61 protein-coding genes and 1 tRNA gene (2 of these 62 running past the window's edge) are annotated in these 53,784 nt (G+C 57.5%); 17 read left to right on the top strand and 45 right to left on the bottom strand.

Annotated features, from left to right (window positions below):
• From MKI83_RS16375 to MKI83_RS16315, 13 genes are all read right to left on the bottom strand, one after another.
• A protein-coding gene (locus tag MKI83_RS16375) for a cytochrome D1 domain-containing protein (RefSeq protein WP_241588361.1) crosses the window boundary here: on the bottom strand, positions 1-1,282 show its 5' portion. It extends 212 nt beyond the left edge of the window; 1,282 of the gene's 1,494 nt are visible here — the first part of the coding sequence; the start codon lies at positions 1,280-1,282; the stop codon falls past the left edge of the window.
• Positions 1,270-2,088, bottom strand: a complete 819-nt coding sequence (gene cobA / locus MKI83_RS16370; protein ID WP_241588360.1) for a uroporphyrinogen-III C-methyltransferase — start codon at positions 2,086-2,088, stop codon at positions 1,270-1,272. Before cobA ends, MKI83_RS16375 begins: the two co-directional genes overlap by 13 nt.
• Positions 2,089-2,198: 110 nt before the next feature.
• On the bottom strand, positions 2,199-3,380 hold the full coding sequence (gene nirJ, locus MKI83_RS16365; protein WP_241588359.1) for a heme d1 biosynthesis radical SAM protein NirJ: 1,182 nt from the start codon (positions 3,378-3,380) through the stop codon (positions 2,199-2,201).
• Positions 3,367-3,906: a siroheme decarboxylase subunit beta gene (gene ahbB / locus MKI83_RS16360; RefSeq protein WP_241588357.1), complete on the bottom strand. Its 540-nt coding sequence runs from the start codon at positions 3,904-3,906 to the stop codon at positions 3,367-3,369. Before ahbB (MKI83_RS16360) ends, nirJ begins: the two co-directional genes overlap by 14 nt.
• Positions 3,881-4,324, bottom strand: a complete 444-nt coding sequence (locus MKI83_RS16355; RefSeq protein ID WP_241588356.1) for an Lrp/AsnC family transcriptional regulator — start codon at positions 4,322-4,324, stop codon at positions 3,881-3,883. Before MKI83_RS16355 ends, ahbB (MKI83_RS16360) begins: the two co-directional genes overlap by 26 nt.
• Positions 4,317-4,847: a siroheme decarboxylase subunit beta gene (gene ahbB, locus MKI83_RS16350; RefSeq protein ID WP_241588354.1), complete on the bottom strand. Its 531-nt coding sequence runs from the start codon at positions 4,845-4,847 to the stop codon at positions 4,317-4,319. Before ahbB (MKI83_RS16350) ends, MKI83_RS16355 begins: the two co-directional genes overlap by 8 nt.
• A complete protein-coding gene (locus MKI83_RS16345; RefSeq protein ID WP_241588353.1) occupies positions 4,844-5,365 on the bottom strand; it encodes an Lrp/AsnC family transcriptional regulator in 522 nt (173 codons plus the stop codon). The genes ahbB (MKI83_RS16350) and MKI83_RS16345 overlap by 4 nt, the downstream gene beginning before the upstream one ends.
• Before the next feature lies 1 nt (position 5,366).
• Positions 5,367-6,602, bottom strand: a complete 1,236-nt coding sequence (locus tag MKI83_RS16340) for a cytochrome D1 domain-containing protein (protein WP_241588351.1) — start codon at positions 6,600-6,602, stop codon at positions 5,367-5,369.
• Positions 6,599-6,943 carry a c-type cytochrome gene (locus tag MKI83_RS16335; protein WP_241588349.1) on the bottom strand — a complete coding sequence of 115 codons (345 nt, stop codon included), beginning with the start codon at positions 6,941-6,943 and terminating at the stop codon, positions 6,599-6,601. Before MKI83_RS16335 ends, MKI83_RS16340 begins: the two co-directional genes overlap by 4 nt.
• A 12-nt stretch (positions 6,944-6,955) precedes the next feature.
• A complete protein-coding gene (locus MKI83_RS16330) occupies positions 6,956-7,267 on the bottom strand; it encodes a c-type cytochrome (RefSeq protein WP_241588347.1) in 312 nt (103 codons plus the stop codon).
• 209 nt (positions 7,268-7,476) lie between these two features.
• Positions 7,477-8,349 carry an ethylbenzene dehydrogenase-related protein gene (locus tag MKI83_RS16325; RefSeq protein ID WP_241588346.1) on the bottom strand — a complete coding sequence of 291 codons (873 nt, stop codon included), beginning with the start codon at positions 8,347-8,349 and terminating at the stop codon, positions 7,477-7,479.
• A gap of 36 nt (positions 8,350-8,385) precedes the next feature.
• On the bottom strand, positions 8,386-8,967 hold the full coding sequence (locus MKI83_RS16320; protein ID WP_241588345.1) for a NapC/NirT family cytochrome c: 582 nt from the start codon (positions 8,965-8,967) through the stop codon (positions 8,386-8,388).
• 114 nt (positions 8,968-9,081) lie between these two features.
• Positions 9,082-10,767: a cytochrome D1 domain-containing protein gene (locus MKI83_RS16315; RefSeq protein ID WP_370867420.1), complete on the bottom strand. Its 1,686-nt coding sequence runs from the start codon at positions 10,765-10,767 to the stop codon at positions 9,082-9,084.
• 318 nt (positions 10,768-11,085) lie between these two features.
• Here MKI83_RS16315 and MKI83_RS16310 point away from each other — a divergent pair, with 318 nt between their 5' ends.
• The 7 genes from MKI83_RS16310 (at position 11,086) to MKI83_RS16280 (ending at position 17,264) form a co-directional block, all read left to right on the top strand.
• Positions 11,086-11,874, top strand: coding sequence for a CbbQ/NirQ/NorQ/GpvN family protein (locus MKI83_RS16310; protein WP_241588344.1), 789 nt, complete (start codon positions 11,086-11,088; stop codon positions 11,872-11,874).
• Positions 11,858-12,439: a cytochrome c oxidase subunit 3 gene (locus tag MKI83_RS16305; RefSeq protein ID WP_241588343.1), complete on the top strand. Its 582-nt coding sequence runs from the start codon at positions 11,858-11,860 to the stop codon at positions 12,437-12,439. Before MKI83_RS16310 ends, MKI83_RS16305 begins: the two co-directional genes overlap by 17 nt.
• 38 nt (positions 12,440-12,477) lie before the next feature.
• Positions 12,478-12,696, top strand: a complete 219-nt coding sequence (locus tag MKI83_RS16300) for a cytochrome C oxidase subunit IV family protein (protein WP_241588342.1) — start codon at positions 12,478-12,480, stop codon at positions 12,694-12,696.
• The gene (locus MKI83_RS16295) at positions 12,693-13,076 is read left to right on the top strand and encodes a hypothetical protein (protein WP_241588341.1); all 384 of its coding nucleotides are present in this window, start codon (positions 12,693-12,695) and stop codon (positions 13,074-13,076) included. The genes MKI83_RS16300 and MKI83_RS16295 overlap by 4 nt, the downstream gene beginning before the upstream one ends.
• A gap of 332 nt (positions 13,077-13,408) precedes the next feature.
• On the top strand, positions 13,409-13,849 hold the full coding sequence (locus MKI83_RS16290) for a c-type cytochrome (protein WP_241588340.1): 441 nt from the start codon (positions 13,409-13,411) through the stop codon (positions 13,847-13,849).
• Between the two features lie 3 nt (positions 13,850-13,852).
• Positions 13,853-15,277, top strand: coding sequence for a cbb3-type cytochrome c oxidase subunit I (locus MKI83_RS16285; protein ID WP_241588338.1), 1,425 nt, complete (start codon positions 13,853-13,855; stop codon positions 15,275-15,277).
• Between the two features lie 142 nt (positions 15,278-15,419).
• Positions 15,420-17,264 carry a nitric oxide reductase activation protein NorD gene (locus tag MKI83_RS16280; protein WP_241588337.1) on the top strand — a complete coding sequence of 615 codons (1,845 nt, stop codon included), beginning with the start codon at positions 15,420-15,422 and terminating at the stop codon, positions 17,262-17,264.
• A 96-nt stretch (positions 17,265-17,360) separates the two neighbouring features.
• Here MKI83_RS16280 and MKI83_RS16275 read toward each other — a convergent pair whose 3' ends face one another.
• Positions 17,361-17,543, bottom strand: a complete 183-nt coding sequence (locus MKI83_RS16275) for a protein DnrP (protein WP_241588335.1) — start codon at positions 17,541-17,543, stop codon at positions 17,361-17,363.
• An 11-nt stretch (positions 17,544-17,554) separates the two neighbouring features.
• A complete protein-coding gene (locus tag MKI83_RS16270; protein ID WP_241588334.1) occupies positions 17,555-18,238 on the bottom strand; it encodes a Crp/Fnr family transcriptional regulator in 684 nt (227 codons plus the stop codon).
• 252 nt (positions 18,239-18,490) lie between these two features.
• Here MKI83_RS16270 and ubiU point away from each other — a divergent pair, with 252 nt between their 5' ends.
• The 3 genes from ubiU to ubiT are packed head-to-tail and all read left to right on the top strand — an operon-like array spanning position 18,491 to position 20,905.
• Positions 18,491-19,486 (top strand): ubiquinone anaerobic biosynthesis protein UbiU, encoded by a 996-nt coding sequence (gene ubiU, locus MKI83_RS16265; RefSeq protein WP_241588332.1) that lies wholly within the window; start codon positions 18,491-18,493, stop codon positions 19,484-19,486.
• A 10-nt stretch (positions 19,487-19,496) separates the two neighbouring features.
• On the top strand, positions 19,497-20,387 hold the full coding sequence (locus MKI83_RS16260; RefSeq protein ID WP_241588331.1) for a U32 family peptidase: 891 nt from the start codon (positions 19,497-19,499) through the stop codon (positions 20,385-20,387).
• A complete protein-coding gene (gene ubiT / locus MKI83_RS16255; RefSeq protein ID WP_241588330.1) occupies positions 20,381-20,905 on the top strand; it encodes a ubiquinone anaerobic biosynthesis accessory factor UbiT in 525 nt (174 codons plus the stop codon). The genes MKI83_RS16260 and ubiT overlap by 7 nt, the downstream gene beginning before the upstream one ends.
• A 92-nt stretch (positions 20,906-20,997) precedes the next feature.
• On the opposite strand, the gene MKI83_RS16250 is transcribed toward ubiT, so the two are convergent.
• From MKI83_RS16250 to MKI83_RS16175, 16 genes are all read right to left on the bottom strand, one after another.
• Positions 20,998-21,363: a putative zinc-binding protein gene (locus tag MKI83_RS16250; protein WP_241588329.1), complete on the bottom strand. Its 366-nt coding sequence runs from the start codon at positions 21,361-21,363 to the stop codon at positions 20,998-21,000.
• Positions 21,364-21,374: 11 nt separating this feature from the next.
• Positions 21,375-22,052, bottom strand: coding sequence for a Crp/Fnr family transcriptional regulator (locus MKI83_RS16245; RefSeq protein ID WP_241588328.1), 678 nt, complete (start codon positions 22,050-22,052; stop codon positions 21,375-21,377).
• A gap of 147 nt (positions 22,053-22,199) precedes the next feature.
• Positions 22,200-23,006 (bottom strand): type IV pili methyl-accepting chemotaxis transducer N-terminal domain-containing protein, encoded by an 807-nt coding sequence (locus MKI83_RS16240; protein ID WP_241588327.1) that lies wholly within the window; start codon positions 23,004-23,006, stop codon positions 22,200-22,202.
• A gap of 82 nt (positions 23,007-23,088) precedes the next feature.
• Entirely contained in the window at positions 23,089-24,285 is a 1,197-nt protein-coding gene (locus MKI83_RS16235; protein WP_306423277.1) for an alginate export family protein, read from the bottom strand.
• 107 nt (positions 24,286-24,392) lie between these two features.
• Positions 24,393-24,536: a hypothetical protein gene (locus MKI83_RS16230; protein ID WP_241588325.1), complete on the bottom strand. Its 144-nt coding sequence runs from the start codon at positions 24,534-24,536 to the stop codon at positions 24,393-24,395.
• Positions 24,537-24,547: 11 nt separating this feature from the next.
• Positions 24,548-25,759, bottom strand: coding sequence for a ferrous iron transporter B (locus MKI83_RS16225; protein WP_241588324.1), 1,212 nt, complete (start codon positions 25,757-25,759; stop codon positions 24,548-24,550).
• A 207-nt stretch (positions 25,760-25,966) separates the two neighbouring features.
• A complete protein-coding gene (locus MKI83_RS16220) occupies positions 25,967-27,562 on the bottom strand; it encodes an isocitrate lyase (RefSeq protein WP_241588323.1) in 1,596 nt (531 codons plus the stop codon).
• A 352-nt stretch (positions 27,563-27,914) separates the two neighbouring features.
• Positions 27,915-28,721, bottom strand: a complete 807-nt coding sequence (locus MKI83_RS16215) for a secretin N-terminal domain-containing protein (RefSeq protein ID WP_241588322.1) — start codon at positions 28,719-28,721, stop codon at positions 27,915-27,917.
• Positions 28,718-29,359 carry a DUF7931 domain-containing protein gene (locus MKI83_RS16210; protein ID WP_241588321.1) on the bottom strand — a complete coding sequence of 214 codons (642 nt, stop codon included), beginning with the start codon at positions 29,357-29,359 and terminating at the stop codon, positions 28,718-28,720. The genes MKI83_RS16215 and MKI83_RS16210 overlap by 4 nt, the downstream gene beginning before the upstream one ends.
• Positions 29,356-29,790 carry a GNAT family N-acetyltransferase gene (locus tag MKI83_RS16205; protein ID WP_241588320.1) on the bottom strand — a complete coding sequence of 145 codons (435 nt, stop codon included), beginning with the start codon at positions 29,788-29,790 and terminating at the stop codon, positions 29,356-29,358. The genes MKI83_RS16210 and MKI83_RS16205 overlap by 4 nt, the downstream gene beginning before the upstream one ends.
• Positions 29,780-30,952 (bottom strand): ribosomal protein uL16 3-hydroxylase, encoded by a 1,173-nt coding sequence (locus MKI83_RS16200; RefSeq protein ID WP_241588319.1) that lies wholly within the window; start codon positions 30,950-30,952, stop codon positions 29,780-29,782. Before MKI83_RS16200 ends, MKI83_RS16205 begins: the two co-directional genes overlap by 11 nt.
• A 63-nt stretch (positions 30,953-31,015) precedes the next feature.
• Positions 31,016-32,386, bottom strand: coding sequence for an adenylosuccinate lyase (gene purB / locus MKI83_RS16195; protein WP_241588318.1), 1,371 nt, complete (start codon positions 32,384-32,386; stop codon positions 31,016-31,018).
• Positions 32,387-32,452: 66 nt separating this feature from the next.
• Entirely contained in the window at positions 32,453-33,334 is an 882-nt protein-coding gene (locus MKI83_RS16190) for a DMT family transporter (protein WP_241588317.1), read from the bottom strand.
• Positions 33,334-33,966 (bottom strand): high frequency lysogenization protein HflD, encoded by a 633-nt coding sequence (hflD, locus tag MKI83_RS16185; RefSeq protein ID WP_241588315.1) that lies wholly within the window; start codon positions 33,964-33,966, stop codon positions 33,334-33,336. The genes MKI83_RS16190 and hflD overlap by 1 nt, the downstream gene beginning before the upstream one ends.
• On the bottom strand, positions 33,963-35,081 hold the full coding sequence (gene mnmA / locus MKI83_RS16180) for a tRNA 2-thiouridine(34) synthase MnmA (protein WP_241588314.1): 1,119 nt from the start codon (positions 35,079-35,081) through the stop codon (positions 33,963-33,965). Before mnmA ends, hflD begins: the two co-directional genes overlap by 4 nt.
• Positions 35,082-35,140: 59 nt before the next feature.
• Positions 35,141-35,611: an NUDIX hydrolase gene (locus MKI83_RS16175; protein ID WP_241588313.1), complete on the bottom strand. Its 471-nt coding sequence runs from the start codon at positions 35,609-35,611 to the stop codon at positions 35,141-35,143.
• Between the two features lie 301 nt (positions 35,612-35,912).
• Here MKI83_RS16175 and icd point away from each other — a divergent pair, with 301 nt between their 5' ends.
• Positions 35,913-37,169: an NADP-dependent isocitrate dehydrogenase gene (gene icd / locus MKI83_RS16170; RefSeq protein ID WP_241588311.1), complete on the top strand. Its 1,257-nt coding sequence runs from the start codon at positions 35,913-35,915 to the stop codon at positions 37,167-37,169.
• Between the two features lie 64 nt (positions 37,170-37,233).
• Here the strand turns inward: icd and MKI83_RS16165 are convergent, their stop codons facing one another.
• The 5 genes from MKI83_RS16165 to MKI83_RS16145 form a co-directional block, all read right to left on the bottom strand.
• Complete coding sequence (locus MKI83_RS16165; protein WP_272493079.1) at positions 37,234-37,680, bottom strand: SulA-like leucine-rich domain-containing protein; 447 nt, start codon at positions 37,678-37,680, stop codon at positions 37,234-37,236.
• Between the two features lie 16 nt (positions 37,681-37,696).
• A complete protein-coding gene (lexA, locus tag MKI83_RS16160; RefSeq protein ID WP_241588310.1) occupies positions 37,697-38,305 on the bottom strand; it encodes a transcriptional repressor LexA in 609 nt (202 codons plus the stop codon).
• 162 nt (positions 38,306-38,467) lie between these two features.
• Complete coding sequence (locus MKI83_RS16155) at positions 38,468-39,901, bottom strand: PepSY domain-containing protein (RefSeq protein WP_241588308.1); 1,434 nt, start codon at positions 39,899-39,901, stop codon at positions 38,468-38,470.
• On the bottom strand, positions 39,898-41,799 hold the full coding sequence (locus MKI83_RS16150) for a TonB-dependent receptor family protein (RefSeq protein ID WP_241588307.1): 1,902 nt from the start codon (positions 41,797-41,799) through the stop codon (positions 39,898-39,900). The genes MKI83_RS16155 and MKI83_RS16150 overlap by 4 nt, the downstream gene beginning before the upstream one ends.
• Positions 41,763-41,972 carry a hypothetical protein gene (locus tag MKI83_RS16145; RefSeq protein WP_241588305.1) on the bottom strand — a complete coding sequence of 70 codons (210 nt, stop codon included), beginning with the start codon at positions 41,970-41,972 and terminating at the stop codon, positions 41,763-41,765. The genes MKI83_RS16150 and MKI83_RS16145 overlap by 37 nt, the downstream gene beginning before the upstream one ends.
• A gap of 106 nt (positions 41,973-42,078) precedes the next feature.
• Between MKI83_RS16145 and MKI83_RS16140 the strand changes: the two genes are divergently transcribed.
• Both MKI83_RS16140 and MKI83_RS16135 read left to right on the top strand, forming a co-directional pair.
• Complete coding sequence (locus MKI83_RS16140) at positions 42,079-42,702, top strand: tRNA-uridine aminocarboxypropyltransferase (protein ID WP_241588304.1); 624 nt, start codon at positions 42,079-42,081, stop codon at positions 42,700-42,702.
• Between the two features lie 133 nt (positions 42,703-42,835).
• Entirely contained in the window at positions 42,836-43,657 is an 822-nt protein-coding gene (locus MKI83_RS16135; RefSeq protein ID WP_241588302.1) for an SDR family oxidoreductase, read from the top strand.
• Here the strand turns inward: MKI83_RS16135 and MKI83_RS16130 are convergent.
• Positions 43,654-44,694 carry an AraC family transcriptional regulator gene (locus MKI83_RS16130; protein WP_241588301.1) on the bottom strand — a complete coding sequence of 347 codons (1,041 nt, stop codon included), beginning with the start codon at positions 44,692-44,694 and terminating at the stop codon, positions 43,654-43,656. The two genes, MKI83_RS16135 and MKI83_RS16130, sit on opposite strands and share 4 nt — an antisense overlap.
• Positions 44,685-45,848, bottom strand: coding sequence for a carbon-nitrogen hydrolase family protein (locus MKI83_RS16125; RefSeq protein WP_241588300.1), 1,164 nt, complete (start codon positions 45,846-45,848; stop codon positions 44,685-44,687). Before MKI83_RS16125 ends, MKI83_RS16130 begins: the two co-directional genes overlap by 10 nt.
• Before the next feature lie 142 nt (positions 45,849-45,990).
• On the opposite strand from MKI83_RS16125, the gene MKI83_RS16120 reads away from it, so the two are divergent.
• A complete protein-coding gene (locus MKI83_RS16120; RefSeq protein ID WP_241588299.1) occupies positions 45,991-48,027 on the top strand; it encodes an NADPH-dependent 2,4-dienoyl-CoA reductase in 2,037 nt (678 codons plus the stop codon).
• A gap of 62 nt (positions 48,028-48,089) precedes the next feature.
• On the opposite strand, the gene MKI83_RS16115 is transcribed toward MKI83_RS16120, so the two are convergent.
• Positions 48,090-49,028 (bottom strand): alpha/beta fold hydrolase, encoded by a 939-nt coding sequence (locus tag MKI83_RS16115; RefSeq protein WP_241588298.1) that lies wholly within the window; start codon positions 49,026-49,028, stop codon positions 48,090-48,092.
• A gap of 79 nt (positions 49,029-49,107) precedes the next feature.
• On the opposite strand from MKI83_RS16115, the gene MKI83_RS16110 reads away from it, so the two are divergent.
• A complete protein-coding gene (locus MKI83_RS16110) occupies positions 49,108-49,938 on the top strand; it encodes a substrate-binding periplasmic protein (protein ID WP_241588297.1) in 831 nt (276 codons plus the stop codon).
• Here the strand turns inward: MKI83_RS16110 and MKI83_RS16105 are convergent.
• The 6 genes from MKI83_RS16105 to MKI83_RS16080 are packed head-to-tail and all read right to left on the bottom strand — an operon-like array spanning position 49,935 to position 53,015.
• Positions 49,935-50,912: a glycosyl transferase family protein gene (locus tag MKI83_RS16105; RefSeq protein ID WP_241588296.1), complete on the bottom strand. Its 978-nt coding sequence runs from the start codon at positions 50,910-50,912 to the stop codon at positions 49,935-49,937. The two genes, MKI83_RS16110 and MKI83_RS16105, sit on opposite strands and share 4 nt — an antisense overlap.
• Entirely contained in the window at positions 50,909-51,247 is a 339-nt protein-coding gene (locus MKI83_RS16100) for a TusE/DsrC/DsvC family sulfur relay protein (RefSeq protein ID WP_241588295.1), read from the bottom strand. The genes MKI83_RS16105 and MKI83_RS16100 overlap by 4 nt, the downstream gene beginning before the upstream one ends.
• Positions 51,244-51,552, bottom strand: coding sequence for a sulfurtransferase complex subunit TusB (gene tusB / locus MKI83_RS16095; RefSeq protein ID WP_241588294.1), 309 nt, complete (start codon positions 51,550-51,552; stop codon positions 51,244-51,246). Before tusB ends, MKI83_RS16100 begins: the two co-directional genes overlap by 4 nt.
• Positions 51,549-51,905 (bottom strand): sulfurtransferase complex subunit TusC, encoded by a 357-nt coding sequence (gene tusC, locus MKI83_RS16090; RefSeq protein WP_241588293.1) that lies wholly within the window; start codon positions 51,903-51,905, stop codon positions 51,549-51,551. The genes tusB and tusC overlap by 4 nt, the downstream gene beginning before the upstream one ends.
• The gene (gene tusD, locus MKI83_RS16085) at positions 51,905-52,297 is read right to left on the bottom strand and encodes a sulfurtransferase complex subunit TusD (protein ID WP_241588291.1); all 393 of its coding nucleotides are present in this window, start codon (positions 52,295-52,297) and stop codon (positions 51,905-51,907) included. The genes tusC and tusD overlap by 1 nt, the downstream gene beginning before the upstream one ends.
• 52 nt (positions 52,298-52,349) lie before the next feature.
• The gene (locus MKI83_RS16080) at positions 52,350-53,015 is read right to left on the bottom strand and encodes a Bax inhibitor-1/YccA family protein (protein WP_241588290.1); all 666 of its coding nucleotides are present in this window, start codon (positions 53,013-53,015) and stop codon (positions 52,350-52,352) included.
• A 179-nt stretch (positions 53,016-53,194) separates the two neighbouring features.
• Between MKI83_RS16080 and MKI83_RS16075 the strand changes: the two genes are divergently transcribed.
• Both MKI83_RS16075 and MKI83_RS16070 read left to right on the top strand, forming a co-directional pair.
• Positions 53,195-53,284 (top strand) — tRNA-Ser (locus MKI83_RS16075).
• Positions 53,285-53,449: 165 nt separating this feature from the next.
• On the top strand, positions 53,450-53,784 hold the start of the coding sequence (locus tag MKI83_RS16070; protein ID WP_370867422.1) for an MlaA family lipoprotein. It continues 355 nt past the right edge of the window; 335 of the gene's 690 nt are visible here — the first part of the coding sequence; it begins with the start codon at positions 53,450-53,452; its stop codon lies off the right edge, out of view.

Here is a 53,784-nt window from a genome sequence, read left to right as displayed (position 1 = left end):
TTTTCGCCACGCTGAGGTTTTGTTTGTCGATGACCTGTACCACTTCTTGGTTGGGGCCAAAAAATACGTCGGTCCACGCATAGGGGCTGTTGACGTGGCTGCGCAGGAAGAAGCCGGGGCCTTCGGTGGGGATTTCTTTGATGATTTCCCAGTTATCCAGCCCAATGACGCTAAGGCGGCCTTGCTGAATGTTGGGGGTGGCCATGACTGGCCGGCCTTGCCACGTCCAGCTGATGCCCGAGCCTAAGTGTGGCATGCCTTGCAGCGGGATTTTTTTGATCACTTTGCCGGCATCTAGGTCGACCACTTGGCCGCCGTGGCTGTCGCGTGAGGTGGCCAGTAGGTGGCGGTATTGCGGATCAAATGAAAAATCATCGAGGTAATCGCCCGCGCGCAGGCGGCGAACCGGGAAGTCGGGTTTGTCGTAGGGGATTTCCCAGATTTCTTGCACGTCTTTCAATGCGGCAATAAAGCTATTGCGCGGCGGTGCGGTGTACACGGCGCTGACGCGTGAAGCAGTGCCTTGTTGGTCGGTGACTTCGATCACGCGATTAAGGCTGAGGTCTTCGGCGTTTAATACCACCAGCGAGTTGGGCAAGTAGTTGGCGACCATCAGGTAGCGGCCATCCTGACTGCTGGCAATATTGCGGGTGTTGATGCCGGCACGAACTTGCGCCACTGGCTTTAGGTTCCACAAATCGTACTGGGTGACCCAGCCATCGCGGGAGGCCCAAAACACAAAGCGTCCATCGGGGGAAAACTTAGGCCCACCGTGCAGCGCAAAGTGGGTGGGGAAGCGGGTGATCACCTCAAACTTGTCGCCATCCAAAATGTTGATGTGGTGGTTGCCACTTTCGACCACGACAAACAGGTTAAGGGGATCAGCCGTAAACACCGGTTTTGCCGGCAGCTGTGCCCGTGGGTTGAATACCTGATGGCTGGTGTTGATCTGGGCGGCATCCCAATGCGGAGGCGCGCTGGGTTTTTCATACAGGTACGCGGCTAGCGTGTTGATCTCTGCGCCACTTAAGGTCTGGGCAAAGCCCGGCATTTGGGTGGCGGGGCGCCCCTGGCTGATCACCTGTACGGCGGCTTTTTGCGGTAAGCGCGCCAAGCTTTCTGGCAGCAGCGCTGGGCCTTGGGCGCCTAAACGCTCGGGGGCGTGACAGCTTTGGCAGTGTTGCTGGTACAGGCTGGCGCCATCGCTGGCTGCCATCACGCTGCTGGGCAGGGCAATCAGTAAAGCCGCGAGACCGATAGACAGAGGTGTTAGGCGGTGCATGTGCTGGCCTCCTGTTGAAGGCGGCCAGGGAACTTGACCTGTGCTTGGCTAAATAAGCCCACCACGTCACCAATCACAATCAGGGTGGGTGGTTTGAGTTTGGCTTTCACGGCGTCGTACGGCAGTTGCGCGAGGGTGGTGCGCAGAACGCTTTGTTTTTGGCTGCAGCCGTGGCTGATCAAGGCCGCCGGCATGTCCTGAGGCAGGCCGTTGGCGATTAACTCGCGGCTGATAATCGGCAAGCTACCGAGGCCCATGTAGAACACTAAGGTTTGTTGCGGCTGGGCAAGCTGCGCCCACGCCAGCTCTAGTTCACCATCGGCCTGCAGGTGGCCGGTGATGAATTGGCAGCTGCGTGCGAGGTTGCGGTGGGTCAGCGGGATGCCCGCCAGCGTGGTGCAACCACTGGCGGCGGTGACGCCGGGCACCAGTTGGCAGACGATGCCGTTGGCCAACAGGTGCTCCAGTTCTTCGCCGCCGCGACCAAACACGAAGGGGTCGCCGCCTTTGAGGCGAAGCACGCGTTGGTGTTCGCGGGCTAAATCGACCAGCAGTTGATTGATTTCGTCTTGCGGCAAGCTGTGTAGGCCGGCGGCTTTGCCGACATAGCGACGAACACAGCGCCCGGGGACCAGATTCATGATCTCGTCGCTGACTAAGCGGTCGTACACCACCACATCGGCCTGTTGCAGCAATTGCCATGCGCGCAAGGTCAGCAAGCCCGGGTCGCCGGGGCCAGCGCCTACGAGGGCGACCTCGCCGGGGCGAAGTAGGGTGCGATCGAAACTCGGGGGCGCAGCGTTCATGGTCGACTCCTTGCGTGACATGCGCTGATGATTGCGCAGCCGCGCGGTGCTTAACCTTGTGCCAGATCAAGTCCCGCGTGGATGGCTGAAACGGGGCACGTATTCAGGCTCTAGGCCGAATGCGTGGTGATGCGTTTTTGCTCTAGGCCAATTTCTTGATCGGTGAGGTAGCAGCCAGGGTCTTCGGCCCACAGTTCACCGCTGGTGGCCCATGCGCGGGTGCGGGTATTGCCGCCGCACACGGCCAGCCATTGGCACGCGCCGCAGCGACCACCTAAAGGCCGCGGGCGGCGGCGTAGTTCGGTGAGTAACACGTCGGGGTTATCGAACCAGATATCTTTAAAGCTGCGCTTGCGCACGTTGCCCACGCTGTAGTGCCACCAGTAAGTGTCGGGGTGAACTTCGCCGAGGTTGTCGATATTGGCGATGCTGGAGCCGGTGGCGTTGCCACCCCAGCGGGTGAGCATGGTAAGTAGTTTGTCGTAGTCGTCGGGGCGATGGGTTTGTGCCCAGTCGAGCAAGCGCACGGCGTCGGCATCGTTATTGCCGGTGACGTACTCGGTGTTGCGTCCTTGGCAGATGTCGTCCCAAGCGCGCGCAATCAACAGGTCAACGGCTTCGCGGGTCATGCGCAGTTGCGCATCTTGTTTGCGATGGTGTTTGCCGCGGCCGCTGTAATTGAGGTGCGAGAGATAAAACTTCTGCACATCCAGTTCATGCATTAAATCCAGCAACGCCGGTAATTCCGCCGCGTTGTGTTGGTTGAGCGTGGTGCGCAGGCCGACTTTGATGCCCGCGCTGCGGCACAAGGCAATCGCGCGCAGACTTTTGTCATAAGCGCTGGGGTCGCGGCGCATGTAGGTGTGGGTGTCGCGCAGGCCATCCAAGCTGATACCAACGTAGTCAAACTGTGCGGCGGCGATGTGCGGCAGATTGTGTTCTTCGATCAGGGTGCCGTTGGTCGATAGCGCCACATAAAAGCCCAGCTCGCGCGCGTGATCGGCCAGTTCAAACACATCGGGGCGCAATAAAGGCTCGCCGCCGGACAAGATCAGTACCCGTACTCCGGCTTCGTTAAGCTGGTCGATCACGTTGTGCGCTTCGGCGGTGTTGAGTTCGCCGGCGAAGTCGGTATCGGTGGAGGTCGAGTAACAGTGACGACAGGTCAAGTTACAGCGGCGGATCAAGTTCCAGATCACCACTGGGCTGTCGCGGTTAATCATGGGGGTCTTGCGTGCCGGTGCGTTGGCGCCACCATGAATCTGCTTGAGGTAATGACTAAGACGCAGCATGGGAGCCTCCTTGAGGCGTGCGGTTGCTTGCGCGAGACGGGCGTAAGCCGGTTTTCTTGAGGATGCGACTGCTGACCAGCATGTCGCTTTGTCGACAGGCGCTGCCTAACAGGGCTTGCAGCTCGGCACGTTGCGCGTCGAGGGCCTCGCGGCTGGTGGCATGCAGCATGGCAAACACGTTGTAGGGCCAGTCCGGCAGGTGGCGCGGACGCTGGTAGCAATGGCTGACATTGGGCAGGGCAGCCAGCTGCGCGCCGATCCGTTCGACCTCGCTGTCGGCGATGTCCCACACCGTCATGCCGTTGTGCTGGTAGCCCAACCGGTAATGGTTGGGCACGGCCGCGACACGGCGCAGTGCGCCTTGCGCTTGCATGGCTTGGAGTAAGGCCAGTGTTTCGGCTTCGCTAATGCCCAGCTGTTCGCCTAGCCAAGCCCATGGCTGGGCGACTAGCGGTAAGCCTGCGGCGGTGAGTTCCACCAGCCGTGCGGCCAGTTCGGCGTTATACGGGCAAGTAGAGCTGGACATGAAACTCTCGCTGTTTGGGAAAGTTGAACACGCGAAGGCCAGTGATCGCCTCGATGTGTGCCAGCGTTGGTTCGATGGTGCTGGCGTCGCTAACGGCCAGCACAAACCACATATTCAGCCGATGCTCGCGGCGGTAGTTGTGTGCCACTTCGGGTAGCTCAAGCAGCTGCTGGTGAACCGCTTCAAAGCGTTCTTCAGGCACGGCCATGGCGGCCAAGGTAAAAGCCCCGCCTATGCGCTCAACGTCAAACAACGGGCCAAAACGGGTGAGGATGCCGTCTTCGAGCCAAAGGCTGACTTGCTCGCGCAGGGCTAAGGGGTCGGCGTTTAATTCGCGGCCAAGCTCACCCCAAGGGTCGCTGACTAATGGCAAGCCGCGTTGCAGACGGTTGAGCAGTTGGCGTTGTAACTCAGTCATGGCGGCCCACGTCGACTGCGTGCGCTTTGAAGGTGCTGAAATGGCCGCCGCGCTGCTTAAAGGCTTGCGTTGAAAACAACCACTCGTGGGGGTAATGCGCCAGTTGATGGCGGTGTAACACGGCGGCTATTTCGCCTTCGACTTCTGCGCGGGCGCGGCCGTGAATCATGCAGAACAGGTTGTAGCGCCATTGCGGCAAGCGCCGTGGGCGCTGGTAGCACAAGGTGACGCGAGGCTCTTCTGCCAGTTGTTCGCCAATGCTGGCGACCAAGGCATCGGGGATATCCAGCACCAGCATGGCGTTGGCGTGATACCCCAGCGCGTGATGGCGCACGACTAAGCCAAAGCGGCGAAACAAGCCATCTTCTTGCCAATCGCGCACGCAGGCCAACACGCTGTCGGTATCGCTGTCGATTTGCTTGGCCAGTTCGGCGTACGGCTCGCTGCATAGCGGCAAACCGCGCTCCAGCAAGCTGCGCAGGTGTTGCTGTTGTTGGCGGCTTAGCGCGGCTGGCGTGTTCATCGGCCAGCCGCCTGGGGGTGCAGTTGCGGTGCATGCACACTACCGGCGTTTAACTGGCTCAGTGCAGCGTGATCCAGCGCAAAGGCTAAGTCGATGTGAAACGACTGCAGCATGGGCAAATCCAGCGGCCTTTGCTCGGCCAGCTCGGCGATTTCGCTGAGGGCTTGATCCACGGCGGCGCGATCGCTGCCTGTGACCACAAACCATAAGTTGTAGGCGTGTTCGCGGGCATAGTTGTGATTGACCGCAGGATGCGCGGAGACTTTGGCGGCAATCGCACTGAGCTGTGCCGGTTCGATACTTAATGCCGCTAAGGTGCTGGACCCGGCGCGACGGTGCTCGAACACCGGGCCAATGCGGGACAGCACTTGGTTGTCTTGCAGATGGGCGAGGCAGTCCAGTATCTCCGCTTCGCTCACGCCCAGCTCATGAGCCATGCGGGCGTAGGGCCGCGCACAAATCGGCACGCCTTTTTGGAACTGTTTGAGTAGCTCGCAGGTGAGCGCGGCACGGTCCATATCAAAGCCCCATTTGTTGCGCGCGGTGGGTGAAGAAAATACCGCTAGGGCTATGTGCGGGCAGGGTGGCGAGCTTTTTCAGTCGGTAGGTGTCCCATACTTGCACTTCGTTGCCGTCGCGCACCGAGACCCACACGCGATGTCCGCGCGCCGAAAATTCCATATGCAGTACCGCAGGCCCAGGTTCCAGCGTGGCGATGATCTGCTGCGATTCGCTGTCGATGATTTGCAGCTTGTTGTTATCGGGGTAGGCAAAGTTGACCCAGATTTGTCGGTGATCGGGGCGCGCCATCACAAACACTGGCTGGCCGGCGACATCAATCGCGCCCTTGGGCTGCCAGCTTTGGCTGTCGAGCACTAACACTTGGTGTTGGCCAATGGCGGGGACAAAGGTTTTCTCGCCGGCCACCGTCCAGCCTTCAAGGTGCGGCATCTTGTACACCGGCAGTTTTTCTTGCCCGCGGCCGTAGTCGCCCAAAATGCGCTGTACGCCGCGCTCGGGGTGCCATAAGTCGAGCTTGGCCATGCCGTCTTCGCCAAATAGTCCGGCAATGTAGTAGCGGCCATCCGGGGTGAGCAGGGCGTCGTAGGGTTGCTTGCCGATGCCGGTAAAGCGTTGCAGTTGCGGTTGGTATTGATTGCTGGCGTCGGCTTGGCTGAAGTCGGCCAGCCATGTCTCATCGCTGTCGAACAGGCTGAAGACAAAGCGCTGTCCTGGTGCGTCGACCAAGCCCACCGTCCTTGCGTTACGGTCTTGACCGGGCAGGGGGGTGGCGGGGATGTCGGCGACTAAATCGAGGCTGTCACTGTTGAAGACTTTAACGCCGCCTGGCTCGTAGTTGCTCACGGCAATCAGGCTGCCGTCTTGACTGATGGCGCCGCCAATACTGTTGCCGCCTTGCACCACACGTTTGACCAAGCGCTGCTCGAGCAGGTCAATCTTGCTTAAACCACCGTCGCGGGCAAACACGTAGGCGTAACGCTGATCGGGTGAAAACACCAGTGAGGCATGGGACAAATCGCCCAAGCCTTCAATGCGTGCCAAGCTGCGCATGCCGGATTGGCTGATCAGCTGCACGCTGCTGTGGTCACGCTCGATAATCACGCCCAAGTCACCGGTGGCTAGCAGCGGTTGCGCGGGGACGGCTTGTTCGGCCAAGTGACTGCACGCAGACAGCAAGCTCAAGGCTGCAGCACTTAACAGTAAACGCGGGCGAAAACGTCGGGGGGCGGTCATGGCAGTGCCGTTCCTTGCATCAGTTGATCGATTAACCATGCGGCTTCGGCTTCGTTGAGCAGGCCTTGCCACGGTGGCATGGCGGTACCGGGGCGACCGTGAAGGACGGTGGCGATCAAGCCTTCACGGGGTTTGCCGGCGAGTGCCGTGGTGGTCAGTGGCGTGCCTAGGCCGCCGGTGAGGCGAGTGCCGTGGCACGAGCCACAATCCTGTTTAAGCAGGTGTCTTAAGTCGGCCTGCCGAGGTGCATCCGGCACCTCGGCGCGGCCGTAACTGCTGAAGGTCACCGCCCCGAGCAAGGCGACCATCAACAGTGCCTGGGTATGCCTTTTTACGTGCATGCCCATGCTCCGTTACTGCTGCTGCAGTACCCAGTTAGCGAGGACTTTGGCTTGCTCCTCGGTCACATTGTTTGGTGGCATGGGGATAGGGCCCCATTTGCCGTTTTGGCCATTTTTGATGCTGGCGGCCAGCACATCGGCGGCATCGGCTTGGCCGGCGTATTTGGCGGCGACTTCTTTAAAAGCCGGGCCAACGAGCTTGGCGTCGACACTGTGGCAAGCCACGCAGTTTTTGGTTTTAAACAGCGCTTCGCCTTCTTCGGCGATAGCGGGTTGGCTGAGCAGGGCGGCTGCGGCCATTAGCGGGAGTAAGATCTTTTTCATCGTGTTGTCCTCAAGGCTGGCTCGGGGGGGGGGGGGGCAGGCGGTGCCTGCTGAAATGTGCACTTACAGAATGCCGATGCGCTGGTGGCTGTTCCTTGATTGGGGTCAACCGATTCCCATATAGGTTGCGTGGGTTTGTGAAACAGAAAACCCGGTGAGGGGCACCGGGTTTGCTGCTGTTGCGGCCCATGTGGGCGAAGGGGCGTGCGTTATTTCGCCGCGTTGATGTCGGCTTCGGCGTCGATGCCCAGCTTCAAGCCGAGCGAAACATGGTGGTAGCGGCCGTTGGCGCTGTCGTCATGGATGGCAAAGCCAAAGTTGTAGACCTTGCCGGACGCTAAGCTGACGTCGCCTTCACCGCCGCTGAGTTTGCGCGTGAACACGACGCTCCAGTTGCCGTTGTCGTTCTTGCCTTCGGCGCCGATAAGGGCGGTGCCGCCTTCCATCACGCGCTCTTCAGCGACATAGCCATCAAAGGCTTTGTTTTCGCCGCTGCGCCATTGGTTGAGGTCGTAGAACACACCATTAGCCAGAGAGCCATCTTTCACGTATTTGGTTTTGGCATCGTCGCCACCGGGCATGCTGCGCACACCGTTGTGGCAACTGCCCCAGCAGCCGCCTTGTTCGGCCAGCTCAACCTTGTTGCCGTCTTCAATCATGTAGGCGATTTTGACGGGATTGACTTCGTCCATCTTGGCGCTGCCAGAGGCGGCAGGCTGCTGCCAAGTAAAGCGCAGGTAGAGGTTTTCACCGTCATGAGTGGCTTGTACTTTGGCGTTGATGGCAGGCGCTTTGCCGGCAATCGGATTGGGTTCGTTTTTCTCGCCGCTGACGATGGTTTGGCCGATGTCGGCGGCTTCTTCGCTGTGGCAGTCGGCGCACACTTCGCCTTTGCGCAGGGCGCGCGCGCCGCCGTGTTCGGTGCCTTTGGTGACCCATTCAACGGGTGAAACGCCCGGGTAGAACAGGGTGACGTCGGTGGCGCTGACTTGGCTCCAGTCAGCAGGGGCTGCGGCCAGTGAGGCGCCGGAGCTTAAACTCAGGGCGGCGCCAATGGCGATGGCAATCAGGCTTTTGTTCATGGTGTTAATCCTCTTGCTGGGTTAAACGCCGTGGCGTTATTCCTCGTCTTCTTCGGTCATGCCTTCGGGTTTGTGGTGAGCAATCCCCTTGTGGCAGTCAATACAGGTCATGTTGTCTTCGCGGGCCATCTCGTGCTGCTTGCGCGCGCGCTGCTTTTGCTTGGCGGTGTCCATGTAGGCCAAGCCGTGGCAGTTGCGGCACTCGCGTGAGTCAGAGGCCTTCATGCGTGCCCATTCACTGCGGGCGAGGTCGAGGCGCTTGGCCTCAAACTTTTCCCGGGTGTCGATCGAGCCGGTCATCTTGCCCCACAGCTCTTTGGTGGCTTGTACCTTGCGCACCATCTTGTAGGTCCAGTCTTTGGGGACGTGGCAATCTGGGCAGGTTGCGCGCACACCGGTGCGGTTGTTGTAGTGGATGGTTTCTTTGTATTCGGGGTACACGTTGTCGCGCATTTCGTGGCACGAGAGGCAGAACTGCTCGGTGTTGGTCATTTCCACCACGGTGTTAAAACCGCCCCAGAAAATGATCCCGAAGGCAGTGCCCATGGCCAGCAAGCTGCCCAATGAGTAGCGTGCGGTAGGTTTTTTCAGCAGAGCCCAAAGGCTTTTTAAGTTCATGGCACGTTCCTTAGCCAGCGCGGGTTGTGACTGGCCCGAGGTTAGCGGCAAGCACCGGCGGGGCGGGCTTCGCCCCGCCGGCGTTGGTGTGGCGCGTCCTTGCGCCGGGCGTCATCAATAGACGTCGTGCATGGTGTTGAACACGTTGAACTTGCCGGTTGGGGTGACGATCGCAGGATCGGTAATCACCTTCTTCAGCTTCAGGGTTTTGTCGTCGTAGATCACGATGGCGGACTGGTCAGTCTTGCCACCCCACAGCGAGATCCACACTTCATTACCGGCTTCGTTGAACTCAGGGTGCGTGGCACGGCGGATCGCCTTGCTTTCTGGCAGGCCAGAGTCTTTGGCAACGTCCAAACGCTTAGGCTCTTTGCTCAGATCGTTCAGGTCGAACACGTACACCGACTCAGCCACTTCGCGCTCTGGGTTCATCGGCGCGTCAGCCCACAGGTTCTTCGACTTGGGATGGGTCTTGACGAACAAGTTACCCGCGCCCGGCATCTTCAGTTCCTGCACCACTTTCCAGTTGTGCTCTTTGTACTTGGCGTACTTGGCTTCATCGGAAGCGGTGGAGATCAGCGAAACCACCGCATCACCCAAGTGGCCAGTGGTCCACACCGGGCCGAATTGCGGGTGGATGAAGTTAGCACCACGACCTGGGTGTGGGATCTTCGCGGTGTCGACCAGTGCGGCGAGCTTGCCGGTTTTGGTATCGACCGCAGCGACTTTGTTGGAGGCGTTAGCGGCCACCATGAAGTAACGCTTGGAGTAATCCCAGCCGCCGTCGTGGAGGAACTTGGCGGATTCAATGGTGGTGGTTTTCAGGTTCTTCAGGTCGGTGTAGTCGACCAGAATGATCTGTCCGGTTTCTTTAACGTTAACCACCCACTCAGGCTTGATGTGCGACGCCACAATCGAGGCTACGCGCGGCTCTGGGTGGTACTCGCCGTCCACGGTTTGACCGCGAGTGGAGACCACTTTGATCGGCTCAAGGGTCTCACCGTCCATGATCGAGTACTGTGGCGGCCAGTAGGTGCCACCGATCAGGTACTTGTCCTCGTAGCCTTTGAACTTGGAGGTATCCACCGAGCGGGCGTCGGAACCTAAACGCACGGTCGCCACGGTCTTGGGCTCTTCGTACCACATGTCGATGATGGTGGTCAGACCATCACGGCCGACGGTGTACACGTAGCGGCCAGAGGCCGACAGACGTGAAATGTGTACCGCGTAGCCGGTGTCGAGGATCTTCCAAATCTTGTGGTTGTCACCGTCTACCAGCGCCAGCTTGCCGGCGTCACGCAGGGTGATGGCGAACACGTTCTTCAGGTTCACCTTGTTCATTTGCTTGGTCGGGCGCTGATCTTTCGGTACCAGCAGCTTCCAGCTGTCTTTCATGTCGTTGAGCGAGAACTCTGGTGGAATCGCCGGAGTTTGCTGGATGTAGCGCGCCATCAGGTTGACTTCATCCTTGGTCAGGATGTCGTCATAATTCACCATGCCGCCTTCGGTACCGTAGGCGATGATGCTTTCCAAACGCTTGGTGCCCAGCTTCAGGGTGCCACCTTCGGTGACCTTGCCGTCGGCATCGGTTTTCTTCCAATGCGGCTCAAGGTTTTTACCGGTAGCACCTTTGCGCAGCACACCGTGGCAACCGGCGCAGCGTTCGAAGTAAATCTTCTTACCTTGCTCAAACTCGGCATCGGTCATGGCGGGGGCAGTGTTCGCCATGGCCATACCACTGCCAGCTGACAATGCAGCGGCAACGGCCCATGCCAGAGTCTTTAGTTGAAGGGCTTTCATGTTGTGGCTCCTTAGCGGGTCAGGCGGCCCGGCTGTTGTGTGCAAATCACCAACGGCGTCGCTCAGGACGGGAGCGGTCTAGTCAGCAGTCCTTGCCGAAAAGGCGGTGCAGCGGCACTCCCTGACACCTTTTCCTAAGTCTTGAATGCGGAAACATTCGGTATCACTTGGAATGGTTGTCACCCTAAACCGCCAGCCCTGCTTGCTCGTTTGATTTGAATCAAGCCCCTAGCAGATAGCTCTTTTCGGGGGCGCAGGGCTGCCGTAGTGTCAGGCCCAAGACAGCCGCGCTCTGCGCCCACGGTTAAGGAACTTGTAATGAATACCGCCCCGAATACCCCGTTTTATGCCAGCCAAGCTGGTGAGGTGAATCTGTTTGAACAGGCATGGCAGCACGGTTTGCCGGTGCTGATTAAAGGCCCCACCGGCTGTGGCAAGACGCGCTTTGTGCAGCACATGGCGGCGCGTTTAAACCTGCCGTTGTTTACCGTGGCTTGCCATGACGATCTCACCGCCGCCGATCTGGTGGGGCGTCATTTGGTCGGCAGTGAAGGCACTTGGTGGCAAGACGGCCCGCTCACCCGCGCGGTGCGTGAAGGCGGTATTTGTTATTTGGATGAGGTGGTTGAAGCGCGCAAAGACACCACCGTGGTGTTGCACCCGCTCGCCGATGATCGCCGGGAGTTACCGCTGGAACGCACGGGCGAGCTTTTAAAAGCGCCGCCTGGTTTTATGTTGGTGGTGTCCTATAACCCCGGTTATCAAAACCTGCTCAAGGGCATGAAACCCAGTACGCGTCAGCGTTTTGTGGCGCTGCGCTTTGACTACCCAAGCCCTGCCGTTGAACAGCAGATTATTCAGGCCGAGACCGGCGCCGATGAGCGCTTGGCGGCCAAGTTAGTGCATTTGGGGAGCGCGCTGCGCCGCTTAGAGCAGCATGATCTGGAAGAGGTGGCCTCAACCCGGTTGCTGATTTATTGCGCGCGTTTGATCAAGGCCGGTTTGGCCCCGCGTGAAGCGGCGTTGGCTTGCTTGGCTGAGGCTCTGTCGGACGATGTACAAACGGTGGCGGCGTTGATGGATGTGGTGGATGTCCACTTCGATTGATAGCCCCCTCATCCGCGACAAACACCTGCCTGGCGACTTAGCGCTGTGGTGGTTTGTGCTGGCGGAGTTGTCGGTGTTTGCCTTGCTGATTGGCAGCTTCGCGGTGGCGCGTTTTCTTGATCCGGCGGCGTTTGCCCAAGCGGGCAGTCAGTTGCTGTTGGTCGATGGCGTGGCGCTGACGCTGTGCCTGCTTGGCGCAGGCTTTGCCGCAGCCTGCGCGCTGGAGCAGTGGCGCGTAGGGCGGCGCTATTTCACCGTTGGCTGGCTGTTGTTAGCGCAGGGCTTGGGCAGCGGTTATATCGTTTTGAAACTCAACGAATATCAGCATTTGCTGACGCTGGGTTTAGACATTGATAGCGGCGGCTTCTTTACCCAGTTTTGGCTGATCAGCGGCTTTCATTTCATGCATGTGCTGTTGGGTTTGTTGGTGTTGTTGGCGGTGACGCTGCATGTACTGCGCGGCAAACCGTTAGCCGTCAGCACTCTGGAAAGCGCCACTATTTATTGGCATATGCTGGATTTGATCTGGGTGATGCTGTTCGTCGTGTTTTATTTATTGGTTTAAAGCCCATGCCTTCACGTGGATTAGCGCTCAGTGCGTGCATGCTTCTATTGTTAAGCCTGACGGTGGTGCCGGGTGCACAACTGAGCCACGGCGCTTGGGCAGCGCTCGTTTTTGTGGTGCTGCTGGGCAAAAGCTGGTTAATCAGCGAACGCTTTATGGAGCTTAAGCAGGCCCCGTGGCTGTGGCGCGGTGCTTTGCTGTTGTGGCCCTGCCTGTTAGGGGCCTTGTTGCTGGGGCTATGGAGTGCGCGGCTATGAATGAGGCGAATGCAAAACAAGCGACCACCGTGGCCCCGGAGGTTGCGCGCTTGGCGCGTAACGGCTGGATTGCCTACCTGCTGAACATGTTGCTGGTGCCGGGCTTAGGCTTTGTCGCCTTGGTGTGGTTGTACTGGAGCGCGCCGGAGCACAACGCCGAGTTTGCCCTGCGTCACCTGCGCAGCGCCTTGTACGCCAGTTTGGCGGCGGTGCTTGGCTTGCTCTTGTTGCCGGCGCTGTTGTGGCTGGCGCTGGATGAGCGCCAAGGCGCGATGGTCGGGCTGATTTTGTGGGGCGTGAGCTGGCACGGCGCTTTGGTGCTGTGGGGCGTGCTGAACCTGTCATTGAGTGTGAGCGACAAAGCGCCTAAATGGGGCTGAGGCTGGCCTGTTACTCACGCTCGTTTCACGCTTAGCCCGGTCTAGCTACTCTCGCCGAGGACGTTGCCGCTTGCAGGCAAGGCGGCTTTAAGTGGTTGTTATCTCGCCTGTCTGGCCTGCCACCGCTGGCGCGCGGCCTATCGTATGACCCTCTGAATGCATTCCACTTCGTACATCGCGTGCCGTTTCAAGCGGCGCGGCACACGTCTGCACGCTAAAAACCCAAGCGCTTATCTCGGGTATCTCCTGCTTTCTTGATTCGTATCAAAGGGTTCAGGGATGTCAACTCCCTAGAATCATCCCGCAAAACATTAATTAAGGAGGAGTTCTCCATGGCCGAAACCTTCACCAAAGGTATGGCCAGGAACATCTACTACGGGGGCAGCATGTTCTTTGTGCTCTTGTTACTGGGCCTGGCATGGCATACCGAGAAAGTCATTCCCGAAAGGAGTAATGACTTACAACTGACCGAATCCGTCGTTCGCGGCAAATTGGTATGGGAGCAAAACAACTGCATTGGTTGCCACACGCTGTTGGGTGAGGGCGCGTACTTCGCTCCTGAACTGGGCAATGTGTTTGTACGCCGTGGTGGTGAGGAGAGCTTTAAAGCCTTCTTCAAAGGCTGGATGGCCGCTCAACCGCTGAATGTACCGGGCCGTCGGGCCATGCCTCAGTTCAATCTGAGCGAAACCGAAGTGGACGATCTGGCTGAGTTCCTCAAGTGGACCTCGCAGATCAATACCAATGACTGGCCACCAAATAAGGAGGGCTGATCCATGAATGCGCATCTGAAATACGCATCGCAATCCGTGGCCACCCCGTACTTTGTGTTTGCCTTGATTTTGTTTGCTGGGCAGATTCTGTTTGGCCTGATCATGGGCTTGCAGTACGTGGTTGGTGACTTTCTGTTCCCGGCGATCCCGTTCAACGTGGCTCGTATGGTGCACACCAACCTGCTGATCGTGTGGCTGCTGTTTGGCTTCATGGGCGCGGCTTACTACTTGATTCCCGAAGAGTCGGAAACCGAGCTGTATAGCCCGAAATTGGCGTGGATCTTGTTCTGGGTGTTTGCCGTCGCTGGCGCGCTGACCATCTTGGGTTACTTGCTGGTGCCGTATGCCGGCTTGGCCAAGATGACCGGTAACGATCTGTGGCCAACCATGGGCCGGGAGTTCCTTGAGCAACCCTTCGTGACCAAAGTGGGCATCGTGGTGGTGGCGCTGGGCTTCTTGTTCAACTTAGGCATGACCGTGCTTAAAGGCCGCAAGACTGTGGTCAACATGGTGATGATGACCGGTTTGATTGGTCTGGCGGTGATGTTCCTGTTCTCCTTCGTCAACCCTGACAACCTAGTGCGCGACAAGTTCTGGTGGTGGTGGGTTGTGCACCTGTGGGTGGAAGGCGTGTGGGAATTGATCATGGGCGCGATTCTGGCCTTCGTACTGATCAAGGTAACCGGCGTTGACCGTGAGGTGATTGAGAAATGGTTGTACGTGATCATCGCCATGGCGCTGATTACCGGCATCATTGGTATGGGTCACCACTACTTCTGGATCGGTACCCCGGGCTATTGGTTGTGGTTGGGCTCGGTGTTCTCAGCCCTTGAACCGCTGCCGTTCTTCGCCATGGTGTTGTTTGCCTTCAACATGATCAACCGTCGTCGTCGGCAACATCCCAACAAGGCCGCTGCATTGTGGGCCATGGGTACCGCGGTGATGGCGTTCTTGGGCGCTGGCGTGTGGGGCTTCCTGCACACCCTGGCACCGGTGAACTACTACACCCACGGTACGCAAATCACCGCAGCGCACGGCCACATGGCCTTCTATGGCGCTTACGCGATGATCGTGATGACCATCATCAGCTACGCCATGCCACGTCTGCGCGGCATTGGTGAAGCACCCAGCAACAAGAGCCAAGTGCTGGAAATGTGGGGCTTCTGGCTGATGACCATCGCTATGGTGTTCATCACCCTGTTCCTCACCGCCGCCGGCGTGTTGCAGGTGTGGTTGCAGCGTATCCCTGAAGACGCCCAGGCCATGTCGTTTATGGCCACGCAAGACCAAGTGGCGATCTTCTACTGGTTGCGCCTTGCCGCCGGTGTGATGTTCTTGGCTGGCTTGGTGGTCTACTTCGTCAGCTTTGCTTACCAGCGTGACGGTGCTGCCGAAGCACTGCCAGCGGGTGACAGCGCTAACGCGTAACCCCAATGAATACCTGTTGGCGCTTCGGCGCTAACAGGTTATTCAGGCAAGTGCAGTGCGCTGGGCTTGCCTGAATAACCTGACGTGGTAATGCCTGCTCAGGATGAGTGCGCGGCACCGCTCCCGAGCAAGGTTGAGTGCCATGGAAATATCAGTCGAGATGGAAGAGTGGGTTGGTGCCCGCTGGCATAACTTTATTACCCGCCGCAGTCATACCGGCTTTGCCGAACAAGCGGTGGCGTTAGCCGATGTGCAGCGCCGTGTTGGCGTGCTGTTTCGCGCCTTAGGCGGCGCTGCGGGCTTGCGTATCGAGGCGGCCTCGCCACGGCATATGCAAGTGCGGCGCAGTCTGCTGCAAAAGGTGGCCGGCACCTGCCAGCATTTACCTGTCGCGTGGCGCGAAGAAAGCAGCTTGCGCTTGCCGCCTGTGCTGGATGTGTTTCCCACCCGCGCGCTCAATCAAGACTTGTATCTGTGGCTGGCCATGCTCGCCGCGCACACGCCGCAGCGCCTAAAACACTGGGGCCGCGACAACCAACAAGCGGTTAAAGCATTGCTGCTTGAGTATCCGGCGCTCAATAAACGCTATCAGGCACTGGTGACTGCGTTGCTGCCGCTGCGACCAGACCCTGCCAGTTTGCCCAAAGCCGAAGCCGCGCTTGAGCGTGCCGTGCAACAAGCACTGCGTGAGCCAGGCTCGATGGCGCAGTTCCCCCCGTGTAACAAAGCACCGATGCCAGTGTGGCTGTGGTTGTACCCAGGTGAAGCTCTGGGCGAGCCACAAACATTGGAAGACGGTGAAAGCGAGCAAGAGCTCGCCGGCACAGCTAGCGTGCGAGCCGATATCAGCCGGCGTAAGGCGGAGCGCGTCGACGATGTCGATGGCAAAGACGGTTTGTTGTTATTTCGCCTAGAAAGCCTGTTTAGCTGGTCTGAGTACCTCAAGCTCGATCGCACCGGCGATGACGCTGACGATGTGGACGCCGCACGCGTGGCCGAAGACTTAGATCAGCTGTCGTTGTCGCGCCAACGCACGCGCAAAGCCGGCGGCTTGCGATTGGACTTGGATTTACCCTCGGCCGGGGAAGACGACCAGCCCTTGGGTGAGGGCGTGTGGTTGCCCGAGTGGGACTATCGCCGTCAGCAGCTGCGTGATGATTACGTTTGCGTGCAACCGATGTTGCCGCGCGATGCGCAAGCCAAGCCGCTGCCGAGCCGCTTATACCGTCAGGCGCAGCGTTTGCGGCGTCAGTTTGAGCAACTGCGGGCACGGCGCCAATGGTTGCGCCAGCAACCGCAGGGCGAAGAATTAGACCTGTCGGCGTGGCTCGATTTTCATGTTGAAAGCCAGCATGGCGTTTGTGCTGAGCGCGGTTTGTACCGCCAGCTTCAGTGCCGCGAGCGCGATTTGGCGTGCTTGTTGTTGGCGGATTTGTCGATGTCGACCGATGCCCACTTAGACGATGAGCGCCGCGTGATCGACGGCATTGTCGACAGCCTGCTGTTGTTTGGTGAGGCGCTGTCGAGCTTGGGTGATCACTTCGCGTTTTATGGCTTTTCTTCGCTGCGGCGCCAGCAGGTGCGGTTTTTCCAGCTCAAGGCGTTTAACGAACGCTACGACGACAACGTGCGGGGCCGTGTGCAGGCGGTGACGCCCGGTTACTACACCCGCATGGGCGCCGCGATTCGCCAAGGCACCGCGCAACTGGCGGCGCAGGGGCAACGGCAAAAACTGTTGCTGATCGTCTCAGACGGCAAGCCCAATGACTTGGATGTGTACGAAGGCCGTTACGGCGTGGAGGATACCCGCGAAGCGATTCTGGCCGCGCGCAAGCAAGGCATCGAGCCGTTTTGCATCACCATTGACCGCGAAGCCGACAGCTATCTGCCGTATATGTTTGGTGCCAATGGCTACACCCTGATTAAAGACGCCCTGCATTTGCCCGAGCGTCTGCCACAGCTGTATCGCCAACTCACCGAGCGTTAAGGCGCTATTGATGAGCGCTTGATGGGTTCTGCGCGATTAACAAAGCCGCACTCAGTCAGACGTGCGGCTTTTGTGCGGCTTTGCTGGGTTTAATGCTTAGCGCGGTAGGGTAAAAAACATCACAAAGCAAAACGCCACCAATACCAGCCAGAAGATAATGAACCAGCGCTGCTTGCTGGCCACTTCACTGGCTTGGGTTTGCGGTAAGGGCATACCGCAGTGCTGGCAGTCTTCCAGCGCGTCGTCGTGATCGCGGTTGCAGTACAGGCAGCGTTTCATCGGGGGCTCGCTTATTCGTAATCTTCCAACGCCTGGCGGTGCAGTACGCGGATGTGACGGCCGTCGAGTTCAATGATGCCGTCATCCTGCATGCGGTGAATCACGCGCGAGAAGGTCTCGGGCTGAATGGCTAAATGCCCAGCCACCAGTTGCTTGCTGACGGCTAAATCAAACGCCGGTTGCGCGTCTTGGGTAGCGCGAATCTGCGCCAAAAAGTAGCGCACCACGCGGTGGGTGGCGTTTTTCAGCGACAAGGTTTCCAGCTCGTTCAAGCGCTGGTGCAAACGCATGCTCAAGCGTGCCAGCAAGGCCTTGGCCAGATCTGGATTTTGGCTGATCAACTGTAAGTAGTGCTGGTTGGACAGTTGCAGCAACTGGGTTGGCTCAACCGCTTGTGCGTTGGCCACGTAGTGCGGGGTGTCCATAAAGGTCATCGCTTCGGCAAAGGTTTGTCCGCGATTGCAGGCTTCAAAGACTTTTTCTTGGCCGTCGGGGGTGATGCGGAAGATCTTGATGCAGCCGTCGATCACGAAGAAAAAACTCTCGGCCAGCTCACCCTGACGGAACACCGGTTGGCCTTTATCCAAGTTGACGATGCGCGCATGTTCGAGCAGCTGGCTCATTTGCGCGGCGGATAAAGGTTCAAACAAGTGGTGCTGCTGTAACAGCTGGGCATGCACGCGTAAGGGGTTCATGGTTCACCTCATCAGGGGCCGTTGTGGCGCGTGGCCATCGGCTCGTTTATTCGTTTGGCCGCAGGGCGGTGGCGTTTGGTTTGCGCAGGCTTCGGCCAAGTGAGTGCAGTGAACCAGTAAAAGGGTTGCTAAATGTTGTCGTGAATCAACGTGATAGCGATCAAAGAAGGTGCTGCGGCAAAGCTTGACGGCGGTCAAGGTCGGTCAAGGGCAGACGGCTACAGTCTGCGCTGGTCTGATGAGGAATTTGCCATGCAATTGGTGTGTCCGGCCGGCAGTTTGCCGGCATTAAAAGCGGCGGTGCGCCAAGGCGCCGATGCCGTGTACGTCGGCTTTCGTGACGATACCAACGCGCGGCACTTTGCCGGTTTGAACTTGGACGAAAAACAACTGCAGCAAGGGCTGGAGTTGATTCGTCAGCAAGGGCGCAAACTGTATGTGGCGGTGAATACCTACGCTCAACCCGAAGGTTGGCAGCGTTGGCAGCGCGCGGTGGATCATGCCGCCGCGTTAGGGGTTGATGCCTTGATTGCCGCTGACCCCGGTGTGCTGGCTTACGCCGCCAAACAGCATCCGACGCTGAATCTGCATCTGTCGGTGCAAGGCTCCGCCACCAACGCTCAGTCGTTAGCCTTCTACCAAAGCCGTTACAACATCAAGCGTGCAGTGTTGCCGCGGGTGTTGTCGTTGGCGCAGGTCAAGCAAGTGGCTGCAACCAGTAGCGTGCCGATTGAAGTATTCGCCTTCGGTAGCTTGTGCATCATGGCCGAGGGCCGCTGCCATTTGTCTTCTTATTTGACCGGGGAGTCGCCCAACCTGTGCGGCGTCTGTTCGCCCGCCAAAGCCGTGCGCTGGGAGGAGACGCCAGAGGGGCTGACCTCGCGCTTAAACGGCGTGATGATCGATCGCTATGCCGAAGGCGAGTCCGCCGGCTATCCGACCTTGTGCAAAGGGCGCTTTATGGTCAACGGACAACGCTTTCATGCCCTAGAAGAGCCGACCAGTCTCAATACCTTGGATTTGATTCCGCAACTGGCGGCGGTGGGCGTGACGGCGGTCAAGATCGAAGGCCGCCAGCGCAGCCCCGCTTACGTCGAGCAAGTGGTCAAAGTTTGGCGCGAAGCCTTAGACAGCTACCAACAGAACCCCGCCAACTACAGCGTGGCCAGCCACTGGCGCAATGTCTTGTCCGGCTTGTCCGAGGGCAGTCAAACCACCTTAGGGGCGTATCACCGTGCCTGGCAGTAAGGAGCGCAGGATGAAACTCAGTTTAGGGCCGGTGTTGTTTTTCTGGGGCCGCGAGCAGTATTTCAATTTTTACAGCGACATGATCGAGCAGCCGCTGGACGTCATTTATCTCGGTGAAACGGTGTGCAGCAAACGCCGAGCACTGAGTTTGGATGACTGGCTAGGGCTGGCGCGCGAGTTAAAGCAGCAAGGCAGTGCCGAGCTGGTGCTCTCTGGGCTGACTTTGGTCGAGGCGGCCAGTGAGTTATCGAGCCTCAAGCGCTTGTGCGACAACGGTGAATTGTTGGTGGAGGCCAACGACATCGGCGCGGTGCAACTGCTGAGCGAGCGCAAGTTGCCGTTCGTGGCAGGCCCTGCGCTGAATATTTACAACGGCCATGCCCTGCGTGAGTTTATCGACGCTGGCATGCAGCGCTGGGTGCCGCCGGTGGAGTGCTCGGCCGATTTGGTCGCGGCCAGCTTGCGTCAGCTTGAAGCGATGGGCGTAGCGCGGCCAGAGCTGGAGATTTTCGCCTATGGCCATCTGCCGCTGGCCTTTTCTGCGCGCTGTTTTACTGCACGGGCAGAAAATCGCCCCAAGGACGATTGCCAATTTTGCTGTCAGGGCTACCCCGAAGGCATCGCGCTCGATAGCCAAGAAGGACAGCGCTTATTCACCATCAACGGCATTCAAACCATGTCGGGGGAGGTGTGTAACTTGCTGGCCGATTACCCGCGCCTGCAACAGTTAGGGGCTGACTTGCTGCGTCTAAGCCCACGTGCGGAAAACATGCAGGAAGTGGTGCAAAGCTTTGCGCGTGTGCTGCAAGGCGCTGACGCACCGTTGGCAGTGAGCGGGTGTAATGGTTACTGGCACGGTGTGCCGGGCATGCTACGAGCCGAGGAGGCAGGGTTATGTTGAGTGCACTGAAACAACAGGCCGCGAAGGCCTTATTGCTGGCTGGTGAACACGCTTTGCCGCTGGCGGCACGGGTGCCGCAACCGTTGCAGCGCCTGCCGCTGCAGCCGTTACTCAATCGTTTGCTGCGTGGCCCGTTACAAGAGGGGGCCTTTGATGCCTTAGAAGGACGCTGGATGCGCTTGCAGCTGCGTGACTTGAACTTGGCTTGGTGTATGACCGTGCGCGCTGGTCGCTTGCAGTTGGCCGCGAATGCGCCGTATGAGGCGACCATTAGCGGGAATTGGCGCGAGTTCTTGTTGTTGGCCAGTCGCCAAGAAGACCCGGACACCTTGTTCTTTCGCCGGCGGTTGTCGATCGAAGGCGATACCGAGCTTGGGCTGGCGGTCAAGAACCTGATCGATAGCCTTGATCCGGACGAGTTGCCACCCCGCGTGTGGCAAGCCTTGGTCTGGCTAGGGGAGCAAGCAGCGCAGCAAGCTGTGCCGGCGCGCAAGAGCGATCTGGCGATCGTCTCTTAAAGGCACACAAGCCTCTTGGTGGGGTTCAAACACCAAGAGGCTTTATATTGATGGCACGCGTTAGCCTGATCAGGGCCAAGCCATGTTGCCGCTTAGAGAGCGGATTGCAGTTGTTGGCTGACGTGCTGGTAGATCAGCTGCGCATCATCGCTGCTGCAGTCTTGGCCGTAGCGCTTCTTAAGCCCTAGCTCGCTTAATACTAAGGCCACATCGGCCGTCACTTGGCGCTGGGCTAAACAGCCCTGAACGCACTTTAGCGGGCAACCATCCAGCGCCAAGATAGGTCGGCCACTTTGCGCTTTTTTCACCAGCATCGGCACATTGCCGCCAACACCGGCGATGCAGGACATCTCCGCCAGCCCCTCACGATCAAGCTTGAGTGCAATGTTGTTCGCCAGCTGCGCCACGTTAGAGCAACCCGAGCAGGCGTACACCAAAGGTAAATTGTCGTTACCCATAGGCAAGCCTCTTATTCGCAGTAGTGGGCTAGGCCGTGGGCATCCACCACGTCAATGCGGCGGCGGTCCATGACAATCAAGCCGGCATCAATCAGGCGGTGCAAGATGCGTGAAAAGGTTTCCGGCTGAATGCCTAAGCGCGAGGCGATCAGGCGCTTGGGGGCATTGAGCTGAATGGGGCCCGGATTTTGCGCTTGTTCGTGGCACAAATAGCGCGCTACGCGGCGACCGGCATTGGCCAGCGTCAGGGTGTCGATCTCTTGCAAACGCTGGTGTAGACGCAAGCTCAGGTGCGCCAAGATATCGAAGCAAATGGCTGGCTGGTCTTCTAACAAACGTCGGTAGTTGCTTGAGTCAATGCTGACCAAGGTGCAGGCCTGCATGGTGCTGGCGCTAACCGGATATTGGCGAATGCCACTGAACATTAGCGCTTCGGCAAAGGTGTGGCCGGTAGGGATCACCTCGACCAATTTCTCTTGGCCTTCTGGCAATAAGCGCAGCAGTTTGACTTGGCCTTTGAGCACCAAGTAGAAACGTTCAGCCGGCTCGCCTTGTTGAAACAACGGTTGATTGCTGTCTACATGGCGCAGAAGTGCGGTTTTGCACAGCTCGTTAAAGGCCGCATCCGGCAGTTTGGCGAACAGGTAGTGTTGGCGGATTTGGTTGATCGCGTAAGGGTCGGTCAGCATGGGCTAGTCCTCATTACGCTGCATAAAGCAGACTCTGGTGAGTTCATACTACGGCCCAGCTCCCTGTGCGCCCATGCCTCTGCCGCACTACCTCTAAAGGGTTACGGCAGGGTTTAGAGGGTGTCACACCGAGTCAATGACGCTGACTCAGCTTTGCTGTAGCCGAGTATAGGCTTGGGTTAATTGCTCCATATTGCCGAGCAAGCTTTCACTGGTGGTGCTGATCAGGGTCGGTACAAAACGCGCATCGTTGGATAAGGCAAAGCCCTTGCGTGAGAACTGCCATTGGGCGTCGGCCTTGTGCAATAACTGGCTGATCTCAGGATTGTTTTGCGGGGCTTGCTGGAGTTGCTGCAGTGACTGGTCAAATTCGCTGACAGCTTGGTTAAAGCGCTCGGCAAGACTTGGGTCAGGCAGCTTCCACGACAGCGCCATGTAGAACAGGGCAATCCGCTGGCTGAGCATGCGTTGCCGGCCAGATTGGTTAATCAAGGCGGCACTGGCTAAGCCGGTGTCCTGCTCAATTTGTTTAACGGTGTTCTCACTGGCGGCCAGCAGGGCCTCGCTCAGCTCAATCAGCGCTGGTGCCTGAGCTTTGCTTGGAGCTTGCAAGGCGGCACTTCGAAACTGTTGCCACAACTCATCACTGCGCTTTAGTGCGGCGCGGCTGGCATCGGTTTTGGCGTACTGGCTAAGCCAGCTGTGGTTTTCTTCAAAGCGCGCCAAGCTGTCATCCAGCTGGCGGTTGGCAACGTCGGGGCGAATGTCTTGGCCCAACATTAAATAGTTCTTACTGATGCGCTGGCTGAGCATGCGTTGCTGGCCGGCGCGGTTAACCGCTTCGGCATCGGCATTGGTTGCTGCGGCAGGATTGGCTTGGCTGCTGAGACTGAATAAGAGCGCAGTGAGCAGGGCCAGAAACGGCAAGGTAATGGATTTGGCGAAGCGGGGCATGGTGGCGTCCTTGTCAGACAATCAGGATCATTAAAAAGCAATAGGGCTGCTCCGGATGAGCAGCCCTGTTACCGACGGCTAATCAGTAGGTGTATTGCAGTTGCACCCACAGTTTTTGCGTGTCGACGCTGTAATCATCAGCATCGTAGTCAGCGTACTTAACCAGTGCGCTCAAGCCTTTGACCCACGGCAATGGACGACCATAAGCGACGTCAAATTCCTCACCGTAATGGCTGGAGCCAGCCTCGGCGCGGAAATCGTGGTACCAAGCCTGCACGTTGCCGCCCAAGAGCGGCATGCTGCCGCCGAAGTAGGCGTCCTTAACCCCGTGCTGCGGGGTGCCGAGGAACATATCCGCCCAGCCTTGGAACATGTGCTTGGTGGCAAGTGGGGTTTGGAAGGCCCCTTTGCTGGTGTCTTGCTCGCCTTCAAGCACTTCATAACCGGCCTTCAGTGCCAGGTTGTTGAGGTCTTTAAAGGTGTAACCACCTTCGAGCAGGTAGTAATCAGCGTCGACTTTTTTCGGGTTGCCGGCGTAGTCGCTTTGGCTGGCGTATTCGGCGGCATAGTTAAAGCCTGCCAGCACGCCATTTAAGCGCAAGCCGTTGGTGGCGCTGGATTGCGCTTTGTTGGCTAAGTTGTCCAAGCCCAGCATGTAGCGGTAGGCAGTGACGGTTAGCGCAGGGGCGATAACGTACTGCGCGTTGATCAAATGGCTGTGGCCATCGATGTTGGCGGGGTTGCCGGCCAAGGTATAGCGGTTGTCATCGGGGCCAAACACGGTGTTGACCTGATCAATGTAGGCGTAGGTCAAGGTCAGGTTGTCGATGGGCTTAAATTGCGTCAGTGCGCCGTCGTAGGTTTGCTCGTTTTGCCGCCATGCCACGCCGCCGACAAAGCGTTGGTTGTCGAGATTAATGCGCTGGCGACCCACCACCACGTTGCCGAGGGCATAGTCATAACGCAGCAAGGCTTGGTTGATTTCGCTGCCATCGGGGTCGGCTACGGTCGAGTATTGGCTTTGGCCGTTGCGGGTGTCGTTGTAGTGGTCATCGCCGATACGGCTGACGTTGTCGGCCTCAACGAGTGTCGACAGGCCATACCACTTACCCGATTGCAACGTGATGCGGGTGCGCAGGGTTTGCGCGTTAGCGTTGTTCTTGGTGTTGTCCTCGTCAACGTGTTCGTAACGGTAGCGGGCGTCGAGGCCGACTTTGCCGTCTTCCCAAAGTTGGCTAAACGATTCGGCCTGCACTGAGCTGGCAACCGTGGCCAGCATCAGTGCCGTGGATAAAGCTGAAAGCTTCGGTTTAGACATGTGGGTGACTCCTTCGTGGCAGATAGCGCTACGCTAGAGTCTTGTAACATTCGGTAACATGACTGCAATCAAGTGATCTTGGTTTTTACTTGCCCGCAACGTTTGGCGCTTGGGCAGCCTTGACAGCCGTCACAGCCGGTTTGGCTTTGTTGCCATACGCGGTGGATTAGCAGCCCGGCGGGCAGCAGCATTAATACGCTCATCAAGCTCATGGTTTTGCTCCTTACAGCAGTGCGCCAATCAAGGTGACGGCATATGCCGACAGCCAAGCGCTGGTTAGGCCGAAAGCCATGCTGGCCAGTGGTAATTTCCAGCCGCCAAAGCGACGCAGGGTGCCAAGGGTGGCCAGACAGGGGAAATACAGCAGGGTGAACAACATGAAGGCCAGCGCTTGGGTAGGGCTTACTTGCTCGCGCAATGAGCTGGCCCAGCCAAGGGTTTGTTGTTGCTCATCACCGTCCACGCTGGGTAGGTGGCGGGTCATAACCATGGTGGAGACAATCACTTCTTTGGCTACCAGGCCACTGAGCAGCGCCACATTGTCTTGCCAAGTGAAGTTCAGTGGTGCCGTCAGTGGGCTGAGTACTTGCCCAGCTTGCTCTAAGTAACTGGGGCCTTGCAGTTCGCCTTGATCATTGGCGGGATAGCTTTGTAGGAACCAAATCAACATGGCGCCGAGCAAAATCACTTGACCAATTTTGCGCAGAAAATCCCAGCTGTGATCCAGTGCGTCGGCAAACACAACCTTGACCGAGGGGATTTGCATGGGCTCACGCACAGGCGCTACGGCTAATAGCACCGCCCCTTGGCGGCGACTGACAAACCAACTTAAGCCCAGCGCCAGCAAAACACCCCAAGCGTGCACGGCCAAAATGACCAGCACAGCGTGTTTTTCAAAGCAGGCAGCGGCCAGCAACACATAAACCGGCAACCGTGCCGAGCAACTCATTAAAGGCGCGCTCAGCAGCAGTGCGGTGCGTTGCACACCTTGCGGTAAATTCTTGGCGCTTAATACCGAAGGCACATTGCAGCCAAAGCCGAGCACGAGCGACAACAGCGCTTGCCCCGGTAAGCCAAAACGCGCCATCAGTGGGGTGAACAACTCGGTGGCGCGCTGCAAGTAGCGGCTGTGTTCTAGCAAGGCTAAACCGACAAACACCACGGCGACGGTGGGCAGAAACACCAACACTGCGGCAACGCCCGGCACAATGCCTTCACTGAGTAAGCGCGTCCACTCGCTGGCGGGCAGCACGCTGGCAATCCACTGTGAAAGCCCAGCTAGCGCTTCGTCGATCAAGCCCATGGGCCATTCGGTCAATGTGTAGGCGGTGTAGAACAGCCCATAAAGCAAGCCTGCAAACACCAAGCGCCCCCATAGCGGGTGCAGTAACCAAGCATCAATATCGCGCGGGGCAGGGAACAGTGCGGCAAACATGAGAATCTCCACCAAAGGTTTATGGGAGGCATTCTCATTCGTTTTATGGTGATGGGGCTTGATTGCAATCAAGCGTTGCTTAATGAATCACTCGAGGCATAAGGCTTATAAGAGCCAGCAGGGTTTGGTTTTATATCGCGCATAGAAAAGGCCACCCGAGGGTGGCCTTTCTTAACACCGTGGACTTGCGTCCGAATCAGTTAGCAATCAGCCGAACTGGTTCATGGTGTTGTCTTTACCGCCAGCCTTCAGAGCTGCTTCGCCAGCGAAGTACTCTTTATGGTTGTCACCGATGTCGGAACCAGCCATGTTCTGGTGCTTCACGCAAGCGATGCCTTGACGGATCTCTTGACGCTGAACGCCTTTCACGTAGGCCAGCATGCCTTGGTCGGCGAAGTAGCCTTTGGCCAGGTTGTCGGTCGACAGGGCCGCAGTGTGGTAGGTCGGCAGGGTGATCAGGTGGTGGAAGATACCTGCTTCTGCAGAACCGTCACGCTGGAAGGTACGGATCTTCTCGTCAGCCAGTTGGGCCAATTCGGTTTCGTCGTAATCAATGCTCATCAGGTTGGCACGATCGTAGGCAGAAACGTCCTTGCCTTCAGCAACCATGGCATCGAACACCTGCTGGCGGAAGTTCAGAGTCCAGTTGAACGATGGGCTGTTGTTGTACACCAGCTTGGCGTTCGGGATGGTCTTACGAACTTCGTTAACCATGGCAGCGATCTGGCCAACGTGCGGCTTCTCGGTTTCGATCCACAGCAGGTCAGCACCGTTCTGCAGCGAGGTGATGCTGTCCAGTACGCAACGTGCTTCACCAGTACCCTTGCGGAACTGGAACAGGTTGGACGGCAGACGCTTAGGACGCAGCAGCTTGCCTTCGCGCTTGATCACAACGTCGCCGTTGCCCAGTTCGGCTTCGGAGATTTCTTCGCAATCCAAGAACGAGTTGTACTGGTCGCCCAGGTCGCCCGGCTTGTTGGTGACTGCGATTTGCTTGGTCAGGCCAGCACCCAGCGAGTCGGTACGAGCAACGATCACGCCGTTGTCGATGCCCAGCTCAAGGAAGGCGTAACGCACAGCGTTGATCTTGGCGATAAAGTCAGCGTGCGGAACGGTTACTTTACCGTCCTGGTGGCCACACTGCTTCTCGTCAGAAACTTGGTTTTCGATCTGGATGCAGCAAGCACCCGCTTCGATCATCTTCTTGGCCAGCAGGTAGGTGGCTTCTGGGTTACCGAAACCAGCGTCGATGTCGGCAATGATCGGTACTACGTGAGTTTCGTAGTTGTCGATTTGGTTCTGGATTTCAGCAGCCTTGGCCTTGTCGCCAGCTTCGCGGGCGTCGTCCAGTGCGGTGAACAGCAGGTCCAGCTCGCGGCTGTCAGCTTGACGCAGGAAGGTGTACAGCTCTTCGATCAGCGCAGCAACAGAGGTCTTCTCGTGCATAGACTGGTCAGGCAGTGGGCCGAACTCAGAACGCAGCGCAGCAACCATCCAGCCAGACAGGTACAGGTAGCGCTTGTTGGTGGTCTTCAGGTGCTTCTTGATCGAGATCAGCTTCTGCTGACCGATGAAGCCGTGCCAGCAACCCAGCGATTGGGTGTAGACAGAAGAGTCGGCGTCGTACTCGACCATGTCTTTACGCATGATGTCGGCAGTGTACTGGGCGATTTCTAGACCGGTTTTGAAACGGTTTTGAGCGCGCATACGGGCCACTGACTCAGGGTCGATGGCGCTCCAGCTGCTACCGAAAGATTCTTTCAGTGCGGCAACGGCTTTGATGTCGTTTTGATAAGCAGACATGGTCAATCCTACGTTGGTGATTGTTCAAGCACAGTCCGAAGCATGCTAGGGCAACAATAAGACGATAGGATTGCGAATGGCGAGGTGTCACAAGGAGGGCATAACACAGGGCATAGCAGAGCTGATGCGCAAAGTGTTCCCGTCCCTCAGGACGACCTGTTTCCAGTCGTAACCCTTCTCATCTGCCTTGTGGGCCCCTGAGACACGAGAAACAACGCGGGGTGACCTGCTGTTTCACGGAGGCTGCTAAGCGCCTCTGGCTATCGGGTGACGGCATGATGCGCTTCAAACGTTTGTTCGTCAAATGGATTTTGTAGTGCCTTTGGCTTTGGCACTACAAAAACGACGAACGTTAATTCATGACATCGACTTTGAGACGCAAGGTAACGTCTTCGCGTCCTTGCGTGGTTTTGTGGCGCAGAAAATCGCTGTCGTTGCCGCTTTGTGATTCGCTGATGCCGCCGAAGGTAACCCACTCGCCAAGGCGCGTGGTTAAGCGGGTGTCGGTGCTTTGCGTGTCGATCACGCCGGGCTGACTTTGGCTTAAACGATCATTGCGACTGCTTAAGCTGATGTGGGCAATGTTGCCGCTTAGGGTCACGGTGACATAGTAGCCGCGGGTAACGTCGCGGTACTGCGTGTTGCTCCAGCCGCCATACGGTGTCGCCGTTGAGGTAGTGATGGGTACGCTTTGACCTATTTGGATAAAGGCCGGATACCCCTCGGTCGCTTGCACTTGCTGCTGGCCGCCGCCACGGCTGTCGGTGGTGCGTCGAATGATGCGCACTTGGTCTTTGCCATCGATCTCACCGTCGCCGCTGATCACCGACACGCCGCCGGCGGAGAGCTCGCCATCGACCCGATAACCGCGCTCGTTAAGCTGGCTGTCGCTGCTGGTATCCACCGTGATGAGCAAGCGCTGTGGGCTTTTATCCAGTTGCCGCAGCAGGTCTTGAACTTCAAGTATTTTGTGCTGCTCAGCATTGATGATCAGCTGGTTGCCATAGGCTGAAACGCGCCCCTCGCTGCCCAGAATGGCTTGCACGGTAGGCAGTAGGTCATCGGCGGTGTTGTAGCGCAGCTCAAGCACCTCGGTGCGCGGTGCGGCGAGGGCGGTCGTGCTTAAGATCAGCAACAGCAAGGCGGTGAATCGGCTCACAGCGGCATGCTCCTTAAATTGGGATCAAATTGACTGGTGTTCCAGGCTTGCTCAAATTGGCCAAAGCGTTGTTTGCCTTTGGCGGGGGCGTGATACCACACGTAGCCACTGTAGCTGTCGGGCTCTGGGCGGCGTAAGTAGGCTGTTTGGTCGATCAGTAAGTAGGCATCGCCGCTGGTCGGGTACTGCGGATTGAGTAAGCGGATGTCAGTCTGGCTGGTGAACTTGCGACACAGCTGCAGAAGTAGGTGGCCCTGTCGCACCAAGCGTTGACTATCAGCGAGCAGCCAACGAAAGCGCGCCTTGGGGCTGGCGAGCAAAAATTGTTGGCAGGCATCGCGCAGCGCGCTGTGGTTATACAGCCACGCTTCGCCGTCAGGACTGTAGAGGCACACCTCAAGCTTGGCTTGTTGCATCAGGGCTAAAGCGTGGCTGCGGGCTAATCCGGGCTGCTCAAAACGCTCTAGCTCAGGGTGGCTGCCGATGATAAACGGTGTTGGTTCGACAAGGGCGGTGTCGGGGCTGCCTTCATCTGGGTTATGAATAGTAAAACGCCCCGGTGAGCTGAACTCAATCGCGGGCAGCTCGTCGGTTGGCGTGCTGGGATTGTTGCTCGATTCGGGGCGCTTGTCGGTCATGGCTGGTGCTCGTATCGCATGTCCACATGAGGGATGCCAGCGTCGTCATAGGGCTCGGCGCTGATTACCCTATAGCCTAGGCGCTCATAGAAAGGAATGGCGTGAACTTGTGCCGAAAGCAGGAACACGCGCATGCCTTGCTCAAGCCCTAAAGCCATGGCAGCTTGCATTAACTTGAGGCCGACTTGGTGGCCGCGCCAGTCTTTGCACACAGCGACACGGCCAATATGCCCGTCAGGCAATAGCCGCGCTGTGCCGATGGGGGTGTCGCCGGCATAGGCCAGCAAGTGCTGGCAGCTGGCGTCGAGCGCGTCCCATTCCAGTGCTGGCGGCACTTGTTGCTCATCGATAAACACCGCTTGGCGAATGGCGCTAAGCGCGACGTGATCGCGCTGCCAATCGGTCACGCTGACGTGGATGTTATTCGTCATCGGCAAACTCGAGACTGCCTTGCTTAAGAAGCTCGACTAACAGCGTACGCGCATCCTCAAATTCGAGCCAATCGACGAGGTTTTCTGCGTGCAGGCAGTCGGCGGTGCAGACCAATTTCAAGAAATCGCGCAGCTCTGTCGGCATCCCGCGTGACAGACCGCTGACAAAAACCACGAGGCCGTCATCGCGCTCAGCCCACGCCAAGCGGGCGCTGGGATTGCGCACCAATACGGCGCCGTCTTCTAGGGCGTCGAACAGCTGGTCTTCGCTCAATTCTTCGCCTTCGATCAGCTCAGGGTAGCGCGGTTCGGTCATGAACTGGCCAAACCATGTCAGCAGCGCGCCTTTGTCTTGCATGTGCTTGTCGAGCAGCGCTTTTAGGCGATCAAGCGCGGCGGCGTCGATTTCGCTGGGGTCGCTGCTGGGCTTGGCTGCCGCATCGGTGTAGCGCTCTTCGTCGGGCAGATTTTGCGCGAGGAAGTCGGTGAAGTGGGTCAGTACTTCGGCGGCGCTGGGGGCGCGAAAGCCGACCGAGTAGGTCATGCAGTCGTCGCTGTCGGCAGTGCCGAAATGCGCTAGGCGTGGCGGTAGATAGAGCATGTCGCCGGGGTTGAGTACCCAGTCTTCGCTGCCGGCAAATTCGGCCAGAATGCGCATTTCCGGGTGTTTGATCAGTTGTGCTTGGCTGTCGCAGAGTTGGCCGACGCGCCAGCGGCGCTGCCCGAGGCCTTGCAGCAAGAACACGTCGTAGTTGTCGTAATGCGGGCCGACGCCGCCGCCGTGAGTGGCGTAGCTGACCATCACATCATCGATGCGCCATGTGGGGAGAAAGCGAAACTCTTGCAGCAGTTCGGCGACTTCGGGCACGAATTGATCAACGGCCTGCACCAATAAGGTCCAGTGGCTTTCGGGCAGGTCTTGGAAGTCTTCTTCGACAAACGGGCCGCGGCGCAGCTCATAAGGGCGCACGCCGTGCTCAAGGATGATGCGCGACTCGACTTCTTCTTCCAGCGCGAGGCCGGCTAACTCGTCGGGGGTTAAGGGGCTGACAAAGTCGGGCAGGGCGTTACGCACCAAGAGGGGCTTTTGCTGCCAGTAATCGCGTAAAAATTCTTCGGCGCTTAAGCCGCCCAACAGGGCCAGAGGGGTGCTTTGATTCATTTCATACTCGCTATAACGAAAACGCCCGGCCGTGTGGCCGGGCGTTCTAAGTGCTTGAATTTATTAGATGGCTTGCGCCTGTGCGATGGCATTGCCGATGTAGCTGGCCGGGGTCATGGCGTGCAGTTCGTCTTTGGCGGACTGCGGGATTTCCAAGCTGTCGATAAAGGTTTTCAGGGCGTCGGCGGTGATGCCTTTGCCGCGGGTCATTTCTTTGAGCTTTTCGTACGGGTTGGCCACGCCGTAACGACGCATCACGGTTTGGATGGGCTCGGCCAGTACTTCCCAGCAGTTGTTCAGGTCGTCAGCAATGCGCGCGGCGTTGAGCTCCAGCTTACCAATGCCCTTAAGGCTGGCTTCGTAGGCGATCAGGCTGTGGGCTAAGCCGACGCCCAAGTTGCGCAGTACGGTGGAGTCCGTCAGGTCACGCTGCCAGCGGGAAATCGGCAGCTTGCTGGCCAAGTGCTGGAGTAGCGCATTGGCGATGCCGAGGTTGCCTTCGCTGTTTTCAAAGTCAATCGGATTGACCTTGTGCGGCATGGTGGATGAGCCCACTTCACCGGCGACGGTCTTCTGCTTGAAGAAGCCCAGGCTGATGTAGCCCCATACATCGCGATCGAAGTCGATCAGGATGGTGTTGAAGCGCGCCACGGCGTCGAACAGTTCGGCGATGTAGTCGTGCGGTTCGATCTGGGTGGTGTAGGGGTTCCACGCTAAGCCCAAATCTTGCTCGATAAAGGTTTGTGCGTTGGCTTGCCAGTCGATCTCGGGGTAGGCCGACAGATGCGCGTTGTAGTTGCCTACGGCGCCATTGATCTTGCCCAGCAGCGGTACCGCTTCGATTTGCGCGATTTGGCGCTCAAGACGATAAACCACGTTGGCCATTTCTTTGCCCATGGTCGAGGGCGAGGCCGGTTGACCGTGGGTGCGGGACAGCATGGGGACTGCGGCCAGCTGTTGTGCTTGTGCGCGAATGGCCTCGGCGACTTTGCGCATCAACGGCAGCAACACTTGGTCGCGACCTTCACGCAGCATCAAGGCATGCGACAGGTTGTTGATGTCTTCGCTGGTGCAGGCGAAGTGGATGAATTCGTTGATCTGGTCCAGCTCAGGCAGGGCTTTGACTTGCTCTTTGAGGAAGTACTCCACGGCCTTCACGTCGTGGTTGGTGGTGCGCTCGATGTCTTTGATGCGCTGCGCGTGTTCCAGCGAAAAGTTATCGACCAAACCGTTCAGCAGTGACTGAGCTTGCTCAGACAGCGCAGCGACTTCACTTACTTGCGGGTGTGCGGCCAAGCGCTGCAACCAGCGTACTTCAACTAATACGCGGAAACGGATCAGGCCAAATTCGCTGAAGATGGTGCGCAGGGCGTCGGCTTTGCTGGCGTAGCGGCCGTCGACGGGGGAAACCGCCGTGAGCGTAGTGAGCTGCATGGTCGTTCTCGGTCGTAAGAGGAGTCAAAAAAAGGGCGCAAACTATACACCAAAACGGCGTGTGACTCAGCCTTGCTTGCTTGCGCTCGGACGATTGGCCCATAGCGCGGCCAAACTGGAAGCAAAGATCAGGAGTGCGCCGACACACGACGACACGCTCGGCAGCTCGTTCCACTGCCACCAAGCGATCAGTGCGGAGAACACAATTGCCAGATAAGCAAAGGGGCCAATGATGCCCGGCGGCGCCAAGCTGTAAGCCTTGGACATGATGATTTGGCTGGTGGTGGCCAGCAGGCCGACAGCGGCTAAGAGCAGTACTTGCTCGCTATTGAGTGGCTGCCATGCCCACAACAGCGGAATCGCCGATAGCAGCGTGCTAAACAAAGCGAAATAAAACACGATGCGAAACGCCGGCTCGCTGTCGCTCATCTCACGGATAGAGACAAAGGCGAAGGCGGCCAAGATGCTGGCCGCCAGGCCCACCAGCGCGATCGGCTCGAACAGCGCGTCAGAGGGTTTGGCCACCAGCAATACGCCAATAAAACCCAGTGCGGCGGCGGCCGCTATTTTTTTGCTGAGTGCTTCTTTAAGCCAGAAATAGGCAATAAAGGGGGTGAAAACAGGGGCTGAGTAGGTAAAAAGCATGGCATCCGCCAACGGCAAATGCGCGATGGCGTAGAAGAAGCAGTACATCGCCGCCAAGCCAAACGCGGCGCGCCATAGGTGGGACCGCAGGCGGTTGGTACGCAGCGGTGACCAGCCGCGCCAGACAACCAAAGGTAGAAAGAACAGTACGCCGACAAGGTTGCGAAAGAACACCACCGATTCGTTATTAACGCTGGTTGATAGTTCGCGAATGCCGACGCCCATCAAAGAAAACAACAAGGCTGATAAGCCCAGTAGCAGGGCGCCGGGCACAATGCGCTGCTGGCGCTGCGTGGCTTGCATCAGGTGGGGTTGGTTTGGCGCATTAAGCTGTACAGCGTTTTCAGCAGCTTGGCGCGATAAAACACTAAGTGCCAACGACGACCGCCCACTTGCCGCCACAAGCGTGCTGAACGAATGCCACACAGCAGTAGTGCGCGCACCTTATCTGCGTTTTGTGCTACTTGCAGGTGGCGCATGTCGCCTTGTACCTGAATCCGCAAGCTGAAGGTGCTGAGGGTGTCTTGGTAGAGCGCTGCGCAGGCGGCGATCACGTTGTCATTGACTAGGCCAAAGTGCGCCACTTGCTTGTCGATTTGCTCGAGGCGACGCCCCATGACTTGTAGCATGTCATCGCGCTTGTCGAGCTGGCGCTCGAGCTGCAACAAGTTCAGCGCATAACGCAGCGGCTGACGTTGCAAGGCGTTGGGGTCGCGCTCCAGTGCCGACGCTAGTGCTCGCATGCCGTCGCGCAATGAACTGAGGTCGTTGCCATAGACGGCCATGGTGCTGTCAGGGTTGCGCTCTAGCAGGCTGCTCAGCATGCCGCTCAATGGGGTTTGCGCGATTTCGCCGGTGCGGGCGAGCTTGTCGACCATGCTGGTGGCGGTAAACACCCCGGCTAAGGCAATGACTTGTTCTTCAATTGGGGTCATGGGCGTACCAGCTCTGTGTCCCACGGGCTGGCGTGTTCGATCACGCCGCCACCTAAGCAGACTTCGCCGTCATAGAACACCACCGACTGGCCGGGGGTGACCGCGCGCTGGGGCTCACTGAAAGTGGCTAAATAGCCGTTGGCGGTTTTTTCCAGACGGCAGGCTTGGTCGCTCTGGCGATAGCGTACTTTGGCGGTGAGTTCGCGCGGGGTGCTGAGATCGACAGGGTTGACCCAGTACATGTCACTGGCTGCCAAGCTGCGACTAAATAACCACGGATGCTCGTTACCTTGGCCGACCACCAGCACGTTGCGGGAGAGATCCTTGGCCAGCACGTACCACGGGTCATCGCTGGCGTCTTTCATGCCGCCGATGCCTAAACCTTGGCGTTGACCGATGGTGTGGTACATCAAGCCATGATGACGACCGATCACATCGCCGTCGGTGGTTTCGATGTTGCCAGGCTGGGCCGGTAAGTACTGTTTCAAAAAGTCGCTAAAACGACGCTCGCCAATAAAGCAGATGCCGGTTGAGTCTTTCTTTTTGGCGGTGGCTAGGCCGAATTCTTCGGCGAGGCGGCGTACTTCGGGCTTTTCCAGCTCGCCAACGGGGAAAAGGGTCTTGCCGATTTGCTCACCACCGACCGCATGTAAGAAATAGCTCTGGTCTTTATTGCCGTCTAAGCCTTTGAGTAGTTGGCTGCTGCCTTGCACGTCACGACGGCGCACATAGTGGCCGGTGGCGATGAGGTCGGCACCTAAGCTTAAGGCGTAGTCGAGGAAGGCTTTGAACTTGATTTCACGGTTGCACAGGATGTCCGGGTTCGGCGTGCGTCCCGCTTTGTATTCGGCCAAAAAGTGCTCAAACACGTTGTCCCAGTATTCGGCGGCAAAGTTGGCGGTGTGCAGCGTGATACCGAGTTTGTCGGCTACAGCTTGGGCGTCGGCGAGGTCTTCTTTGGCGGTGCAGTACTCGGTGCCGTCGTCTTCGTCCCAGTTCTTCATGAACAGGCCTTCGACCTGATAGCCCTGCTGTTGCAATAGCAGAGCCGAGACGGACGAGTCTACGCCGCCGGACATGCCGACGATCACACGGGGAGAGGCTGAATCAGACATGGCGTAATAACAATCTGGAAAACGCGCGATTGTACTACTTAATGCCTGCAGACGGCAGGTTAAACCGTTTCAGCGAGTGGCTCGCTCAGGGTCGGGCGAATCAGCGCCAAGGGATGGTGATGGCCGGCAAGGTAGTCATCAATGCACTGCAGCAACAAATGGCTGCGCCACTGCTCGCGACACTGGATTAGCTCGTCGCGACTGAGCCAGCGCGGGCCAATGATGCCATCGTCCAAAATGGCATCGGGTATTTGTTGCAGTGCCTTGGCGGCGAAGCAGATGCGCTGATAGGTCACGCCATTGCTCGGTGCGGTGTAGAGGTAAATGCCGACAATACCGGTGAGCTCGACGTGCCAGCCGGTTTCTTCCAGCGTTTCCCGGAGTGCCGCTGCTAGTAAGGTTTCGTCTGCTTCTAAGTGCCCGGCGGGTTGGTTCAGTACCTGACGGCCACTGGCGATTTCCTCAACCAGTAAAAAACGGCCGTCTTGTTCGACGACGGTGGCGACAGTGACGTGGGGTGTGAAACGCATAGAAAATCCTTGTCTGTGCAGCAGTGCGGTGATTTGCCTGCTAGGCTTGCCAGCGATTATGCCGCTTGTAAGGCGCATCGCAAGGCGCAATCTGGCACGGCTTGTTTGCCGTCAATGAACTCTTGGTGAGGTTTGTGATCCTAGCTTGCGCCTAAAGTTCGATGCAGCAAGTGCTTGTGAAGCGTGACTTTTTGTAGAAAAACTACAAGAATAGGCCGCTTCCCGAGCAAGCCAATAATTCCAAGAGCGGAGTAACTGTGACCCAGTACTGCGCTTGTCACCCTAAGCAACGGAGTCCAGCATGGGATACCAGAAGATTGTGGTGCCGGCGGACGGCGACAAAATCACCGTCAATGCCGACCAGTCCCTGAACGTACCTAACAACCCGATTATTCCCTTCATTGAAGGTGACGGTATCGGCGTTGATATCACCCCCGTCATGATGAAAGTTGTTGACGCGTCAGTGGCTAAAGCCTACGGCGGCAGCAAAAAGATTTCGTGGATGGAAGTGTACGCCGGCGAAAAAGCAACCCGCGAATACACCCCTGATACTTGGCTGCCAGCCGAAACCCTCGAAGCCGTGCGCGACTTCGTGGTGTCGATCAAAGGCCCAATGACCACCCCCGTTGGCGGCGGTATTCGCTCGCTGAACGTGGCACTGCGTCAAGAGTTGGACCTGTTCGTGTGCTTGCGCCCAGTGCGTTACTACACCGGCACTCCCAGCCCGCTGAAGGCGCCGGAGAAGACCGACATGGTGATCTTCCGTGAGAACACTGAAGACATCTACTGCGGTATCGAATTCCAAGCTGAGACTGAGTCGGCGCGTAAAGTGATCGACTTCCTGCGCAACGAAATGGGCGTGAACAAGATCCGCTTCCCAGAGACCTCAGGTATCGGCGTTAAGCCAGTATCGCGTGACGGTACTCAGCGCTTGGTGCGTAAGGCGATGCAGTACGCGATCGATAACGATCGTGACTCGGTCACCCTTGTGCACAAAGGCAACATCATGAAGTTCACCGAAGGTGGCTTCCGTGATTGGGGTTACGAGCTGGCGCAAAAAGAGTTTGGCGCGCAGTTGATCGATAACGGCCCATGGTGTTCGTTCAAGAACCCGAAAACAGGTCGTGAAATCACCGTTAAGGACTGCATCGCCGATGCCTTCTTGCAGCAAATCTTGCTGCGTCCGGAAGAGTACGACGTGATCGCTACGCTGAACCTCAACGGCGACTACGTATCTGACGCCTTGGCTGCGCAAGTAGGCGGTATCGGTATTGCACCGGGCGCTAACCTGTCAGACAACATTGCGATGTTTGAAGCGACTCACGGCACTGCACCGAAGTACGCGGGTCAGGACAAGGTGAACCCAGGTTCGCTGATCCTGTCTGCGGAAATGATGCTGCGTCACATGGGCTGGACTGAAGCCGCTGACTTGATCGTTAAGGGCATGGAAGGCGCGATTGCTGCCAAGACCGTGACTTATGACTTCGAGCGTCTGTTGGACGGTGCCAAGCTGCTGTCTTGCTCCGAGTTTGGCGACGCTATGATCGCCAACATGTAAGCACTGCTTGCAGAACAACAAACCCGGCCAAGTGCCGGGTTTGTTGTTCTATCACCAGAATTTCTTATTGCAGGCTAATGTTCAGGGCTTGTGATTGGCCGCACTGAGCAGCGTTATCGAGCATCTGCCGGCTGGATGCGCACAGTGGTAGAAAGCTCACCACGGTATGGCTGCGACCAAGATGCAAGGCTTGCTCGGCAAGCGCGACGGCGCTTTGATTGGGTTTTGGAGTGAGTAGCAGTATGCGCTCGCGATTGAGCCCGCTTTGACACAGCCACTGCCGATTTAAGGCCTTGGGCGGCGCAATCAAGGTCAGCCAGCGGCCGTCGTTATCTTCGCTGAGCTCGCGCAGCATAGGGGCCAATAAGTGCAGGCTAAGGCTGTTGCTAACGCTTAGGTTAAGCTCGGTCAAATGCGCCAGCGGTGCCGCGGTCAGCGGCGTACTGGGCAGACTTTGAAACAGGCCAAGCTGTGGATGTGGCTGACTTGCGGGGGAAAGCGCGTACTGCATGAGCATGTCCTCACGATCAGTGGCGAATAACGCCAACACTCAAACCTTCAATAGTGAAGTCGTCTGCAGTCAGGTCGACCTCAATCGGTGCGAACTCGGGGTTTTCAGCGTGTAAGGTAATTTTGTTGCCTTGGCGCTGGTAGCGTTTGACGGTCACTTCATCGCCGATGCGGGCTACGACGATTTGGCCGTTGCGTGCTTCACGGGTGGTGTGCACGGCCAGCAAGTCGCCATCAAGGATGCCAATGTCTTTCATGCTTTCGCCGCGCACACGCAGTAAATAGTCGGCGCGGGGCTTAAAGAACTCGGCGGGAATTTTGCAGTGATCGTCCACATGTTGCTCGGCCAGAATCGGGCTGCCAGCGGCGACGCGGCCAATAATCGGCAGGCCGTCATCGTTTGCCGCGCGTTGGTCGTCGCACAGGCGAATACCGCGCGAGGCACCTGGAATCATCTCAATCGCGCCTTTTTTGGCCAGCGCTTTTAGGTGTTCTTCAGCCGCATTGGGCGAGCGAAAGCCAAGCTCTTGGGCAATTTCGGCACGGGTAGGCGGGTAGCCGTTGTCTTCCACGCAGCGGCGGATAAAACCGAGAATTTCGGCTTGGCGTGGGGTTAGCTTAATCATGGCTATCCTTCTGTTTTTTTATACAGTAATTGTGATTATATACAGTGCCTCATGGGTCGCAAGTGCTACTTTTGCTCTTTTGGTTAACGTGTTGATAAATAAGGAAAAGCCCATTTAAAGACGCCATGGGCTTTGTCGCTTAAGGCGGTTTTCTAAGCAGGTTTAGCGACGTGGACGGCGGCTAAACAGCCACAGCCCGCTGAGCGCCATGAGCGCATTGGCCAGTGCAAACAGGCTGACGATGATGTCCTTGCCAAGCTTGCCCAGCGGCGAGAGCCATTCGGCTTTGTGAAAATAGGCAAAAGCAAAACCTTCGAAGCGATCAGCGTTGGCGATGCTGGCCGCTAGGGTGCCATCGAGCGGGTCAACGTACAGGCGCGTTTGTGCACTGTCCGCATATTGCTGGCTCCACACGGGAAGCCGCTTAAAAATAAACCCGTATTCATGGTTGAACTGCGTGACCAAGGCTTGCGCGCCGCCGCCGCTTAAGCCTAGTGCTGTGCTGTAGTGCTGAAGTAATAGCGCGCCTTGGTTAAAGGCGGTGAACTCAGGTAATGGATCCCCATCGACGGTGTGCCAGCTCACGCTATTTTGGCCGTTAACTTTGCTGGTTAAGCGCCAGACTGGCGCGTTGCCGATGTTGACCAGTGCGGCACTATTAGGCGCTGCTGCGGCTACCAGCCAATTCGTTTGCGGCGCTGTATTGGCGGTTTTTAGCGGCAGTGGTTGCTGCAAGAAGGCCGGTAGCGGGTCTGTTGTGCGTTTGTGCAACAAGTGCCAAAGCCCGCTGCTGGCAAACGCGAGGCTGGATAAGGCAATGCCGAGCCCACACACGGCATGCCAGCGCCGATGCCAGCGCCGACTAGTTTTGCGCGCAAAAAATAACCCTGTGCCCATCACCACGGCACAGAATGTCGCCAGCAACAGCACCGCCATGAAGAGGTCACGCACAAGGCCTAAGCCGTACAGCGGGGCAAAGTTATGCAGCAGCTTAAAGACTTGGGCAAAGACCGCCTTACGCGTATCGACCACGCTGCCTAAACGGTCGTTAAACAGGTCAACGTAGACGCGTAAGCCATCACCCCGAGAGCTATCGACACGGGCGACCGGTAATAGACGGTTGATGAACACATATTCGTCATCAAAGCCGTTGATAAGCCTTGTAAAGCGCAAGTCGGGCTGTGTGCCCAGATAGTGCCTTGCTAATTGCTCAGCGTGTGCCGAAACAAGATCGAGCCGCTTGCCCGTGATGGCGGAAAAGTACTGCGGTTCAGGCGTTGCCAATAGGCGTGCTTGATACACCGCCTGCCCGTCGATGCTGATTAGCCTGAGGGCTTGCACGCTGTTGGGTTCAAGCGCCAAGTGTGCCGGCGCCATCAGCTTGCTATTGAGCACCATGCTCTGCGCTGGCGTTGCGAATGTGATCGGCTGTGGCTGTAAAGCACTCATGATGGGATGCAGTAACCCGCTGAGTGACCAAGCCAAGATGCCCACGCAGGCGATGACGGCTAAACGGCGATGCCAGATTAGCAACTGTCGCACCCAGCGTTGCCTCATGCTGCTAGGTAAGGTGTGGACCGGCAGTGCTGAGGTCATAAACGCCACTCCACCCCGGCATACACGGCGCGGCCATCGCCGGGTAGGAATTGCGCTTGATCTTGACCCTTGGCATCGGCAACGACACCTGTGGTGGCGATATAGGTCTTGTCGCTGAGATTGCGGCCTTCAACAAAAAAGCCAACGCCTTGTTGTTGTCGAAAGCCCAACTTGGCCCCCCAAATGGCATAGCCTTCGGCGTGCAGCGTGTCGGCATGGTCGACGCTGTAGTGCGTTGGCACCCATTCTGCGGTTGGCCCCATATACCAGCCACCTTGCTGCCACAGCAGCTCGCCTTTGAGGAATTGCGAGGGAATGCCGGCCAGCGGGTTGTTGCCGTACGTGGTGTCGTTGTCGAAGCGGAAATCGTTGTACAGGTATTGGCCGCGCGCGACGAATTGACCAAACGCCAGTGCACCGCCGAGTTCGATCCCTTGGTGCAGGGTGCGGTCGGCATTGATCGTGCCGAGGGCATTGCCATTGCTGTCGTTCAGCTGCAGCAGTTCATCGCGGATCTCGCTGCGGTATAGCGCCAGATCGACATCTAGCCGGTCGTAGGACCAGCGCAGGCCTAATTCGAGCGTGTTCGCGGTTTGGGCATCGTTCTTATTGATGATTTGCGCGCCGGCCATTTCCCCCAAGGTCGGTGGTTCGTGGCTTTGGCTGACGTTGCCATAAAACTGGATGCCGGGAGCATGGTCATAACGCAGGCCCAAACGGCCCACGCGGCCGGTGAAGCTTTGCTCAATAGACTCGTCTTGCTTGAGACAAAAACTGCTGACAAAGGCGTTGCAGCGTAGGCGATCATCAATCTGGCGGTCGCTGTGTAGCCAAGCGCCCCCGACAATGGCGGCCCAGCGTTGGTTTAGCGGAACTTCCAGTTGGCTAAACACATTGCTGTTGCGTGCGGTGTTGTGCAGTTCGTTGACCTTGCGGCCTTTGTTGCCGGCACTGTTGACGTAGCGGGAGTCCCACGCACGGCCATGGCTTTGCTCAATGCCGCTGGATAGGCGATAGCCGTTGTGGCTGCGGTAGTGGTGAGTCAGGCGTAGGCCGTAGTCCTCGTTATGCACATCCAGCACTTGAAAGATCGGGTGATCGAGGTATTTGTCGGAATAAAAGCTGGTCAACTCAACGCTGTGTTCATCGTTCAGTTGCAGCGTGGTCAGGTTGCCGACGCGGTTAAGGGTCAGGTTGCGTTGCTGGTCGCCGGATACGTTACCCGCGGCCGCTTGTGTGGGGTCGCTGCGCAGTTGCGCTTTGCTCAGGTTGCCGGGTAAGTCGGAGTTGCTATTGATGTTGCTGAAGTAAAAGCGCGTGCTCAGGCGCTCATTCAGGCGGCCCCCTAGATTGGCAAAATAGCGTTGGTTTTCTTGCCGGCTGTGCTCGCGAAAGCCGTCTTGGCGATAGTCAGAAGCACTGACGGTGCCGTCAATGCTGCCAAAATCGTGGGCTGCGCCGGCAAAGAGGCGGCGATAGCCAAAGCTGCCGCTTTCGGCGCGCAGATCTACAGGTGCCATGTCATGCACGCTGGGGGTAATGAAGTTGATCGCGCCACCCAAGTTCGCCACGCCGTACTGCCAAGCATTGGCGCCGCGATAGACTTGGATATGGTCGAGCGCCAAAGGTTCGATGGCCTGGAAGTCGCCACTGCCGTCGGCCAAGTTAATCGGCACGCCATCTTGCATCAGCAAGATCCCACGTTGGTGATAGGTGCGCTGAATGCCCGAGCCACGAATCGACAGCCGTGACTCCTCAGAGCCAAAGCGCGGTTGCACGAAAACGCCTGTGGCTAAGCCTAAAGAGTCTTGCAGTGTGCTGCTGCGGCCTTGTTTATAGGTGCGCTCGGCATCTACCAAGCTCACGCCGCCGGGGATATGCGCTTGTTCGGCACGCACTGCTTGCTCGGGCGCGTGGGGTCCACTTGCTGCTTGCCTTTAGTGACGCGTAGCGGCTCCACGGGCTCTTGGTAATCCGTGGCAGGGTGCGTGGCCAAGGCATGGCCTGAGCCAAGGCATAGGGCCAAGGCAATCGGTGTCATCAGGTGAGATGGCAGGGCGCGACGGGGCATGACAACGGCATCCTTTTATTGCTCGATGGAATAACCCGCGTACTCTATGGCGCACAGTCGTCTCGCCCCATGTGACATAGCGTCGCACTAGCATTTGAGAGTGTTTATGCGAATTACTTGCGCTCAATGTTTGCGCCCTGAGCCCTTGTGCTTATGCGCGCTGATCCCGCGGTTGTCGTCGCGTTGGCAAGTACTGATCTTGCGTCACCGCAGTGAGCGTCAACATGCGCTAAACACTGCACGGCTGGCCGCGTTGGGCTTGTCGTCGTGTTACCTGTGGGATGGTGAAGCGTTCGAGCGACTGCCGGCCTTATTGGCTGAACCCGGCTGGCAAAACTGGTTGTTGTTCCCAGCGGTGGGCGCCTTGCCTGTCGAGCAAGGCGTGCCTCAGTCACCAGATGTGGCGCAGCGCTTGATTGTGCTGGATGGCACGTGGCGCAAGGCCAAGCGCTTGCTGCACTGCAATCCATGTTTGCAGGGGCTGCCGAGCTTGAGTTTCGTCGCGCCGCCGCCCTCGCGTTATCGCTTGCGAAAGGTGCCGCAAGCGAATGCCCTCTCAACGCTGGAGGCCATTGTGTATAGCTTGGAGCAGTTGGAAGGCGGCAGTTATCAAGCGTTATTGCCAGCGTTTGAACGTTTGATCGAGCAGCAAATCGATGCCATGGGCGCAGAGCGTTATCAGCGCGACTTTGCCGCCCGCAATGCCCATTTGCAGGCGGACAAGCACTGAGGGCTGACGGCTTACTATTGCTTCAATGGATTTCTTTGAGCCTTAAGTATTCGCCAATCTGATTCAGCTGGGGTTTGCCAACAGATTGCCTACACTGCAGCGAGCTACCTCACCACTGTTTAAGGAATCTGTCATGACCACACAACGCGTAATGATCACGGGCGCAGGCTCGGGCTTGGGTCGCGAAATGGCACTGCGCTGGGCCAAAGAAGGCGCACAGTTGGCGCTGTCGGACGTTAACGATGAAGGTCTCGCGCAAACCCTCAGCATGGTCAAGGCCGCCGGTGGCAGCGGTTTTACCCGTCGTTGTGATGTGCGTGATTACAGCCAGCTCACGGCGTTGGCCGAGGCTTGCGAAGCCCAGTTGGGCGGTATCGATATCGTCATCAATAACGCCGGTGTGGCATCCGGTGGTTTCTTCAATCAGTTGTCGCTCGATGATTGGGATTGGCAGCTGTCGATCAACTTGATGGGGGTGGTGAAAGGCTGCAAGGCGTTCTTGCCGCAGCTGCTGAAAAGCCAAGGCAAGATCATCAACATCGCTTCCATGGCGGCGCTGATGCAAGGGCCGGCGATGAGCAACTACAACGTGGCCAAGGCCGGTGTGGTGGCCTTGTCCGAGAGCTTGCTGATCGAATTAGCGCCGCAAGGTGTTGGCGTGCACGTGGTGTGTCCGTCGTTTTTCCAGACTAACTTGCTGGACTCTTTCCATGGCCCGAGCCAGAGCATGAAAGGTGAGGTCGCTAAGCTGCTGGCCGGCTCACCGATCAGTGCTGAAGAGATTGCCGATTACATCTACACCGAGGTGGCCAAGGGCGAGTTCATGATTCTGCCCCACGAGCAAGGTCGCATGGCTTGGCAGATCAAGCGTCAGCAGCCGCAAGCGATCTACGATGAAATGACCAGCATGACCTCGAAAATGCTGCACAAGGCTAAGGCGGCTCAGAGCAGCTAACCGCGACGTTGCTGGCGGCGGTAGTCACCTGGGGTGCTGCCGCTCCAGCGTTTAAACGCGCGCTGAAAGGCACCGGCGGAAGCAAAGCCTAGCAAGTAGGCGATTTCACCAAAGCTTAAATCGGTGTCGCGCACATAGGTGGTGGCGAGGTCGTGGCGGGTTTCGTTGAGCAGCTGACGAAAGCCGCTGCCTTCATCGCTGAGTTTGCGCCGTAAGGTCCAGCTGGGTAGGCCAAGCCGGGCGGCGACATCATCGATGTCCGGTTCGTGGCCTAATAACAGCGGGCCGAGTTGCTGAATCACTTTTTCTCGCATTGAGCGCGTATAGGTGCGCTGCTCACGCTCGCGCTCGGCGATTTGCTTGAGCTTGTTCCACGTGCTCGGGCAGTGCTCGGGCAGGGCAGTGTCGAGGGCAGCTTTGCTGAGGCGAAGTTGATTGCGTGGGCAGTTAAATTCAACCGGCGCGGCAAAGTGCTGAGCGTACTGTTCATGGTAAGTGGGCGCTGCAAACTCGATGTGTACGCGCTCAATGCACTGAGCATTAGAGGCAAAGTGGCGAATTTGACTGGCCCAGCCGGCGAGCACGGAGTCCACCACAAAGCGGTTGTAATCGTTGTAAGGGCTGATGGAATAAAAGCGCAGCCAAGCGCCTTGGGCATCTTCATGCAGACTGGATTGCCCGCGGTAGTTTTGCGCGTACAGACTTTCGTACTCGGTGATGCACGCCAGCGCTTCGCGCAGGGTCGGAGCAGCACGGGCGAGCACGCCGGCCAGCCCTAAATCAGCCGCGCCATGGCGACTGCCGGTGAGCAGCCCTAAGTCTTCGCGTCCGCTCAGTTGAATCGCCGCGTGACCAAGGCGCATGTAGCGTGGGATCGACAGTCGACCGTCTGGCTCAGCCAAGCGCGCAGGGCTTAAGGCAAAGGTGTCACGCAGGCTTTGGCTGTCATGGCCGAGGCCTTCTACCGTGCGCAGTAGGTTGTGAATAAAGGCGACCGAGAGATCGCCTAGGCGTACGCGAAAGCGATTTACAGCCATAAGTTCAGAAGTTTGGCGATTTTACCGTCATCCACGCCTTGCACCGGCTGGCCGGGCAGGGCGATAAAGCTGCGACCGTCGGTGTCTAAGTCCCACAGTTGGCCGCGAGAGAAAACAGTCATCCCTGCAACCGCGCCGCTTTTACCAATTTGGCCGCCCAGTGCTAGCTGATGCCAGGCTTGCTCTTCGGTCAACTCGCCAGGCTCGGGGGTGTCATCGCCGGGCAGCGAGCCATCTAAGCCTTCCCATAGCGCATGCCATTGTCCGGTGCCACGCAAAAACGCCGGCACGACTAACAGTTGACTGCTGCCCAAGGCCAGTGGCGCGTAGTTGCTTTCTTGCAGGCTGTCGGCGCCCAGCAACACGCCTAAACGCCCGGCAGGTGTTTGCAGTACGCCAAACTGACTAGCCTGGCCGGGCTCGGTGAAGTCCAGCTCTGAATCGATCGGGAAGACTTTGCGTTGCGGTAAGCCCAGTGGACGGCCTTCACGGTCAAAAGTCAGGGTTACGTTGTACAGCGGGCCATCGCCTGGGAGTAACTGGCCATCCACGAGGCTGGGGTTGGGCAACAAAATAGAGCCTGCCACGACGGTGACGTTGAACTCGCTGGCCAATGAGGCGAAGACCTGTTGATAGTTCTCGGCCATGTACTGTGCGTGCATTTTGAACACGGCGGCCTTGGAGCGATCGATCGCTTGGCTGCTCCACAGCGCCTCAATGTAATCAAAGGGGCGGCTAGCGATCAGCCAATGGGTGGCGGCCAGCAAGGTGTCCGCGCTGTAGACATGGGGCTTGGCGTTGGCGGCGACCAACCAGGTGCCGATATGCTCGGGAAACACCACCACGGTTTTGTCATTCAGCAGGCCATTGCGATGCGCTTCGCGCAGGTGACCTTGGAGCTTGAGATACAAGCGGCCGGCACTTTGATAGTCGCCGGGGTACAGGCGCGGTTCAATGCCCAGTAGATTGCCGCGCCCTTGGTCGCTGCCGACATTTAACGCCACTTCCGCGCGCAGATCAGACAGGTACAGCTCCACGGGGCGAATCTGAGTCCACGCAAACAGAAAGGCCAGCAAGCTCAAGCCAATCAGGCTAGGCAAGGCTAAGCGTCGAAAGGAGCGATGAAAGAGGCGATGCGGCAGTGCAAGGGGCATAGGCTGTTCTATTGGGTTATTAAGTTGTTAATTAGGGTTATTGTGGCACAAAGCTTGTGGGCTTATCGTCTGTTCAACCCTGACTAAGGCGCTTTCTATAATGCCTTGGCAGCTCTGTGAAATCAGCTTGTTTGGAGGTTCCATGACCGCCGCTTTGTACCCGAACTTGTTAGCGCCGCTTGATTTAGGCTTTACCACGCTGAAAAACCGTACCCTGATGGGCTCTATGCACACCGGCCTTGAAGAGCGTCCCGGTGGCTTTGAGCGCATGGCCGCTTATTTTGCCGAGCGTGCGCGCGGCGGTGTTGGTCTGATGGTGACCGGCGGTATTGGCCCCAACGACGAAGGCGGTGTGTATTCGGGCGCAGCCAAGCTGACCACGGCTGAAGAAGCAGAAAAGCACAAAGTCGTTACCCAAGCCGTGCACGAAGCCGGCGGCAAGATCTGCATGCAAATTCTGCACGCCGGTCGTTATGCCTATAGCCCCAAATCAGTAGCGCCGTCGGCGATTCAAGCGCCGATCAACCCGTTCAAGCCCACCGAGCTGGATGCCGACGGCATCGAAAAGCAAATCGCTGATTTCGTCAATTGCTCAGCGCTGGCCCAGCAAGCCGGTTATGACGGTGTTGAAATCATGGGTTCTGAAGGCTACTTCATTAACCAGTTCATCGCCGCGCACACCAACCAGCGCACCGATGAGTGGGGTGGTAGCTACGAAAACCGCATCCGTCTGCCGATCGAAATTGTGCGTCGCGTGCGGGAAAAAGTAGGCACCAACTTCATCATTATCTATCGCCTGTCGATGCTGGATCTGCTTGAAGGCGGCAGTAACTGGGAAGAAATCGTGCAGCTGGCCAAAGCGATCGAAGCAGCTGGCGCCACCATCATCAATACCGGTATCGGCTGGCACGAAGCCCGCGTACCGACCATCGCGACCATGGTGCCGCGTGCGGCGTTTACCAAGGTGACTGCAAAGCTGCGTGGCGCGGTGAGCATTCCGTTGGTGACCACCAACCGCATCAATACCCCTGAGGTCGCCGAGCAAGTGCTGGCCGAAGGCGATGCGGACATGGTGTCGATGGCGCGTCCATTCTTGGCTGATCCGGATTTCGTGAATAAGGCGGCTGAAGGCCGTGCGGATGAGATCAACACCTGTATCGGCTGTAACCAGGCCTGCTTGGACCACACTTTCAGTGGCAAGCTGACCAGCTGCTTGGTTAACCCTCGTGCTTGTCATGAAACTGAACTGAATTACATCCCTGTAACTCAAGTGAAGAAGATCGCCGTGGTCGGCGCCGGCCCTGCAGGTTTGGCGGCCTCTACCGTGGCGGCCGAGCGCGGTCACAGCGTGACGCTGTTTGATGCCGGCAGCGAAGTGGGTGGCCAGTTCAACGTGGCTAAGCGCATTCCGGGCAAAGAAGAGTTCTACGAAACGCTGCGTTACTTCACCAAGCGTATCGAGGTCACCGGTGTTGAGCTGAAGCTGAACACCCGTGTCAGCGTGGAAGATCTGGTGGCGGGCGGCTTTGATGAAATCATCCTAGCTACCGGTATTGCTCCGCGTGTGCCGGGTATTCCAGGTGTTGAACACGCCAAAGTGATCAGCTACCTCGACGCCATTTTGGGTCGTAAGCCGGTGGGCGATAAAGTGGCGGTGATCGGTGCAGGCGGTATTGGTTTCGACGTGTCGGAGCTGATTACTCAGAAAGGCGAGTCCACCAGCTTGTCGCGCGAAGCGTTCTGGCAAGAGTGGGGTATCGATCAGGCGCTGAATGCGCGCGGCGGTGTGGCCGGCGTTAAGCCCGTGCACGAAGAGCCCGCACGTGAAGTGTTCTTGCTGCAACGCAAGAAGAGCAAAGTGGGTGATGGCTTGGGTAAAACCACAGGCTGGATTCACCGCAGCACACTGAAAAACAAGCAAGTGCAGATGATCAGCGCCTGTGATTACTTAAAGATCGACGATGCGGGTTTGCATCTGAGCATCGCCGGCGGTGAGCCGAAGGTATTGCCCGTCGATACCGTGATTCTGTGTGCCGGCCAAGAGCCGCTGCGCGAATTGCAAGAGGGGCTGTTGGCGGCTAATCAGTCCGTGCACCTGATTGGTGGTGCTGATGTGGCGGCCGAGCTGGACGCTAAGCGTGCAATCAACCAAGGTTCGCGTTTGGCGGCTGAGCTGTAAGCACTGGCGCACGATAAAAAAGGGCATGCCGCGGCATGCCCTTTTTTGTGCCTGTTTAATCGTCAGTCGGCGCTGTTGGCGGTTAAGAAGCGGCGATAGTGTTCGGCGGTTTCTTCTGGTCGCTCGATCATCGGTGCGTGTCCGCAGTCTTTCATGACAACAATGGTTGGCTTGGCTAAAAGCGGCTTCATCACCTCGATGCTGCTAACGTCCAGCACACGGTCTTTATCACCCCATAACACCAGTGTGGGGGCTTTGATTTTGGGCAGCTCGGGCTCTAGCGGGATGTAGCGCTCGCGCAGGTGGGTAAAGATTTTGTCATTCATCGCTTGGTTGGCCAGGGCTTCGTCAGCAAAGTGCTGCTTTAGCGGCGCAGGTAGCGGTGGACGTTTCACAAAGACAAAATCCATCAGTTGATCAAAGTCTTCGGCTTTGTAGACCACCAACGGATTTGGCTCGCCTTTTTCAAGGCGGATGAACAGCTCGCTTTTGTTGGGTGCTTCGATGCCGCCATTGTCGATCAAGCCGACACTGAGGATGCGCTCTGGGTGGCGCGCGGCGATCAAGGCGCTGATGTGCCCGCCCATGGAGTTGCCCACCACGTGAAAGCGCGCTACTTCAAGCTCGTCCATCAACTTAACCACGCGTTCGGCTTGGCTGCCGACGTCGTAACTCACGTTGTCGGGTTTGTCGCTGTCACCGAAGCCCGGCAGGTCAATGGCCAGCACTTGATAATCTTGGGTGAAGTGGCGGGCCATGCGTACCCAGTTATCTTTGTTAGCGCCAAAACCGTGAATCATCACGATAACCGGCGCATCTGCTGGGCCGCCGTGGTAAAAGCGGTAATTGATTTGTCCGCTGCGGGCTTGGTCGCCGCTTAAGCCTGCGCGCAGAAGTTCATAGTGTTGCGCTACGCCGAGTAAGGCCGGTGGGTAGCTGTAGAGGGTAATGCCGGCGCCGACAATTAATAGCACCAAGGTGAGGCCGATTTTTTTGAGCATGATATCTATCCATAGGGGGCTGCAAGCTCGGCTACACTAGCATAGAGATGGATTAATTCACGGCTGCAGGAGTTTAACTGTGCTTAAGGCCGGCTTGATGTCGCTGTTTTTGCTGCAGTTTTTTTTGGGTGCTTCGCTAATGGCGCAGGAGCATGTGTGTGATCGCTTATTGGTCACAGGCAATCCTGAGTACCCACCGTACTTGTGGCGCGACCCCAATGATAAACAGCACCTGATCGGTGCTAACGCTGACCTGCTCAAGCGATTAGGTAGTGAGCTTGGAATTGCGGTTGAGGTGATGTACACCGGCCCTTGGTCGCGGGCGCAAAAAGAAGTTAAAAGCGGTCGCTACGACATGTTAGCCGGCGCTTTTTTAACCGCCGAGCGACTCGGTTGGATGGATTATGTGCATCCGGCGTTCTTATCCACCAGCAGTGTGGTGTGGCAGCGTGCAGGGGCGGACTGGCCGTATCGTGGTTGGGAGTCATTGCGCGATAAGCAGGGCGGCACAGTGGTCAACAACAGCTTTGGCCAATCATTTGATCGCTTTGCGAAAGATTTCCTCAGTATCGATGAGGTGCCTTCACTGGATCAGGCCTTAGCCATGCTGGTGAAAGGCCGCATTGATTACGTGCTGTATGAGCGCTATCCCGGCCAAGCCCATGCTGATAAACAGGGTTTAAGCGAGCAAGTAGCGGCGCAAGAGCCGGCTATTAGTGTTGAGAGCTTGTATCTCACCTTGTCGCATCGTTCTAGCTGCAACACCGCCGCGTTAAGAGGGCAGTTGGCGCAAGCAATGTTGCGTTTGGTCGCAGAGGGCGTGCCGGAGGAAGTGCTGGTGCTCAACGCGGCGCTTTGGCGTGAACACCAGCGCAACAAGGTTTCTGCCGTTGTTGCTCAGCCGCTTTAGCGCGTTCGGTTTTGCCAGAACTGTTCTGCCTGTTTGAGCGCCGCCTCGAATGGCGTGCCGAGGCCGCGAAGCGCCATAGCCATGGTGGCAATAATGGCGAGCTGCCCATAATCATCATCGGCATCGCCACGCCATACGCGTACTAGGTGCTCGGGGTCTAGTTGCTCGGGCTTCATGAGGCGTTGTTGTGTTTGTGCCGGCAGGGTTTCGCTCCAGCTCTGTTGCTCGCCGCAGCCAAGTAATTCGGAACTGACATCGGGGCGAACTTCGACCTCGCCGCCGTCGCCTTTAATCACCAAAGCATTATCACCCAGCAGGCGGCTGGCTTCTTGGTGCACGGCTTGATAGCCAGGATGAAAAATACTCTGCAAGCCGCAGCGGGCCGACAACGGGTTAATCAGTCGAACAAGCGAGTGGATCGGTGAGCGTAAACCCAGCACGTTGCGCAGGTCGATCATGTGCTGCAGGCGCGGTGACCAAGCTTGCAGTGGCATAAAGGCGATGTTGTTGCGATCAAGCGTGGCGCTAACGTCATCCCAGCTTTGGCAGCTTTGGATATCCAGCGCCGCTAGCAAGGCTTCGCTGTACAGGCGGCCGGCAGTGTGGGCGCCACCACCGTGCATGAAAATACGATAACCCTGTTGTGCCAAGCATTTGGCTGCTAGCAAGTACCAGTTGAGTTGGCGTTTTTTGCCCGCATAGCTTGGCCAGTCAAAATCAACGTCAATAGCCGGTGCTTGCGTGTGTTGGCGTACCGCGCTGCAAAAGCCGGCCAGCTCTTCAGGGGACTCTTCTTTAAAGCGAAGCAGCATAAGAAAGGCGCCGAGTTGCTCAGCGGTCACTTGCTCTTGCATGACCATGCCCATGGCGTGCTCGGCTTCATCACGAGTAAGCCCGCGTGAGCCGCGTTGGCCTTTGCCAAGAATGCGTACGTAAGCGGCGAAGGGGTGTTCGGAAGGCGTTATCAGGGTCATAAGCAATTATTCGGTTTGGGTAGGCCGGCCAGACGTGCAGAAAGTTTGGCGGGGCTACCGGGAAATAGTTGGTTCAGGCGCAGGCTGTTGCCGAGCTCTGGGCCTGCCTGTTGGGCGATGAACTTCACTAAGGGCCGCATAGCGGGTGCGAGTTCAAAGGTGGCGTAAAACTGCCGCTGCAAGTGGATGACTTGCCAGTGCGCTTCGCTGAGCGCTAGTCCTTCTAATTGGGCTAGGGCTTGGGCGGCCGCGGGTGACCATTGGTTGAAATCGGCCAAGAAGCCATCTTTATCGAGGGCTAGCGTGCTGCCGTCGGCTAGATCGAGCGAACTCATGTCCAGCTATTGACCTTATCAAAGGCCAGGGTCAGGTCGACAAAGGCTTGGTAGTCCACGATGCGAATCCGCGCAGGTACGGTGTCGATAAAGCTTCGTGCGGCCAAGTCTTCAGCCAAAACAAAAAGACCAATGCTGTCCGGCATTAACTCTAGCGCTGCGCTGTGAGCAGTGTCGGCTTGGAGTGCTAACACCGCATCGCCGCATAGCAGCAGTGCGTCGTCAGCGTTGAGCACGCGCAGGCAGCTGCTTAGGCGTAAATCGCTAAACGGCGAGTGACTGAGGATATGTAGGGTCGTGCTCACAGGGTAATCACCACATCATGCTGGCGGTACAGTTGGCTGACGGCGGCATCATCCAAGCGCTGGACGGGCAGGGTGCTGTTTAGCGTGTTGAGCCCGCGCTCACACAAGCTGCGTTCGGCTGCGTAGATCTGCTCAACGCCAAATAAAGCTAATGCTTGCAGGTTGGCGCTGAGGTTCTTTTGCTGCAGTAGGCTGAAGTCGTGAGGGGCTAACTGCAAAACGCCATCGTCGAGCAGCAGTAAGCTGATAGGTAGATCAAAGGCACCGCCGGCTAAGGCAATGTCCAGTAACTCGCGTGCGCTGGAACCGTCTGTAGGGGCGTGGCGACTGACTAATAGAATGGCTTTACTCATCATGGCCCCGCAAAACAAATCAGGCGATCGGCGCTTTGAGCTGCTTCGTGCAGCTGGCCAAGGCCAGACAGCTCCCAGGGCGCATCAATACTGTGGCCGCTTCGAGCATAGCGCTGAGCTTCTTCGGCGTTCAATTGACCGCGTTTAAGCGCTGCAGCTATGCAGACCACAGCATCTAACTGGTGTTGCTGAATCAGTTGAAGCCAGGCTTTGGGGAGATCAAGCTCATCTTGCGGACTAACCACGTGAGCAGATGCGCTGTGTACGCCGGCTTGATAGAAAAATAAGCGCTCAAGTGTGTGCCCAGCCGCTAATAGCGCTTCAGCAAAGCGCAAGGCGCGGCGGTTAGAAGGTTGATCGGGCGATGAAAAGACGGCAATGGCAAATTTCATTATAAAAAGGCCCGCATGAGCGGGCCTCTCCACAGGTTTTCAGCTTAGGGAATCAATCGTCGCTAAAGGCGCCAATCAATTGCAGCAAGCTGACAAACAAGTTGTAGATAGAAACATACAGGCTGATGGTCGCCATGATGTAGTTACGCTCGCCACCCTGAATGATGTTGCTGGTTTCAAACAGGATGCACGCCGACGCGAACAGGACAAAGCCGGCGCTAATGGCCAGTTGTAGCCCCGGAATGCTAAAGAAGAAGCCCAGCAGCATGGCGCCGATCAGTACAAAGAAGCCGGCAACAATAAAGCCGCCTAAGAAGCTCATGTCTTTGCGGGTGGTCAGGACATAGGCTGATAGGCCAAAGAACACTAGTGCGGTCAGCCCCATGGCTGACGTGATGATCTGCCCGCCGTTGGCCATGCCCAAGTAATGATTGAGGATCGGCCCCAAGGTGTAGCCCATCAAGCCGGTGAGGGCGAACGTGCTGACCAAGCCCCAGCCAGAGTTGCGCAGCTTATAAGTGACGAAAAATAAGCCATAAAAACCAACCAGCGTCACGATGATGCCTGGGTGAGGTAGGTGCAGCTGCTGCGCAACGTAGGCAACCAGTGCACTGAAGGCAAGGGTAAGCGCCAAAAGGCCATAGGTGTTACGTAGAACAGCACTGACTTCGCTGGAAGACTGTGCATGCTCCATAGTTTGATAATGCTGCTCTTGCATGGTTTTCTCCTGAGATACGCGCGCTCCGTGCACGCAAGATGTACACGATTTGATCATACCAGAGGGGGGGAGCAAACCAAGGTATTTGTGTCGCTCGGCGACTTTTACGTAACTTGTTGATTTCTACTGCAAAGTGTTTGACAGGTGGAAAAGTTCGGGTAATATTGCGCGCACAATTTGGAGGTGTGGCTGAGCGGTTGAAAGCAACGGTCTTGAAAACCGTCGAAGGGGAAACTCTTCCGTGAGTTCGAATCTCACCGCCTCCGCCAAATTTGTAAGCAAAAACCCCGCACTAGCGGGGTTTTTGCTTTTCTGGGTTGTCAGTTTTGCGACGCGTTGCGCTTGCGCGTAAAAGCGTTATCACTCAGGTGCGCTGGTCTATAATAGAGTCGACTAAAGCCACTGAATCGATTTGAGTCATGGAGGAATACCCAATGCTCGGTAAGCACATCTTTTCTGTTTTTTCACTGAGTTTGGCTGCGAGCTTTATGCCCAGCATGGTGATCGCGGATGAAACCAGCGACCCTTGGGAGAGTGTGAATCGACCCATTGCTAGCTTCAATGACACGGTGGATAAATACACCCTGCGCCCACTTGCCAAGGGTTATGACTACGTGACCCCAGCAGTGGTCGATGATGGCATCACTAACTTTTTTAAAAACATCGGCGAGCTTAATAACCTTGGCAACAACGTGCTTCAAGGCAAGCTGCACAATGCAGGTGTAGATACGGCGCGGTTACTGATTAACAGTACTGTGGGTTTGCTGGG

Origin of the sequence: Atopomonas sediminilitoris (assembly GCF_022601735.1) — a bacterium.
In the GTDB taxonomy this organism is placed as follows: Bacteria; Pseudomonadota; Gammaproteobacteria; order Pseudomonadales; family Pseudomonadaceae; genus Atopomonas; species Atopomonas sediminilitoris.
The sequence above is the reverse complement of the archived record's forward strand: the minus strand, read 5'-3'. Positions and strand labels throughout refer to the sequence as shown.

Bases quoted from the DNA above. Each gene is read 5' to 3' on its own strand.
- cobA (WP_241588360.1), bottom strand. From the start codon at position 2,088: ATGAACGCTGCGCCCCCGAGTTTCGATCGCACCCTACTTCGCCCCGGC.
- nirJ (WP_241588359.1), bottom strand. From the start codon at position 3,380: ATGCTGCGTCTTAGTCATTACCTCAAGCAGATTCATGGTGGCGCCAAC.
- ahbB (WP_241588357.1), bottom strand. From the start codon at position 3,906: ATGTCCAGCTCTACTTGCCCGTATAACGCCGAACTGGCCGCACGGCTG.
- MKI83_RS16355 (WP_241588356.1), bottom strand. From the start codon at position 4,324: ATGACTGAGTTACAACGCCAACTGCTCAACCGTCTGCAACGCGGCTTG.
- ahbB (WP_241588354.1), bottom strand. From the start codon at position 4,847: ATGAACACGCCAGCCGCGCTAAGCCGCCAACAACAGCAACACCTGCGC.
- MKI83_RS16345 (WP_241588353.1), bottom strand. From the start codon at position 5,365: ATGGACCGTGCCGCGCTCACCTGCGAGCTACTCAAACAGTTCCAAAAA.
- MKI83_RS16340 (WP_241588351.1), bottom strand. From the start codon at position 6,602: ATGACCGCCCCCCGACGTTTTCGCCCGCGTTTACTGTTAAGTGCTGCA.
- MKI83_RS16335 (WP_241588349.1), bottom strand. From the start codon at position 6,943: ATGCACGTAAAAAGGCATACCCAGGCACTGTTGATGGTCGCCTTGCTC.
- MKI83_RS16330 (WP_241588347.1), bottom strand. From the start codon at position 7,267: ATGAAAAAGATCTTACTCCCGCTAATGGCCGCAGCCGCCCTGCTCAGC.
- MKI83_RS16325 (WP_241588346.1), bottom strand. From the start codon at position 8,349: ATGAACAAAAGCCTGATTGCCATCGCCATTGGCGCCGCCCTGAGTTTA.
- MKI83_RS16320 (WP_241588345.1), bottom strand. From the start codon at position 8,967: ATGAACTTAAAAAGCCTTTGGGCTCTGCTGAAAAAACCTACCGCACGC.
- MKI83_RS16315 (WP_370867420.1), bottom strand. From the start codon at position 10,767: ATGAAAGCCCTTCAACTAAAGACTCTGGCATGGGCCGTTGCCGCTGCA.
- MKI83_RS16310 (WP_241588344.1), top strand. From the start codon at position 11,086: ATGAATACCGCCCCGAATACCCCGTTTTATGCCAGCCAAGCTGGTGAG.
- MKI83_RS16305 (WP_241588343.1), top strand. From the start codon at position 11,858: ATGTCCACTTCGATTGATAGCCCCCTCATCCGCGACAAACACCTGCCT.
- MKI83_RS16300 (WP_241588342.1), top strand. From the start codon at position 12,478: ATGCTTCTATTGTTAAGCCTGACGGTGGTGCCGGGTGCACAACTGAGC.
- MKI83_RS16295 (WP_241588341.1), top strand. From the start codon at position 12,693: ATGAATGAGGCGAATGCAAAACAAGCGACCACCGTGGCCCCGGAGGTT.
- MKI83_RS16290 (WP_241588340.1), top strand. From the start codon at position 13,409: ATGGCCGAAACCTTCACCAAAGGTATGGCCAGGAACATCTACTACGGG.
- MKI83_RS16285 (WP_241588338.1), top strand. From the start codon at position 13,853: ATGAATGCGCATCTGAAATACGCATCGCAATCCGTGGCCACCCCGTAC.
- MKI83_RS16280 (WP_241588337.1), top strand. From the start codon at position 15,420: ATGGAAATATCAGTCGAGATGGAAGAGTGGGTTGGTGCCCGCTGGCAT.
- MKI83_RS16275 (WP_241588335.1), bottom strand. From the start codon at position 17,543: ATGAAACGCTGCCTGTACTGCAACCGCGATCACGACGACGCGCTGGAA.
- MKI83_RS16270 (WP_241588334.1), bottom strand. From the start codon at position 18,238: ATGAACCCCTTACGCGTGCATGCCCAGCTGTTACAGCAGCACCACTTG.
- ubiU (WP_241588332.1), top strand. From the start codon at position 18,491: ATGCAATTGGTGTGTCCGGCCGGCAGTTTGCCGGCATTAAAAGCGGCG.
- MKI83_RS16260 (WP_241588331.1), top strand. From the start codon at position 19,497: ATGAAACTCAGTTTAGGGCCGGTGTTGTTTTTCTGGGGCCGCGAGCAG.
- ubiT (WP_241588330.1), top strand. From the start codon at position 20,381: ATGTTGAGTGCACTGAAACAACAGGCCGCGAAGGCCTTATTGCTGGCT.
- MKI83_RS16250 (WP_241588329.1), bottom strand. From the start codon at position 21,363: ATGGGTAACGACAATTTACCTTTGGTGTACGCCTGCTCGGGTTGCTCT.
- MKI83_RS16245 (WP_241588328.1), bottom strand. From the start codon at position 22,052: ATGCTGACCGACCCTTACGCGATCAACCAAATCCGCCAACACTACCTG.
- MKI83_RS16240 (WP_241588327.1), bottom strand. From the start codon at position 23,006: ATGCCCCGCTTCGCCAAATCCATTACCTTGCCGTTTCTGGCCCTGCTC.
- MKI83_RS16235 (WP_306423277.1), bottom strand. From the start codon at position 24,285: ATGCTGGCCACGGTTGCCAGCTCAGTGCAGGCCGAATCGTTTAGCCAA.
- MKI83_RS16230 (WP_241588325.1), bottom strand. From the start codon at position 24,536: ATGAGCTTGATGAGCGTATTAATGCTGCTGCCCGCCGGGCTGCTAATC.
- MKI83_RS16225 (WP_241588324.1), bottom strand. From the start codon at position 25,759: ATGTTTGCCGCACTGTTCCCTGCCCCGCGCGATATTGATGCTTGGTTA.
- MKI83_RS16220 (WP_241588323.1), bottom strand. From the start codon at position 27,562: ATGTCTGCTTATCAAAACGACATCAAAGCCGTTGCCGCACTGAAAGAA.
- MKI83_RS16210 (WP_241588321.1), bottom strand. From the start codon at position 29,359: ATGACCGACAAGCGCCCCGAATCGAGCAACAATCCCAGCACGCCAACC.
- MKI83_RS16205 (WP_241588320.1), bottom strand. From the start codon at position 29,790: ATGACGAATAACATCCACGTCAGCGTGACCGATTGGCAGCGCGATCAC.
- MKI83_RS16200 (WP_241588319.1), bottom strand. From the start codon at position 30,952: ATGAATCAAAGCACCCCTCTGGCCCTGTTGGGCGGCTTAAGCGCCGAA.
- purB (WP_241588318.1), bottom strand. From the start codon at position 32,386: ATGCAGCTCACTACGCTCACGGCGGTTTCCCCCGTCGACGGCCGCTAC.
- MKI83_RS16190 (WP_241588317.1), bottom strand. From the start codon at position 33,334: ATGCAAGCCACGCAGCGCCAGCAGCGCATTGTGCCCGGCGCCCTGCTA.
- hflD (WP_241588315.1), bottom strand. From the start codon at position 33,966: ATGACCCCAATTGAAGAACAAGTCATTGCCTTAGCCGGGGTGTTTACC.
- mnmA (WP_241588314.1), bottom strand. From the start codon at position 35,081: ATGTCTGATTCAGCCTCTCCCCGTGTGATCGTCGGCATGTCCGGCGGC.
- MKI83_RS16175 (WP_241588313.1), bottom strand. From the start codon at position 35,611: ATGCGTTTCACACCCCACGTCACTGTCGCCACCGTCGTCGAACAAGAC.
- icd (WP_241588311.1), top strand. From the start codon at position 35,913: ATGGGATACCAGAAGATTGTGGTGCCGGCGGACGGCGACAAAATCACC.
- MKI83_RS16165 (WP_272493079.1), bottom strand. From the start codon at position 37,680: ATGCAGTACGCGCTTTCCCCCGCAAGTCAGCCACATCCACAGCTTGGC.
- lexA (WP_241588310.1), bottom strand. From the start codon at position 38,305: ATGATTAAGCTAACCCCACGCCAAGCCGAAATTCTCGGTTTTATCCGC.
- MKI83_RS16155 (WP_241588308.1), bottom strand. From the start codon at position 39,901: ATGACCTCAGCACTGCCGGTCCACACCTTACCTAGCAGCATGAGGCAA.
- MKI83_RS16145 (WP_241588305.1), bottom strand. From the start codon at position 41,972: ATGCCCCGTCGCGCCCTGCCATCTCACCTGATGACACCGATTGCCTTG.
- MKI83_RS16140 (WP_241588304.1), top strand. From the start codon at position 42,079: ATGCGAATTACTTGCGCTCAATGTTTGCGCCCTGAGCCCTTGTGCTTA.
- MKI83_RS16135 (WP_241588302.1), top strand. From the start codon at position 42,836: ATGACCACACAACGCGTAATGATCACGGGCGCAGGCTCGGGCTTGGGT.
- MKI83_RS16130 (WP_241588301.1), bottom strand. From the start codon at position 44,694: ATGGCTGTAAATCGCTTTCGCGTACGCCTAGGCGATCTCTCGGTCGCC.
- MKI83_RS16125 (WP_241588300.1), bottom strand. From the start codon at position 45,848: ATGCCCCTTGCACTGCCGCATCGCCTCTTTCATCGCTCCTTTCGACGC.
- MKI83_RS16120 (WP_241588299.1), top strand. From the start codon at position 45,991: ATGACCGCCGCTTTGTACCCGAACTTGTTAGCGCCGCTTGATTTAGGC.
- MKI83_RS16115 (WP_241588298.1), bottom strand. From the start codon at position 49,028: ATGCTCAAAAAAATCGGCCTCACCTTGGTGCTATTAATTGTCGGCGCC.
- MKI83_RS16105 (WP_241588296.1), bottom strand. From the start codon at position 50,912: ATGACCCTGATAACGCCTTCCGAACACCCCTTCGCCGCTTACGTACGC.
- MKI83_RS16100 (WP_241588295.1), bottom strand. From the start codon at position 51,247: ATGAGTTCGCTCGATCTAGCCGACGGCAGCACGCTAGCCCTCGATAAA.
- tusC (WP_241588293.1), bottom strand. From the start codon at position 51,905: ATGAGTAAAGCCATTCTATTAGTCAGTCGCCACGCCCCTACAGACGGT.
- tusD (WP_241588291.1), bottom strand. From the start codon at position 52,297: ATGAAATTTGCCATTGCCGTCTTTTCATCGCCCGATCAACCTTCTAAC.
- MKI83_RS16080 (WP_241588290.1), bottom strand. From the start codon at position 53,015: ATGCAAGAGCAGCATTATCAAACTATGGAGCATGCACAGTCTTCCAGC.